Source organism: Pseudomonas sp. NLJ1, assembly GCF_049486705.1.
Lineage (GTDB): Bacteria > Pseudomonadota > Gammaproteobacteria > Pseudomonadales > Pseudomonadaceae > Aquipseudomonas > Aquipseudomonas inefficax.
Genome location: NZ_CP137735.1, coordinates 3,596,893 through 3,653,295 on the forward strand (window position 1 = coordinate 3,596,893; position 56,403 = coordinate 3,653,295).

Consider the following 56,403-nt stretch of genomic DNA (forward strand, 5'->3'; position numbering starts at 1 on the left):
GCCGCTGGTGTCGTTGCGCCTGCATGAAGCCGGTGCGAGCACCCTGGAAATCGGCATCATCTCGGCCATACCCGCTGCGGGCATGATGCTCTCGGCGTTCCTGGTCGACGCCTGCTGTCGCCACCTCACCCGGCGCACCATCTACCTGCTGTGCTTCAGCCTGTGCATGCTCAGCATCGGCTTGCTCGAGTCGGCGTTCGGCTCGCTGTGGCTGCTGGCGCTGCTGCGCCTGGGCCTGGGGCTGGGCATGGGTATTGCCATCATCCTCGGCGAGTCGTGGGTCAACGAGCTGTGCCCGGAGCACAACCGCGGCAAGATCATGGCCCTGTACGCCACCAGCTTCACCGGCTTCCAGGTGCTCGGCCCGGCCATGCTGGCAGTGCTGGGCGCCAACAGCCCGTGGATCACCGGTGTGGTCACCGCCTGTTATGGCCTGGCGCTGCTGTGCATCGTGCTGACCGTGCCCAACGACCATGTGGAACATGAAGAGGGTGAAAAGAGCTTCGGCCTGGCTGGTTTCTTCCGTGTGGCGCCGGCGTTGTGCGTGGCGGTGCTGTTCTTCTCGTTCTTCGATGCCGTGGTGCTGTCGCTGCTGCCGGTGTATGCCACCAGCCATGGCTTTGCCGTGGGCGTGGCGGCACTGATGGTGACCGTGGTGTTTGCCGGTGACATGTTGTTCCAGTTGCCGCTTGGCTGGCTGGCCGACCGGGTGGAGCGCACCGGGCTGCACCTGGTGTGCGGGCTGCTGGCGATGGCGATCGGGATCGGCCTGCCCTGGCTGCTGAACCTGACCTGGTTGCTGTGGCCGCTGCTGGTGCTGCTGGGCGCTGTGGCAGGAGGCATCTATACCCTGGCGCTGGTGCTGATCGGGCAGCGCTTCAAGGGGCAGGACCTGGTTACCGCCAATGCCAGCGTGGGCTTGCTGTGGGGTGTGGGTAGCCTGGTCGGGCCGCTGGTCAGCGGTGCGGCGATGGATGTGGCGCCGCATGGTCTGCCCATCGCGCTGGCGCTGATGGCCGGGTTGTTCGTGTGCTTTGCCCGGCAGTCGTACCGGCGCGCTGGGCGGTTGCGGGCGGTGGTGGACTGAGGTCCTCCAGGGCTGCACGGTCCCTGTAGGAGCGGCCTTGTGTCGCGATAGGGCCGCAAGGCAGCCCCGGCGATATCTGCGGCGCTGCTGAGGCCCGGGGGCCGCTTTGCGGCCCTATCGCGACACAAGGCCGCTCCTACAGGAATGGTGCCAGCCGGTCAGGCAAATGCCTGTCAGAAACTCCCGCGCAAGGTCACCGACACATTGCGCGGCTCCCCCCAGTAGTATCCCGTCGCCGTGGTGCCGATCTGCCGGTAGTACTTCTTGTCGAAGATGTTGTTGGCGTTCAGTTGCACTGAGTAGTTGTGGTTGATGCGATACCCGAGCATGCCGTTGTATACCGCATACCCCGCCTGGGTCGCCTTCGCCGTGCCGCTTTCGGAATAGATGTCGCTCTGCGCCTGTACGCCGCCGCCAATGGTCCAGGCGTCCAGCCTGCCCGGCAGGCGGTAGCTGGTGAACAGCCGCAGCATGTGCTCCGGGTCGGTGGTGCGGATCGCGTTGCCATTGGTGGCTGCCGAGTTCTTCAGGTACTCGGTGGTGTTGTAGGTGTAGCCACCGGTAACCTGCCAGCCCGGCAGCACTTCGCCGGAAATCTCCAGGTCGATGCCCTCGCTGCGGCTCTTGCCCGAGGCGATCTTGCAGCGGCCGGTGGTGCCGTTGCAGCCGATTGGCGTGGACAGGTCATCCACCGGCGTACCGACCTGGTTGATACGGAAAAACGCCAGGCTGGTGTTCAGCCGGCCATCGTAGAACTCGCCCTTGATACCCGTTTCGTAGGCTTCGCCGATGATCGGGTCGAGCACCGAGTTGTTCTTGTCCACCACTGTCTGCGGGCTGAATATCTCGGTGTAGCTGGCATACACGCTGAAGTGGTCATCCAGGTCGTAGATAAGCGCCGCATACGGCACGATCTTCTCGTCGACGCTGAACTTGCCGTTGGCACCGGTGTTGTTTTCCTGCTCGTAGTCATACCAGTTGGCCCGTGCGCCGATGATCGCGGTCAGCGGTTCGGCCAGCGAGATGCGCCAGGTGGCATGCGCCGCTTGCTGGGTGGTACGGGTGCGCACCGGGTGTGCGGTGATGTCGATGTCTGGCTCGGGCAGGCTGGTTTTCGGGTCCCAGTAGCGGATGTCGTACAGCCCGGAAATTACCCGGTTGGTGGCCGAAGCGTAGGAGTCGTTGCGAATCCGTTCGACGCCGACCATCAGCTCGTGGGTGCGGCCAAACAGGTCGAACGGGCCGTTGAGGGTGGCGCTCAGGTTGTTCTGCAGGCTCTCGCCGCCGTCGCCTTCGGTAACCTGGTATTGCATCAGGTACGGGTTGCCGGTGGGGTTCAGGTTGGCCGGTGCGCGCTCCATGTAGGTTTGCTTGAAGCCATGGTCGTCCAGCTCGAAGTGGGTACGCAGGGCCATCAGCTTCAGGGTCCAGTCGTTGTCGAAGCGGTGTTCCAGTTCGGCAAAGGTGTTCAGGTTGCTGCGGTCCCAGCGGTTCCAGTCGGCGCCCAGGTAGGTGCTGCGTCCGAAAGGCAGGGGGGCGCCGCTGGCGTCGGCGGGCAGGTTGCCCCAGGCTCCGGTGACGTCGAGCTTGGTCCATTCGACACCGGTGGTCAGCGTGGTGCTGTCGTCCAGGTCGAAGGCCAGCGAGCCGCCGAACGCCTCCTTGCGCTCCATGCGCGAGTCCTGGAACAGGTCGCGGTCGTCATGCACGGCGATCACCCGCCCGCGTACGTTGCCGGTTTCGGTCAGCGGGCCGGAGATATCGGCCACGTAGCGCTGGGCATTCCACGAGCCCAGGGTCACGCTGCCCGTAGCCTGGAAGTCATGGGTCGGGCGCTTGCGCACCAGGTTCACCGTGCCCGACGGGTTACCGGCGCCACGCAGCATGCCGGTGGCGCCACGCAGCACTTCAGCGCGGTCGATGAACGCCGAGTCGGTCTGGATGAACGAACCGCCACCGCTGCTCTGCACCACGGTGGCGCCGTCGTACTGGATGGCGTCGATGGCAAAGCCACGCGAGTAGTACTGCACCCGCTCGCTGTCGGTGTAGTTGACCACCACGCCGGGTGTCTGCTCCAGCAGGTTGGTCAGGTTGGTGATGTTCTGGTCATCGATGCGCTGGCGGGTTACCACGCTTACCGATTGCGGGGTGTGGCGCAGGGTTTGCGGCATCTTGCCGATGGTCACTTCACCGGTAGTGTAGGAGCCGGTGTGCTCGGTGGTTTCGCCCAGGCGGTCGCTGGAAATACTGGTAGCGCCCAGCTCAAGGGCGTTTCCCACATCCAGCGCCGGCATCAGCAGGAAGCTGGTTGCACTTTCCTGCTGGACCTGCACGTTGCTGCCCTGCAACAGGATCGATAGCGCCCCTGCACCGTCATGTCGGCCCTGTACGCCGCGGGTGGTCTTGCCCTGCAGGCTGTTCGCGTCGAACGACAGGCTCAGGCCGCCCTGGCGGGCCAACTGGTCCAGCGCCGGAGCCAGCGGGCCGGGCGGGATGTTCCAGTCGGTCTGCTGGCTCTGGCTGGCCACTGCAGCCTGGGCCATGGCCGGGAAGGCACCGCCAGCTGCCAGGCCAAGGCCGAACACGGCCGCGCGTACGGCACGGCGCAGCCTGTCGTTGCGAAGGGAACACGGGGCAATCATGAAGCGCTCCTGAAGGTTGTGAAGACCACTTTTCGGGTTTTGTTCCTTCAGGCCGGACGAGAATGAGATTCCACCTCATTTATTTTCGAAAATTTTTCAGGCCGCACCGATGCTCACCCAATAACGCGTGCGGTAGTCGACCCGCACCGGCAGGCTGCGGGTGAGCAGTTGCAGGATCTGCCCGGTGTCGGCCAGCTGGTAGGTACCGGATACCTTCAGCTCTGCCACTTCCGGGGCGCAGCGCAGCAGGCCCGGGCGGTAGCGCGCCACTTCGGCGATGAACTCGCCCAGCGGCATTTGCTGCACGCTGAGCACGCCGTCGGTCCAGCCCCAGGGGTCGCTGTGCAGCGTCACCGCCTGGAAGCTGCCGTTGGCCCACACCTGCAAGGTTTCGCCTGGCAGCACCCGGCGTGGCGAGGCCGAGGAGGGGAACAGCGTGACGTCGCCCCGGCGTACCGCCAGCAACAGGCCCAGGTCGTTCTCGCGCAGCAGCAGGTGGCTGTCGAGAGTGGCCAGTTGGCCGACGCGGGTGTCGATGCGGAACGGGCGGTTGTCGTTGGGGTTGCTGTCCAGGCTCACCTCGCCACGCACCAGTTGCAGCCGGCGCTGCTCGGCGCTGTAACTCAGGTCGATGGCGCTGGCGGTATTGAGCTGGATGCGGCTGCCATCGCTGCCTTGCAACCGGCGGCGCTCGCCGGTGGCAGTGCTGCTGTCGGCAAGCAGTTGGGGTATGCCCAGCGGTTCGCGCGCGGCCCAGCCCAGGCTGCCGCCCACGGCCAGCACGGCCAGCAACTTGAGGTGGTCGCGGCGGTTGATGTGCTGGCGCTGGCTGGCATCCAGAGTGCGGCGGCTCAGGCCCTTGGGCAGCCCGGCCAGTTCGTCACCGAGGTGGCTGACCCGCTGCCAGGCCAAGGGATTGTGCGGATGGCTGGCCAGCCAGTGCTGGAACTGTTGCTCGGTACGCGGGCAGGGGCTGTCGAAGCGCAACTTCACCAGCCAGTCGATGGCCTGGTCGACCTGCGCCTGCGCGGGCGCGCTGTCAGGCGTCGGCATAGCGCAACCGGTAGCAGACGCCCAGGGCCTTGGCCAGGTCGCGTTCGACGGTGGCCCGCGATACACCCAGGCGCAGGGCGATCTGTACGATGCTCAAACCGTCGAGCTGGGCCAGCAGGAATGCCTGGCGGGCACGCGGTTTCAGTTGGTGCAGGGCACGGTCGAGGCGCGCCAGGGTATCGAGGATGACCAGTCGATCTTCTTCGCTGGGTACTTCGGCTTCGGGCAGGTGAGCCAGGCTTTCCTGGTAGGCCCGTTCCAGCGCACGGCGGCGGAACTGGTCGATCATCAGGCCACGGGCGATGCTGCTGAGGTAGGCGCGTGGCTCCTTCAGCGGCGACAGCTGGCGGGCCCGCAACAGCCGCACGAAGGTATCCTGGGCCAGGTCGGCGGCGTGCTCGCTGCAGCCGACCCGGCTGCGCAGCCAGCCGCTGAGCCAGCTGTGGTGGGCCTGGTAGAGCAGAGCAACCTCGGTCGGCTTGAGCGTGTCGTTGATCTGCATCTTGGCGAAGGCCCGGTCCTGTGGATATATGCGATTGTGAATTGTTCTCAATTCTATGCGGGGACGATGGCGCGGAGCAATGGCATGCCAGGAATTAGCCGCGCAAGAACCGGCGTTTGCCCGATGAGCGGCTGCGCTAAGCTGGACCTGCAATCGACTTGATGGAGGTGCCATGATCCTGGCCGACCTTTCGCCTGACGCGTACCGCGAGGCCACCGAATACCTGGCGGCGCTCGACCCTGACTGGTCGCGGCATATCGCGGCGACGGGGCCTTGCCTGCACCAGGCCACGCCGGGGCGTGAACCTTACGAGGTGTTGGTGCGGGCGATTGCCTACCAGCAACTGCATGCCCGCGCTGCCGAGGCAATTCTGGGGCGGTTGTTGGCGCTGTTTCCGGAGGCCGAGTTCCCTGGGCCGGAACAGTTGCTGGCGGTTACACCGGAAGCCATGCGCGCCTGTGGTTTTTCCGCGAGCAAGATGGCGACTATCCAGGGTATTGCCCAAGGCCGGCTGGATGGCCTGGTGCCGAGCCGGGAGGAGGCACTGGCCCTGGCTGACGAGGCGTTGATCGAGCGGCTGGTGGCATTGCGCGGGGTAGGGCGGTGGACGGTGGAGATGTTGCTGATCTACAGCCTGGCGCGTTCGGATGTTCTGCCGGTCGACGATTTTGGCGTGCGCGAGGGGTACCGGCGGCTGAAGGGGCTGGGCAAGGCACCGACGCCGGCGCAAATGCGTTCGCTGGGCGGAGGCTGGCGACCGTACCGCACCGTGGCGGCCTGGTACCTGTGGCGGGCCTGAGGCCTTGCACTGCCTGTGCCGACCCTTTCGCGGGTAAACCCGCTCCCACAGGGACTTCCACAGCCTTGAAAGTCTATGCAGTACCTGTGGGAGCGGGCTTGCCCGCGAAAGGGCCGGTACAGCCAACAACTATCTGGAAGTTGTAGGTGAACCCGCCTCAAAGGCATGGCACAACATCCGAAACCGACACGGTCCCTGTGGGAGCGGGCATGCCCGCGAAGAGGCCGGCACAGCCAACAACCTTTCTGGAAGTTGTAGGTGAACCCGCCTCAAAGGCAGACACAACATCCGAAACCGACACGCTCCCTGTGGGAGCGGGTTTACCCGCGAAGAGGCCGGTAAAGGCAACAACTTACCTGGACATTTACCCATGAGCTCCTACACCACCCCCGACCAACGCTGGCAAGCCGTAGCATCCCGCGAAACCGCCGCCATCGGCCACTTCGTCTACGCCGTGCGCACCACCGGTATCTACTGCCACCCCGCCTGCAAATCACGCCTGGCCAAGCGAACCAACGTCGAGTTCTACGACACCCCAGCCGCCGCCGAAGCCGCCGGCTTCCGCGCCTGCAAACGTTGCATCGCCACCACCAGCGCCACGCGCCACAGCCAGCTGGTCACCCGCGCCTGCCGGCTGATAGAAGCCAGCGACCCTGCGCCCAGCCTCGACCAACTCAGCGCCCGACTGGCCATCAGCCCTTTCCACCTGCACCGCCTGTTCAAGGCCGAAACCGGGCTCACCCCCAAGGCCTATGCCACTGCTTTCCGTGCCCGGCGCCTGCGCGCGCATCTGGAAGATGGCCAGCGCTCTGTCACCGATGCCATCTATGACGCTGGCTACAACTCCAACAGCCGTTTCTACGAAAGCGCCGACCAGCGCCTGGGCATGCGCCCGCGGCAATACCGCGCCGGCGGTGCCGGGGCAACCATCCACTTCGCCCTCGGCCAGTGCTCTCTGGGCGCGATCCTGGTGGCCCAGAGCGAGAAGGGCATTTGCGCGATCCTGCTGGGCGACGACCCCGAGGGCTTGCTGCGCGACCTGCAGGACCAGTTTCCCAAGGCCCACCTGGTCGGCGGCGACAGTGCTTACGAACGGTTGGTCGCCGAGGTAGTGGGCTTCGTCGAAGCCCCTGCGCTGGGCCTGGCCTTGCCACTGGATGTGCAAGGCACAGCGTTTCAGGAACGGGTGTGGCAGGCCCTGCGCGAGGTGCCGGCCGGCAGCCGGGTCAGCTACACCGACCTCGCCGAGCGCATAGGCGCGCCCAAGGCGGTGCGTGCGGTGGCCATGGCCTGCGCGGCCAACCACATCGCCGTGGCCATCCCTTGTCATCGGGTGGTGCGCCGGGACGGCGACATCAGCGGCTACCGCTGGGGTGTCGAGCGCAAACAACAACTGCTCAAACGAGAAACGGCACTCTCCTGATTGCCTGAAGCCGCGTAGAATCCCCCGCCAAATCGAATTGTAAAGAGGAATATTCGATGAGGCGTGTCAGCCTTGCCCGTTATTGCCCAGGCCTGATGGTTTTCATGGCCCTGATGCTGGCCATTGCCAGCCCGGCCTGGTCGGCCCCGGCCACGCCCTTGTCCAATTTGGCGGTTGCCGAAGCGAACGTGCTGGATGAAAACGCCAGCATCGAGCAGTTGAGCGATCGACTGGACCAGATTCGCCAGGGGGTAACCAGCGAGGCCAACGACGACCTGCTGTCGCAACTGCGCCTGGGCGCCATGCAGGTCCAGCGCCAGGCCGATGCGTTAAGTGCCCTGCGCACCACCGATGTGGAGAAAGTCGACGACAAGCTCAAGGTCATCGGCCCGGTCCAGCCGGACGAGGCCGCCACCCTGACCCAGCAGCGCAAGGAGCTGGAGGCCGAGAAAAAGGCCTTGGTAGCCCAGCAGGAGCAGGCGACCAAGCTGACCCAGTCGGCCCGCGACCTGTCCACGCAAATCGTCAACCTGCGCCGCAGCCAGTTCAACTCGCAGATCACCAGCCGCGCGGCCTCACCGCTGAGCCCGGCGTTCTGGCAGAGCATCATTCGCCCCACCCAGGACGATGTGGCACGCCTGCGTGACCTGCGTGGCGAGACTGCCGATGCCATTGCCAGCGCCTTCAGCGCCGAGCATCGCTGGCTGTTCATTACCAGCCTGGTGGCGGCAATCCTGGTATGGACCCTGGTGCGTCGCATGCTCGAGCGCCTGCTGGCCGGCGCCATGGTCAGCTGGCTACCCGAAGGCCGCCTGCGCCGCAGTGCGTTGGCGCTGGGGGTGAGCCTGGCAACCCTGGGTACCATCGCCGGCTCGGTCTCGCTGCTGCGTTGGGGGCTGGAGAGCAGCGCCGAGCTGGGCTCCGATATCGCCAGCCTGGCCAACCATGTGCTCGCGCTGGTGGTGTTCAGTGCCTTCATCACCGGCCTGGGCCGCGCCATGCTGATGCTGCAGCGCCCGTCCTGGCGCCTGCCGCCGATTCACGACGAAGTGGCCAGCGCCCTGGGCTGGTTCCCCAAGGTGCTGGCGTTGGCGCTGATGGTCATGATGACCATGGAACGCATCAACAGCGTGATCGGTGCCAGCCTGGCGCTGACCGTGGCGGTCAACGGCCTGACCGCGCTGGTCGTGGCGGTCACCTTCGCCGGTGCGCTGCTGCGTTACCGCCGCACCCTGCGCAAGCATGACCTGGAGCGCCCCACGGGCCTGGCCGGGCTGATCCCGTTCGTGATGGTGATCTGGCTGACGCTGATCCTGCTGGCCTTGCTCGCCGGTTACCTGACACTCGCCTACTTCCTCACTGCCAAGCTGCTGTGGGTCAGCCTGGTGATCACCTGTGCCTACCTGCTGACCACCTTCTTTGGCGACCTCTGCGAAACCCTGCTGTCGCCCCGCCAACCCGGCGGCCTGGCGCTGGCCTCGACCCTGGGCCTGGCGCCACGTCACCAGGCCCAGGCCAGCACCATCCTGGCCGGCATCGGCCGCACCGTGGTGCTGTTTCTGGCGTTGTTGCTGGCACTGATGCCATCGGGCACCAGCCCCAGCGAGCTGCTGCTGAGCCTGGGTGATTGGGACGAGACCGGCGGCAAGCTGCTGGGCAACATGAACATTGTCCCCCAGGACATCCTGTTGGCAGTGGTGATGTTCCTCGGCGGCCTGTTCGCCATCCGCGTGGTAAAACGCTGGCTGAGCGATCGCCTGCTGCCGGAAACCGACATGGACGCCGGCATGCGTGCCTCGCTGGTGACCCTGGTGGGTTACCTGGGCTTCATCTTCCTGGCCATGCTGGTGATGTCGACCCTGCGCATCAACCTCACCAGCCTGACCTGGGTGGTCAGTGCCCTGTCGGTGGGTATCGGTTTCGGCTTGCAGCAGATCGTGCAGAACTTCATCTCTGGCCTGATCCTGCTGACCGAGCGCCCGGTGAAGGTGGGCGACTGGGTCAGCCTGGCGGGCGTCGAGGGCGACATTCGCCGTATCAACGTGCGTGCCACCGAGATCCAGATGTCCGACCGTTCGACGGTAATCGTGCCCAACTCGCAGTTCATTTCCCAGAACGTGCGCAACGTGACCATGGGCAATGCCTTGGGCGTGGTCGGCATTACGCTGACGCTGCCGCTGGAGACCGATGCCAACCGCGTGCGTGAATTGCTGCTGGCGGCTTATCAGGAGCACGAGGCGATTCTGGATGCGCCGGCCACCTCGGTGTCGTTCAAGGACCTGACCAGCAGCGGGATGGTGATTGGCGTGAGTGGTTACGTGGCGGGGCCGCGGCAGGTGTCTGGTACCCGTAGCGACCTGCTGTTCACCATTCTTGGGCGCCTGCGTGATGAAGGCATTTCCTTGTCGTCGCCGCAGAGCATGGTGTTGGTGCAAGAGGGCAATCGCTCGGCTGACGAGTCGGTGTGAAGCCAATCGCCGGCAAGCCGGCTCTCACAAGGGCCGCGTCGTCTTCAAGCCATACGCAGTACCTGTGGGTTGCGGGGCGATAGCCTCGGCCAGCACCGGCTGCAGTGCAGGGCACCACCAGGGTCAGGGTGAAGAACTCGGTGTGCCGCTCCCACTTGAACGGATGCCCATCCAGGCGGGTGATGCCCTGGGCGGTTGCGGTGTCCAGGGCATCCGGGCAGCAGCGTCGCCTCCGAACAAGGCCAGGTGGAAGACATGCGCCGGGCCGTCGAAATACAGCGACGGGCGGGCGTGCAGTTCATTGTGCAAGGCGGTGCGTTGAGGGTGCATGGGTGGTCCGGCCTGGTGTTGTGATTTGGGGGACCAGGGAGTGGGACTTTGCCGGGGGCCGTGAAAGTTACCTGTTGGTGACACATATTGTCGCAGCGCAGCCGGCAGCTACCGCGAGATTGCGCATACAGTAGCTATTCGACGAGCAGGGAGAACCGAATGCAACCCACACTGTATACGCCACGTTTGCAGCTTCGCCCCCTCGCCCAGCGCGATGCGTCTGCCATCGAGGGCTTGCTGCAGGACCGGGAAATCGCCCAGATGACCTCGCTCATTCCCTTTCCTTACCCGCCAGGCCTGGCGAGTGCCTGGATTGGCCGGCACCCACGGCTCTGGGCGGCCAGGGAAGGGGTGGTGTGGGGGATCTGCTGCCGTGATGAGGGAACGCTGATGGGGGTGATTTCGTTGCGGGAGCTGGGCGGTGCAGCACCGGTGCTGGGGTATTGGCTGGGCAAGGCGTTCTGGGGCAATGGCCATGCAACCCAGGCTGCCAGCCGGGTTTGCCGGTATGCCATTGATGAGCTGGGGATCCATACCCTGGCGGCCAGTTGCCTGAAGCGGAACATTGCGTCCGCCAAGGTGTTGAGCCGGGTGGGGTTCAAGGTCGTCGGGCTAGGGTTCGAGTTGCTCGACAACAAGCCGGGCCATGAAGCGGTTGTGTATCACCGCCTGGGGTAGGGGCTTGCCGGCGAATGGGCCGCATGGCATGTGTTGCCTGCACCGGCCTCTTCGCGAGTAAACCCCCTCCCACAGGTACGGCGCTGCCCTTCAGGCCTGCGCTATCCCTGTGGGAGCGGCCGCAGAAATCTCAGCCCAGACACCGCGTCACATGCTTGACCGACTGGTAGGCCGACAACCCCCACGGCCCCAACTCACGCCCGATCCCGCTGCCCTTGGTACCACCCCATGAGGTCTCGACGAACACCGCCTGTACCGAGTTGATCCACACATGGCCAACCTCCAGCGCATCGGCCACTCGCTCGGCGCGCTCCAGGTCGGCGGAGCACACCGTCGCCACCAGCCCGAAACGGCTGTCGTTGGCCTCGGCAATCGCCTGTTCCTCGGTAGCAAAGCGCCGTGCGCATAGTACCGGGCCAAAGATTTCCTCGGTCCACAGGCGGCTGTCTTTCGGCACATCGGCATACAGCGTCGGGCTGACGAACCAGCCATCCCGGTCCAGCGCCTTGCCACCGGCCAGGCACTGCAGGCCTTCTTCCCGCGCCGTGGCAAAGTAGCTGGCCACCTTCAACCACTGGGCCTGACTGGTCAGTGGCCCCATATCGACCTCTTCGGTCAACGGATTACCGACCCGCAGGTTTTCCAGTGCAGCCTGCAAGCGCGTTAGCAGCGCATCGGCAATGCCGTCCTGCACCAGCAGCCGCGAAGTGGCCGAGCACATTTGCCCGGCATTCCAGGTGATGCCGGCGACGATCCATTCCACAGCCTGGTCGACATCGCAATCATCGAACACCACGATCGCCGACTTGCCACCCAGTTCCAGCGTCACCGGCCGGCACTGCGCCGACGCGCTGCGCATCACCTGGCTGCCGACGCTGTTGCTGCCGGTGAACGACAGTTTGTCCAGGCCGTTGTGGTTGCTCAGTGCGGCGCCAGTCTCGGCCTTGCCGTTGACGATGTTCAACACCCCGGCCGGCAGCCCCAGGGCATCGGCGATCTGGCCGTAGGCCTGTTCGATCAGCGGGGTGACTTCCGAGGGCTTGAGCACCACGGTGCAACCGGCAGCCAGGGCCGGGGCGAGCTTCCAGGCGCTGGTCACCAGCGGGAAGTTCCACGGCACGATCAGGCCGACCACGCCCACCGGCTCCAGGCGAGTGCGCGCAGTGAAACCCGGTGCAGCCAAGGGTACGTCACGGTTCTTCGATGGCAGTTGCTCGGCCAGTTCGGCGTAGTAGCTGAAGGTGGCGATGGCGTCGTCCAGGTCGATTTCCGCTTCGTGACGTGGCTTGCCGTTGTTGCGCATCTGCAAGCTGATCAGCGCTTCGCGGCGTTGGCCGAGTTGCTCGGCAAAACCGCGCAGGTAGGCGGCGCGTTCGCTGGCGCTGGTGTTTTTCCAGGCGGGCAGGGCGCCACGGGCAGCGGTCACTGCCTGGTCTACCTGGGCGATGCTGGCGGCCATCAGTTCGGCAAACGGTTGCCCAAGGGCCGGGTCATTGACGCTGATGCAGTCGCTGCCCTGGCCTTCGACCCAGCGGCCGGCAATGTAGTGGGAAGTGGTCATGGTCGGTTTCCAGTCAGGCCATTTCGGCGGTGGTTACCGGCGTGTGCGCGGTGCTTTTGCAACGCACCCAACGCGGGCCCTGGGGGCCATACACGCCAGCAGGTTCGGGGAACAGGTTGAGCAGCAGCAGGTACAGCACGCCTGCCAGCCCCAGGGTGACCGGCAGGCTCAGGTCGATGCCGCCGGCCAGGTCGCCCAGCGGGCCGACAAACTGCCCAGGCAGGTTGACGAAGCACAGACCGACCGCCGCGCTGGGGATCCATGCCCCCATGCCACGCCAGTTCCAGCCATGCAGGAACCAGTAGTGGCCGCCACGCTGGCCGCGGGTGAACACCTGCAGGTCGTCGGCATGGTAGAAGCCGCGGCGAGTGACCAGGCCGAGGATCATGATCACCATCCACGGGCTGGTGCAGGTGATGATCAGTACGGCGAAGGTCGACACGCTCTGCACCAGGTTGAAGGTGAAGCGGCCGATGAAGATGAAACCGATCGCCAGCACGCCGATCAGCAGTGTGGCGCCGGCACGGCTGAGCAGGCGCGGGAACACGCTGGACATGTCCAGGCCGGTGCCGTACAGCGCCGTGGTGCCAGTGGACATGCCGCCGATCACCGCAATCAGGCACACCGGCAGGAAGAACCAGCTTGGCGCCACCGCCAGCAAGCCACCGACGTAGTTGTTGGCAGCGATGTAGTCCGGCGCCTGGGTGGCCACCAGGGTGGCGGTGCACAGGCCGAACAGGAACGGGATCAGTGTCGCGCCCTGGGCCGCGATCACCGCCAGCATGATGCGCGCCTTGGGCGTTTCACGCGGGATGTAGCGCGACCAGTCGCCGAGGAACGCACCGAACGACACCGGGTTGCTCATGGCCAGGATCGCCGCACCGACGAATGCCGCCCAGAAGCCCGCCTGGCCGAGGTTTACGCTGCCCGCATAACCGGCATCGAACGGCCCGGCAAAGGCAACGATGCCCAGCAGGAACAGCAAGCTCGATGCCCACACGGCAATCTTGTTCACCCACAGCATGAAGCGGAAGCCGAAGATGCATACCACCAGCACCAGTACCGCGAACAGGCCGTAGGCCAGGCCCAGGGTGAGGTCGGTTTCCGGCAGGCCAGCCAGGCGCTTGGCGCCCCCGACCAGGGCGTCGCCCGAGCTCCACACCGACAGCGAAAAGAACGCCACCGCGGTAAGCAGCGACAGGAACGAACCGACGATGCGCCCATGCACGCCAAAGTGTGCACCCGACGACACCGCGTTGTTGGTGCCGTTGAGCGCGCCGAACAGGCCCATGGGCGCGAGGATCAGCGCGCCCACGACGACGCCGAGCAGGATCGCCCACACGCCGGCCTGGAACGACAGCCCGAACAGCACCGGGAAGCTGCCCAGTACGGCCGTGGCGAAGGTATTGGCGCCGCCGAAGATCAGGCGGAACAGGTCCAGCGGGGAGGCGTCGCGTTGATCGTCGGGGATCTGTTCGACGCCGTTGGTCTCGATACCGGTCGAGTGGCTCATGGTGATGCTCCAGCGCGGTTGTTGTGGGCCGGCGCAGTACGCGGGCCTTATTGTGGGTGCGATGGCAGGGCGGCAGGGCCGCGTAAAGGGATGATCAGGCCGGCGATACGACCGACAGGTGCTCGTGGCAGGCCAGCCACCGTTCGCCGTGGCGGCGGAAGACGATGGTCTCGCGCTCGCTCAACTTGTGTTCTTCGCCGGCGATGCGGATGTGCGTGGCCACATCGTGCATGAAGATCGCCACATCACCTTGCAGGCTCACCTGGGCATTGCCCGATTCGCAGGCCAATACCGCAAACCCGTCGGCCTGCCACCGGGCCCAGAGTTGCTCGTAGGCATGGCGCGACAGCAGCGGTTGCGGCAGGGTGTGGAAAAGGAAGGTGGCGTCTTCGCTGAAGCAGGCGAAATAGCGAGCAGTGTCGTTGCTGGCGAACGCGGCAACGAGGTCGGCGGCGGCTTGCCGTACCTGGAGTGTCTGGTCCACGGGAGTGGCCTCACGGTTCTTGTGATTGTGGTGAAGCGATTCTGGTGGCGGTTGGCGAGGGGAAAAATCGCTGCGGGCAAATAATCAGTTCAGAAATTTGTGAAGTGATGGCTGCGCTTGTTTGGGTTTCGCGCCGCATCCTGTGGGAGCGGCTTTAGCCGCGAACACCGGCGCAGCCGGTGCCAGGCACCGCGTTGGATTCTTCGCGGCTAAAGCCGCTCCCACAGGGTATGCGGACCGCTTGCGAATGCAGTTCTCTAGGCGACAGCGCAGCCCAAAGGGCTTTCAGCTATCCAACTGTCATCTGACTGCAACGAATATTCAAAGCGGGTTCGGCGTTGAGGGGTAAGCATCTATCGCGGCACTCGCCTGCTGCATTAAGAGTAGCGAATTGATGCACCAACTTGGCCTCTCGCACCGTGCCACATTCCGCAAGAGTTACTTGTACCCGGCGGCTGTCGGGTTGATCGAAATGACTGATCCCGAATCACAACGGAGCCCCAAACAGCAATATCGGCGGGTTGCAAGGTAGGTTTCGCGCCGCGCATCCTGTGGGAGCGGGCGTGCCCGCGAAGAATCCAGCGTGGTGCATGGCACCGGCTTCGCCGGTGTTCGCGGGCGCGCCCGCTCCCACAGGGAAATACTGAAGCGACGATCGCAGGTCAGTTCGCCTCCCGCACTGCACTCAGGAACGCCCGGGTCCGCTCCTGCTGCGGGTTTTCGTAGATCTGCGCCGGCGTCCCCTGTTCGTGGATCTGCCCCTTATAGAAGAAGCACACCCGATCGGCGAACTCGCGGGCAAAGCCCATCTGATGCGTCACCATCAGCATGGTCAGGTTGTGCTCGCTGCCCAACCGGCGGATCACGTTCAGCACCTCGCCACACAGCTCCGGGTCCAGCGCCGAGGTCACTTCGTCGAACAGCATCACCTTGGGCCGCATCGCCAGCGCCCGGGCAATCGCCACGCGTTGTTGCTGGCCACCGGACAACTGCGACGGGTAATGCTCGAACTTGTTGCCCAGGCCAACCATCTCCAGCAGCTCGGCTGCCCGTTCGCGCGCCTCGGCCGGCTTCACGCCCAGCACCTGGACCGGGGCCTCGATCACGTTCTGCAAGGCACTCATGTGCGGGAACAGGTTAAAGCTCTGGAACACCATGCCGATCTTCGCCCGCACTTTGCGTACATGGCGCTCGTTGGCGATGAGTTGCGCGCCGTTGCGCCCGGGCATGTGGGTGAGCGATTCGCCATCGACTTCGATCATGCCCTGGTCGATGCCCTCAAGCGTCATCAGTACCCGCAGCAACGTCGACTTGCCCGAGCCGCTGGGGCCGATGATCGCCACCTTTTCGCCGGGGGCGACATCGAGGTTGAGGCCGTCGAGCACGGTGAAGCTGCCGTAGCGTTTGGTCACGTCCTTGAAGCTGACGATCGGTTGAGCGATGGCCGGTGTGGGCATGTGGGTGTCCAGCGGCTGGGTGGCGGTGGCAGTGGCGAAGTGGGTCACAGGGGCGATCATCAGCGGAGCTCCAGGCGCACTTCAAGGCGCCGAACGAGGTAGGCCAGAGCGACGCTCAAGGCCAGGAAGAACAGACCGACCAGGGTGATCGGCTCGAGGTAGCGGAAGCTTTCCGAGCCGACGTTCTTGGCCTGCTGCATGATTTCCACCACGGTGATGGCCGACAGCACCGGGGTGTCCTTGAGCATGGCGATCAGGTAGTTGCCCAGCGGCGGCAGGATCGGCCGAATCGCCTGGGGCAGGATGACTGCCCGGTAGGCGGTCCACGGCGCGAAGTTGAGGGCGACCACCGCTTCCCACTGGCTGCGCGCCACCGAGTCGAGGCCACCGCGGTAAACCTCGGCCAGGTAGCAGGCGTAGTGCACGCCGATACCGATGATGCCGGCTTGCATGGCCGTCATGTTGACCCCGTAGTTGGGCAGCACGTAGTAGAGGAAATACACCTGGATCAGCAGCGGCGTACTGCGGATGAACTCGATCAGCAGTGCTACCGGCCACGACAGCCAGGCTTGGCGGCTGCGCCGGGCGATGGCCAGGAACAGGCCCAGTACCACCGCAATCAGGAAGCCTACCAAGGTGATGCCCAGGGTTTTCAGCGACGCCTGCAGCAAGTCGGGCAGGATTTGCGCGACGTAGTTCCAGTCCCAGAAATTCATGACAGGCTCCCCCGCAGGCGACCGCGGCTCAGGCGCCGTTCGACCCGACGCATGAGGAAGTTGATGACCTGCGCCAGGACGAAGTAGAGCAGCAGGGTAAGGCTGAAGATTTCCAGGGTCTGGAAGGTCGCCTGGTCCAGCTGACGGGCGCGGAAGCTAAGGTCCGACAGGGTGATCAGTGACACCAGCGAGGTGTTTTTCAGCAGTTCGATCAGCAGGTTGGTGCCAGGTGCGATGGCCGCCAGCAATGCCTGCGGCAGGATGATCCTTCGGAAGCGGATGGTGGCGGGCATGTTCAGCGCGGTGCAGGCTTCGTACTGCCCCTTGGCCACCGAGCTGATCGCCCCGCGCATCACTTCGGCACCGTAGGCACCGATATGCAGCCCGAGGCCGACGATGGCCACGGTGTAGGCGCTGAGTTCGAGGTTGAACGGTGGCAGCGGCAATACGAAGAACAGCCAGAACAACTGCACCAGCAACGAGGTGCCGCGGAACAGCTCGATGTAGGCCACGCACAGCCAGCTCAATGGCCGCCATGACGAACGCCGGCCGAGGGCGGCGAGGATCGCGGCGACGATGGCCAGCAGCGAGCCGAAGAAGGTGACCTGGATGGTGACCCAGGCGCCTTGCAGTAACAACGGTATCAATTCACCCATGGTTCGACCTGAATAATCGGATTACACAGGGACTGGCATGGCAAGCGCCATGCCACCTCGATTCACTGCTGGGCACAGAGCTCGGCGGCGGTCTTGTCTGTCACGTTGCTGCGATCGAAGCCGAACGGTGCGACGGTCTTCAGATGCTCCTCGCTGCCCAGCCACTTTTTCATCTCGGCGTTGACCGCATCGCGCAGCGCTTTGTCCTCGGGGCGGAAGGCCAGGGCGCCGTAGCCGGTGTGGGCCGGGTCATCCTTGAAGTCGCTGATCGCCTCGACCTTGTCGCCACCCTTTTTCGCCAGGCCCTTCATGGTCAGCTGGGTGCCCACGGCAGCATCGGCACGGCCGGCGCGCACGGCCTGCAACTGGGCGGTGGTGTCCGGCACCTGAAGGATCTGCGCATCGGTGATGCCGGAGTCGCGGGCATAGGCGAGGTTGACCGTGCCGGCCATGATCGCCAGCTTCACGTCCGGGTTCCTGGCGATGTCGGCGTAGCTGTGCAGGTTCTTCGGATTGCCCTGTGCCACCAGCAGGGTGTCGGGCAGGGCGTACTGCGGGTCGGTGAAGATCACCTGCTTGCAGCGTGCCGGGGTGATGTACATACCGGCGGCAATCACATCGAAGCGCCCGGCGCGCAAGCCTGGGATCAACGAACCCCACTCGGTGAGCACGCCATCGACCTGCTTGATGCCCATCTTCTCGAAGATGACCTTGGCGATTTCCGGTGACTCCCCGGTTACCCGGCCATCGGTTTCGGTGAAGGCGAACGGGGTTTCGTTGGCGTAGCCGATGCGGATATGGCTGGTTTCCTTGATCTCGTCCAGGCTCGCGGCCTGGGCGCTGGCGAGCACGCCGAAGGTGGCACAGGCCATCAGCAGGCGCTGGAAGGGGCGTGGAACGTTGAAAGGCTGGCTCATCAATGAAACTCCTGTTTGTTATAAAAACCGTCGTCGACGGCTCTGTGTTAGGAGGCAGTGGAGCAAAACAGCGAAAGCAGGGTGGGTCGTTTGTTCGAAGCTGCCAGGCAGCGGGAGTTCGACCTTGGGCCGAGCATACAAAAGCTGAAACGGCGATGGCATTGCACTAGGACAATTGCCCGGGGCACATGTACAGGGGATGCTGTGACCCTGGCCCCGGCAAGTGAAGCGAACATCATGATGCACAGTTGGAAGGCAGCCCTGGACGCCGCCCGCATCGGCGAGTCCAAATACAAGATCCTGGTGCAGGCCGTCACCAGCGAGATCGAGCGCGGCGTATTGGTACATGACCAGCGCCTGCCACCGCAGCGCCAGGTAGCCGATGCCCTGGGCATCAGCGTGCAGACCGTGACCAATGCCTACAAGGAGCTGGAACGCCAAGGCCTGGTGCGTTGCGAGATCGGCCGTGGCAGTTTCGTCAGCCGGCGCATGAGCGACCGTGTGTCGGATGACATCATCGACCTGCCCGAGCGTACCCTGGTCGACTTCTCCATCACCCGCATCCTGCACACCCAGGTGCATGAGCGCATCTGGCGCGACACCTGCGCCGAGCTGGCCGTGGAAGAGGAGCAGCCGTGGATCCATGCCTACCGGCCCATCGCCGGTTTCGAGAGCCACCGCGAGGCCGCGGTACGCTGGCTTGCCGGCCTGGGCATGCAGGTCGAGCGTGACGATGTGCTGGTCACCAACGGCGCCGCCCACGCCATTTTCCTGGCCCTGGCCTCGCTGGCCGGGCCGGATGACGTGGTGCTGTGCGAGGGGTTGACCGACCATGGCGTGATTGGCAATTCACAGGTGCTCGGCTTCACCCTCAAAGGCCTGGAGATGGACCGCGAGGGCATCAACCCGGAGCATTTCGAGGACATCTGCAGCAACGAGCGGGTGACTGCGCTGGTGTGCACGCCCAATCTCAACAACCCGACCGTCAGCCTGATGCCCGACAGCCGGCGCCAGGAGATTGCCGAAATTGCCCGGCGCTTTGGCGTGCATATCATCGAAGATGACGTTTACGGGCCGCTACTGGGTGGCAGCCATGCCAGGCCGCTCAGTTCCTATGCGCCGGAGCTGTCGTTCTACTGCACCAGCATGACCAAGTCGGTGCTGACCGGCCTGCGCGTGGGCTATCTGGCCATGCCCAAGCGCCTGGCGCTGCGCACCGAGAGCATCTTGCGAGTCAACAGCTGGATGGCCACACCCCTGGTGGCGGAGATTGCATCGCGCTGGATCAATGACGGGCGCGCGGCGCAGTTGGTGGCGTTGCAGCGCACCTTGCTGGGCGAGCGCCAGGCGTTGTTGCGTGAGTACCTGGGGGAATATGTACGTGGCCAGCACGCCCATGCCTTAGGTGCGTGGCTGAACATTCCCGAGCGCTGGGAAGTGGACAGCCTGGTACGTGCCTTGCGCCGCCGGCAGATTGCGGTGACGCCACCGGAGCCGTTCCTGGTGCGCGGTACACCGCGGCCACGGGCCGTGCGCTTGTGCGTGGGCGCCGAGTGTTCGGACGCAAAGCTGCGCCAGGCCTTGGGCGATATGCGGGAGTTGTTCGGGCAGTACCCGCAGATCCACGAGCTTTGAGCGGCCTGTACCGGCCTCTTCGCGGGTAAACCCGCTCCCACAGGAATCGCGCATTTCCTGAACCCCGCACGGAACCTGTGGGAGCGGGTTTACCCGCGAAGAGGCCGGCGCAGGCAAAAACAAATTCCCCGGCAAATTGCCCTAGTACATTCATCACGACAATTTTCGCCTCATACACTCCGCCCAACATCAGCTCACTTGTTGGGTCCCGGTCATGTCAGTGCTCTCGCTTCACGATCTCTACCTCGCCCGCCAGCGTATCCACGGCCTGGTGCGCAGCACGCCGCTGGAACTTTCCCCCAGCCTGTCACGGCGCCTGGGTACGCCGGTCTACCTGAAGCTCGAAGCCCTGCAGACCACCGGCAGTTTCAAGCTGCGCGGCGCCAGCAACGCCATCGCCGTACTCAGCGCTGAACAACGCGCATGCGGCGTGGTTACGGCCTCCACCGGTAATCACGGGCGGGCGGTGGCCCACGCTGCTGCGCAACTGGGTGTGAAGGCAACCGTGTTTCTTTCGCAACTGGTGCCAGCCAACAAGGTCCAGGCCATCCGCGACCTGGGTGCCGAAGTTTGCGTCATCGGCCATTCCCAGGACGATGCCCAACAGGCCGCGCAACAACATGCCGAGCAACAGGGCGCAACGCTGATTCCACCTTTCGATCACCCCCAGGTCATCGCCGGCCAGGGCACGCTGGGCCTGGAAATCATCGAGCAGTTGCCCGAGGTGGAGCAGGTGCTGATTCCGCTGTCCGGTGGTGGCCTGTTCGCGGGTGTGGCGTTGGCCATGAAAAGCATCAAGCCGGCGATCACCACCCACGGCATCAGCATGCAGCGCGGCGCGGCGATGTACGCCAGCCTGCAGGCCGGCAAACCGGTCGAGGTGGAGGAACTGCCGACCCTTGCCGACTCGCTCGGCGGCGGCATCGGCTTGGGCAACCAGCACACCCTGAGCATGACCCAGCGTCTGCTCGACCACCTTCACCTGCTGCCGGAAGCGTCGATCGCCAATGGCATGCGCCACGCCTACCAGCACGAACGGCTGGTACTCGAAGGTGCCGGCGCGGTCGGCATCGCCGCGCTGCTCGACGGCCTGGTGACGGCCCGCGGCCCGGTCGTGGTGGTGGTCAGCGGGCGCAACGTCGACAGCGCACAGCATCAGCGCGTCATCAACGGCGGCGACGCCTGAAACTCACGTTTCCTTCACTGGAGGTATTCGAATGCCGGCCATCACCTTGCTCAGCGAAGCCGACCTGCGTAGCTGCATCACCCTCGACCGCGACGCGATCGATGCTATCGAGCAGGCCTTTGCCCTGCTTGCCACGGCCAAGGTGGCGATGCCACCGATCCTGCGCCTGGATGTGCCCGAGCACAACGGCGAGGTAGATGTGAAAACCGCCTACCTGCCGGGGCTGGAGCGTTTCGCGATCAAGGTCAGCCCGGGCTTTTTCGACAACCCCAAGCTTGGCCTGCCCAGCCTCAACGGCATGATGATGCTGCTGTCAGCCCGCACTGGCCTGCTCGATGCCTTGCTCCTCGACAATGGCTACCTCACCGCCGTGCGCACCGCTGCAGCCGGTGCGGTAGCTGCACGCTGGCTGTCGCGGCAGGACAGCCGCAGCGTGGCCCTGATCGGCAGTGGCGAACAGGCACGCCTGCAGCTGCAGGCACTGCGCCTGGTGCGGCCGATCGAGCAGGTCAAGGTGTGGGGGCGCGATGCGCAGAGAACCGCAGCGTTATGTGATGACCTGGGGCGCGATGGGCAACTGCAGGTAAAGGCTTGCGACAGTGTCGACCAGGCCATGCAGGCGGTCGATATCGCCATCACCTGTACCCCCAGCCGCGAGCCGCTGATCCAGCCGCATCACCTGCAACCGGGGCTGCACATCACCGCCATGGGCTCGGATGCCGAGCACAAGAACGAGATCGCGCCCACGGCCCTGGCCCGGCTCGACCGTTATGTCGCCGACCGCCTGAGCCAGACCCGCGTGCTGGGCGAACTGCACCACGCCTTGCGCGCTGGCGCAGTCAGCCAACAGGCCGTTCATTCCGAGCTGGGCCAGATCATCGCCGGCCTGCACCCGGGCCGCGTACAGGCCGAAGAGGTCACCCTGTGCGACCTGACCGGCACCGGGGCCCAGGACACCGCCATCGCCAACCTTGCCTTCGAACGCGCAATCGCCGCCCACAAAGGCCTGGCGTTTAACAGCTGACAGTTTTCGCAACCCACTCACAAGAAGGGCATCCGTATGTCACAGACAGTGGTCAACCTGCCGTTCAGTCGGCAGGAGTACGCCCAGCGCCTGGCCAAGACCCGCGCTGCCATGCAGGCACAGGGCCTGGAGCTTTTGCTGGTAACCGATCCATCGAACATGGCCTGGCTCACCGGCTATGACGGCTGGTCGTTCTACGTGCACCAGTGCGTGCTGCTGGCGCTCGATGGCGAGCCGGTCTGGTTTGGCCGCGGCCAGGACGCCAACGGCGCCAGGCGCACGGTGTTCATGCAGCACGACAACATCGTCGGCTACCCGGACATCTATGTGCAGTCACGCGAGCGCCACCCGATGGACTACCTGTGCCAGGAGGTGATTCTGGCCAAGGGCTGGGGCGGCCTGAGCATCGGCGTGGAGATGGACAACTACTACTTCAGCGCGGCGGCTTACCAGGCGCTGTGCAAGCACTTGCCGCAGGCGCGTTTCAGCGATGCCGCCGGGCTGGTCAACTGGCAGCGGGCGGTCAAGTCGCCGCAGGAAATCGAATACATGCGCATCGCTGCGCGCATCGTCGAAAAGATGCACGGGTGCATCCTCGAGCGTATCGAGCCCGGCATGCGCAAGAACGAGCTGGTGGCCGAGATCTACCGCAGCGGCATCCTCGGTGTCGATGGCCATGGCGGCGACTACCCGGCGATCGTGCCGTTGTTGCCGACTGGCGCTGATGCCAGCGCGCCGCACCTTACCTGGGACGATTCCCCGTTCACCCGCGGCGCCGGCACGTTCTTCGAGATTGCCGGCTGCTACAAGCGCTACCACTGCCCGCTGTCGCGCACCGTGTACCTGGGCAAGCCGCCGCAACACTTTCTCGATGGCGAAAAGGCGGTGGTCGAAGGTATCGCGGCCGGCCTCGATGCCGCGCGGCCAGGCAACACCACCGGTGACATCGCCAGGGCGTTCTTCCGCGTGCTGGAGAAGTTCGGCATACACAAGGACAGCCGCTGTGGTTACCCGATCGGCATCAGCTACCCGCCAGATTGGGGCGAGCGCACCATGAGCCTGCGCCCGAGCGACACCAGCGTGCTGCAACCGGGCATGACCTTCCACTTCATGCCGGGGCTGTGGATGGATGACTGGGGCCTGGAGATCACCGAAAGCATCCTTATCACCGAGACCGGGGTCGAGACCCTGTGCAACGTGCCGCGCCAGCTGTTCGTGAAGGACTGACCCATGAATGCGATCGCACAGGCCGCCGCCACGGTGGCCAACCCCATCACCTGTACCTTGGATTTCGAGCAGGACGGCGTGCAGCACGGCTTCCTCAAGCTGCCGTACTCGCGTGACGACTCGGCCTGGGGGGCGGTGATGATTCCGCTGACGGTGGTCAGGAACGGCAATGGCCCGACAGCCTTGCTCACGGGCGGCAATCACGGTGACGAATACGAAGGCCCGGTGGCGCTGAGCAAGCTGGCCCAGCAGCTGCAGGCCGGGCAGGTAAGCGGGCGGGTGATCATCGTGCCGTTCATGAACACACCGGCGTTCCAGGCGGGCACCCGCACCTCGCCGATCGACCGGGGCAACCTCAACCGCAGCTTCCCTGGCCGGCCTGATGGCAGCGTGACGGAAAAGATCGCCGACTATTTCCGCCGCACCTTGCTGCCGTTGGCCGATATCGTCCTGGACATCCACTCCGGTGGTCGCACCCTCGATTTCCTGCCGTTCGCTGCATGCCATGTACTGCCCGACAAGGCCCAGCAGGCCCGCTGTGAAGCCGGCATGCGGGCCTTCGCCGCGCCCTACAGCATGCGCATGCTCGAGCTGGATGCGCAGGCGATGTACGACACCGCGGCAGAAGAGCAGGGCAAGGTGTTCATCACCACCGAACTGGGCGGTGGTGGCACCTCCACGGCGAAAAGCGTGGCCCTGGCGGAGCGTGGCGTGCGCAATGTGCTGATTCACGCCGGCATCCTCGCCGGCGAAGTGGAGCAGGGCGAGACAACCCTGCTGGACATGCCCGATGGCGATTGCTTCATCGCCAGCGAGCACGACGGCTTGCTGGAGATGTGCCGCGACCTGGGCGAAACGGTCAGCCAGGGTGAAGTGATCGCCCGTATCCATGACATCCGCCGCACCGGCAGTGCCCCGGTCGAGTACCGCGCCCGCCGCAGTGGCTTGCTCGCAGCCCGGCACTTTCCCGGGCTGGTGCAGTGCGGCGACACCCTGGCGGTGATCGCCGACGTACTGGCCTGAACCTGGCGCCAAGACAACGAGGTATGGAGAACAGTCATGTCACACCACTACCCATTCAACAGCCTGTGCCACGTCGATGGCCAATGGCTGCACAGCCACAGCGGCAACAGCATCGCCGTGCATGACCCGGCCAACCGCCAGGTGATCGGCCATGTGCCACTGCTTGACCACGAGCAGATCGTCGCTGCAGTGGATGCCGCCCATCGGGCTTTCACGGCCTGGCGCCAGCAGAGCCTGGACAGCCGCGCTGCGCTGTTGCGGCGCTGGGCCGAATTGATGCTCGAGCACCAGGAGGCGCTGGCGCGCATTCTCAGCGAGGAGCAGGGCAAGCCGCTGGCCGAAGCACGCGGTGAAATCGCCTATGCGGCAAGCTTCATCCCCTGGTTTGCCGAGGAGGCCCGGCGCCTCAACGGGCAGACCATCCCCAGCCATATTGCGGGTGCCCAGCTGAGTACGCTGAAGGAGCCCGTCGGGGTCTGCGCGCTGCTCACCCCGTGGAACTTCCCCAGCGCCATGATCACCCGCAAGGCGGCTGCGGCGTTGGCGGCCGGCTGCACGGTGGTGGTCAAGCCGGCCCACGAAACACCGTTCTCGGCGCTGGCCCTGGCCCAGCTGGCAGAGGACGCCGGCTTCCCGCCGGGGGTGTTCAACGTGGTGATCGGCGAGCCGCAGATGGCCATGGAAACCCTGGTGCGCGACAGCCGCGTGCGGGCGGTCAGCTTCACCGGCTCGACCCGGGTCGGCAAGCTGGTGCTGCAAGCCGCGGCTCAGGATGTGAAGAAAGTGGCGCTGGAGCTGGGCGGCAACGCGCCGTTCATCGTCTGCGCCGATGCCGACCTGGAGCTGGCCGTACGGGTGGCCGTGGCAGCCAAGTTCCAGACGTCTGGCCAGGACTGCTGTGCGGCCAACCGGATCATGGTGCAGCGGCCGTTGTACGAAGCATTCCTGGTGCGCTTCGCAGAAGCAGTGCGGGCGCTGAAGGTTGGCCCGGCGATGGTCGATGGCGAGGAGACAGCGGCAGAGGTCGGCCCGCTGATGCACCAGGCCGCCTTCGATGCCACCCAGGCCCGGGTCGAGGACGCCCTGCAGCGTGGCGCCCGGCGCCTGGTCGGTGGCGAGGGCCATGCGCTGGGTGGCTGGTTCTTCCAGCCGACGGTGCTTGCCGATGTCACGCCGGCGATGCGCATCTACCAGGAAGAAAACTTCGCGCCGATTGCCGGGGTCATGCCGTTCGACACGCTGGAGCAGGCCATCACCATGGCCAATGACACCGAGTACGGCCTGGCTGCCTACATCGTCGGCAACCGCCTCGATGTCGTGCACCCGCTGGTGCGCCGGCTCGACCACGCGATGGTGGCGATCAACGGCGTCAAGTTCACCGGCCACCCCATCCCGTTCGGCGGCATGAAAGCCTCGGGCCTGGGCCGCGAAGGCGGCAGCGAGGGCTTCGAACCCTTCGTCGAAACCAAATACGTTTGCTTGCACCACCACGGTCAGTTCTAAGGAGTGTTTGCCATGAGCCAAGATTACAGCCAGCTGTTCGATCAGGACCGCGCCCACTTCATGCACCCTTCGACCCATGCCCATGACCACGCCAGCGGCGCGCTCAAGGGCCGGATCATCACCGGTGCCGAGGGCATTCGCCTGCGTGACCACGAAGGCCGCGAACTGATCGACGCCTTCGCCGGCCTGTACTGCGTGAACATCGGTTACGGGCGTACCGAGGTCGCGGACGCCATCCATCGCCAGGCCAAGGAGCTGGCGTATTACCACACCTACGTCGGCCACTCGACCGAGGCGATCATCGAGCTTTCCAGCCGTATCATCGACTGGGCGCCGGCCGGGATGAAAAAGGTCTATTACGGCTTGTCGGGGTCCGATGCCAACGAGACCCAGGTCAAGCTGGTGCGTTACTACAACAACATCCTGGGGCGTCCACTCAAGAAGAAGATCATCTCGCGCGACCGTGGCTATCACGGCTCGGGCATCATGACCGGCAGCCTTACCGGCCTGCCCAGCTTCCACCAGCATTTCGACCTGCCGGTGGAGGGCGTCAAGCATACGGTCTGCCCGCACTGGTACCGCAAGGCACCGGCCGGCATGGACGAGCAGGCCTTCGTGCGCTACTGCGCCGACGAGCTGGAGCAACTGATCCTGGCCGAAGGCCCCGACACCGTCGCCGCGTTCATTGGCGAGCCGCTGATGGGCACCGGTGGCATCATCGTGCCGCCCAAGGGTTACTGGCAGGCGATCCAGGCGGTGCTTGATCGCTACGACGTGCTGTTGATCGCCGACGAAGTGGTGTGCGCCTTTGGCCGCCTGGGCTCGAAGATGGGCAGCCAGCGCTACGACATCCGCCCGGACCTGATCACCACGGCCAAGGGCCTGACCAGCGCCTATGCGCCTCTGTCGGCCGTGATCGTTGGCGAGAAGGTGTGGAACGTGATCGAAGAAGGCTCGCAGAAAGCCGGCCCCATGGGCCACGGCTGGACCTACTCCGGGCATCCGATTTGCGCAGCGGCGGCGCTGGCCAACCTGGATATTCTCGAGCGCGAGAACCTGACCGAGAATGCCGAAGTGGTGGGGGCTTACCTCAACCGGCGCATGCGCGAAACCTTCGAAGGCCACCCGCTGGTAGGTGAAGTACGGGGTGACGGCATGCTTTGCGCGGTCGAGTTCATGGCCGATCGCGAGGCGCGCACGGCGTTCGACCCGGCGTTGAAAGTAGGGCCACAGGTGTCGGCAGCGTGCCTTGAGCGCGGGATGATTGCCCGGGCCATGCCGCATGGTGACATTCTCGGTTTTGCACCGCCGTTGGTGCTCAGCCAGGAGGATGCCGAGCAGATCGTCGCCATCACCAAAGCGGCGGTCGATGAGGTGGCTGGCAAGGTGCTCGGCTGAGCATTGCAGGGGCCGCCGTGCGGCCCCATCGCCGGCCTCGGCAGGCGAACCGACTGACGGTCCCACCCACCCCTCATCCTTGCCTACGCTGATAATCCCAACCTGCTGAAGCAAGGAGAACCGTCATGGCCTTCCAATACAAGCGTCTGGACAAGAACAACGCCGCCGTGCTGCTGGTCGACCACCAGACCGGCCTGCTCTCGCTGGTAAGGGACATCGACCCCGACCGCTTCAAGAACAACGTCCTGGCCCTGTCGGACCTGGCCAAGTACTTCAAGCTGCCGACCATTCTCACCACCAGTTTCGAGACCGGCCCCAACGGCCCGCTGGTGCCCGAACTGAAAGAGCAGTTCCCCGACGCCCCGTACATCGCCCGCCCCGGCAACATCAACGCCTGGGACAACGAGGACTTCGTCAAGGCCGTCAAGGCCACCGGCAAGAAGCAGCTGCTGATCGCCGGCGTGGTGACTGAAGTGTGCGTGGCCTTCCCGGCACTGTCGGCTCTGGAGGAGGGCTTCGAGGTATTCGTCGTCACCGACGCCTCCGGCACCTTCAACGAACTGACTCGTGACTCGGCCTGGCGGCGCATGGAGGCCGCCGGTGCGCAACTGATGACCTGGTTCGGCGTGGCCTGCGAGCTGCACCGTGACTGGCGCAATGACATCGAAGGGCTGGGGACCCTGTTCTCCAACCATATTCCGGATTACCGCAACCTGATGACCAGCTACAACAAGCTGGCCAAGTAATCCGGCCTCGAGGCCACACCCTACCCTGTGGGAGCAACTGTCTTACTCGATTTCTAAAGGCTGGCGCGTTCCTGTGGGAGCGGGTTCACCCGCGAATGCGTCAGTGAAGCTGCCGACGCTTTCGCGGGTGAACCCGCTCCCACAGTCAGCCGAATACCCAACAAATCAATCGACTAGACGCACAACCTGCGAAAACAACAAGCGAAGCGGCAAACTGCCATGGATCGACCATACTGACTCTTCATTCGCCCTCAGGAGAGTGCCATGTCGAAGTCGTCCAGGAAGAAAGACGCCAAGGACCAGTCGGAGAAATTGGGCGGCAAGGCCTACGAGAAGGAACTCAAGCAGCTGCATGTGGAATTGGTGAAGCTGCAGGAGTGGGTGGTGGCCAAGGGCCTGAAGGTGTGCATTGTCTTCGAGGGCCGCGACGGTGCCGGCAAGGGCGGTACCATCAAGGCCATCACCGAGCGTGTCAGCCCCAGAGTATTCCGCGTGGTGGCACTGCCGGCGCCGACCGAGCGGGAAAAGACCCAGATGTACCTGCAGCGCTATGTCGGCCATCTGCCGGCCGCAGGTGAAGTGGTGATCTTCGATCGCAGCTGGTACAACCGTGCCGGGGTCGAACGGGTGATGGGCTTCTGCTCGAACGAACAGGCCGACCGGTTCCTGGCTGGCGTGCCGCTGTTCGAAAAGGTCATGGTCGAGTCGGGCATCATCCTCATCAAGTACTGGCTCGAGGTCAGCGCCGAAGAGCAGACCCGGCGCCTGCAGGACCGCATCAACGACGGCCGCAAGCTGTGGAAGCTGTCGCCCATGGACCTCAAGTCCTACACCCGCTGGGATGACTACACACAGGCCCGTGATGAGATGTTTGCCGCCTCGGATACCGCTTGGGCGCCCTGGTTCATGGCCCACTCCAACGACAAGCGGCGTGCCCGGCTGAACATCATCAGCCATCTGCTGACACGCATTCCCTACAAGGACATCACCCGAGAGCAGGCAGTGAAGCTGCCCAGACGCGGCAAGATCGGCAAGTACAAGGCCGTTGCCTACCCGTTCAAAGAAGTGGAACAGCGTTTCTGATCCCCTCCCTGCGGGGAGCAGCGAGGGTGCAAACCTATGCCACATGACGGCAGCCTGCTACAGGCGACGGTGGTGTTTTTGCTGGCCGTGGTACTTCTGGTACCGCTGGCGCAGCGTTTGAAAATGGGGGCGGTGCCTGGCTATCTGCTGGCGGGCATTCTGATAGGGCCATCGGTGTTTGGCCTGCTGAACAACCCGGATAACGTGGCGCGCCTGTCGGAGATGGGCGTGGTGATGCTGCTGTTCGTCATCGGCCTGGAGCTGTCGCCGCGGCGTTTGTGGAGCATGCGCCGCGCGTTGTTTGGCGTTGGCTCGCTACAAGTGGGCCTGAGCGCTGTGGTGCTTGGCCTGCTGGCGTACTGGCTGTTCGACCAATCGAAGCCGGCTGCCATCGTGCTGGGGGTGGGCCTTGCGTTGTCGTCCACCGCGTTTGGCCTGCAGGTACTGGCCGAGCGCAAGGATCTGGGCAAGCCGCACGGCCGCCTCGCTGTGGCGATCCTGCTGTTCCAGGACATTGCCGCGATCCCGCTGATTGCCGTGGTGCCACTGCTCGGTGGTGATGTCAGTACCGCCGACGAAGGTGCCTGGCCGATGCTGGCGGTGGCGGTTGGCATAGGTGTGGTGATCATCTTTGGCCGCTACCTGCTGACCCCTGTCTTCAAATGGACAGTCGGTTCGGGCCTGCCCGAACTGTCTACCGCTACCGCCTTGCTGGTGGTGCTGGGCACCGCCTGGGTGATGGAGCACGTGGGTGTGTCCATGGCACTGGGGGCATTTCTTGCGGGCGTCCTGATGGCCGAGTCGCCTTTCCGCCACGAACTGGAATCCCAGATCGAGCCCCTCAAGGGTTTGCTGCTGGGGCTGTTCTTCGTCGGGGTGGGGATGAGCGCCGACCTGCGTCTGCTGTTCGGCATGCCGTTGCTGGTGCTGGGGCTGACCCTGCTGCTGGTGGTCATCAAGCTGCCGCTGCTGTATGGCCTGGGGCGCATGGCCGGTGGGCTCAACCAGGCCCAGGCATTGTGCCTGGGCGTGGTGCTGGCGTCTGGCGGCGAGTTTGCTTTCGTGGTGTTCAAGCTGGCGCTGGACCATCAGGTGCTGGCGCAGCAGGTGCACGACCTGCTGGTGCTGGCCATCACCTTGTCGATGGCGGTGGTGCCCTTGGTAATGATGGCCCTGGCGCGGCAGTTGCGTGACGACAGCCCAGCCCAGGCAAGCCCTGAAACGGGCCATTGAAACGCGCCACATGGCGCACCTGATTCGGAGGTGAAGCATGCAACCGGGTATCAAGCTGGACAGCAGCCTGTCGCGGGGCTTGCTCGATGTACTCATCAAGGCCGGCCTGGTGGCCGCCCTGGTGATTTTCGCCTTCCAGACGTTCCAGCCGTTCCTGGAGCTGATGTTGTGGGCGGTGATCCTGGCGGTGACCTTGTACCCGTTGCATTGCCGCATCCAGCGCCGCACAGGGCTCAAGGACGGGCTTTCGGCGACGCTGGTCGTTCTACTGGTACTGGTGGTGCTGCTGGTGCCGATCTACCTGGTGGTGATGTCCATCGGCGAATCGGTGGACAGCCTGGTGACGCTGCTCAAGAGCGGTGCCTGGAGCGTGCCGGCACCTCCCGAGTCGGTGGCGGCCTGGCCACTGATCGGGCCGAAGGTGCATGCCCTGTGGCTGGCGGCCTCCGAAAACATGGCCAGTGTGCTGAACCAGTGGATGCCCCAGCTCAAGGGGGCAGGGCGCACGGTACTGGGGGCGGCGGCCAGCGCTGGTGGGGCCTTCCTGCTATTCATCGGTGCAATCATCATCTCGGGGGTGATCATGGCTTTCGGGCAACGCGGTGAAATCGCGGCTCAGCGTATCGCCATGCGGGTATCGGGCGAGGAGCGCGGCAAGCCACTGGCCAAGCTGTGCACAGCCACCATTCGCGCGGTGGCCCAGGGCGTGATCGGCATTGCCTTCATCCAGATGCTGCTGATCGGCGTCGGCTTCGTCATCAAAGGGGTACCGGGTGCCGGGATGCTGGCGATCGTCATCCTCATGCTGGGGATTGCCCAGGCCCCCGCCACGCTGATCACGTTGCCGGTGATCATCTACGTATTCAACGCCGAGGGCTTTACCGTGGCGACCATCATCTTCGCCATCTATACCTTCGTCGCCGGGCTTGCCGACAACGTGCTCAAACCGCTGCTGCTGGGGCGCGGGGTGGACGTGCCGATGCCGGTGGTGCTGATCGGGGCACTGGGCGGGATGGTGGTCAAAGGCATCATCGGCCTGTTCATTGGCCCAGTGATCCTGGGCGTCACTTATGTACTGTTCTGGCAGTGGGTAGCGCTGCAGGTGCCGGAAAACCCCGTCGAACCGACGGCGTGAGCCAAGGACTGCCATGCCCGGACGCGTCTATGGTTGTGCACTGAGCCTGGTGGCCATGTTGGTGGGCTGCACTCAAGTGGGCCCGGACTTCCAGCCGCCGCAAGACCCATGGCTGGGCACCTGGAACACCCCGCTGCTAGAGCAGGCCGGGCAGCAGGCCGCGGCGCCCGACCTGCGCCAGTGGTGGACCGTGTTCGCCGACCCGGCGCTGGATGCCTTGATCGCCGAGGCCGATGCCAATAACAGCAACCTGCGCGTGGCCGGCTTGCGCATTGCCGAAGCCCGCGCCCAGTTGGCCATCGTGCAGACCGGGCGTTATCCACAGCTGCAGCAGGTGCGCGCCCAGAGCCTGTACCTGAAACAGGACCAGTCCGGTACTGCCACCGCTCGCGATTCGGTGTTCTGGCAATCCAGCGCGGGCTTCGACGTCGGCTGGGAAATCGACTTCTGGGGGCGCTTCAGCCGCGCCATCGAAAGCGCCGACGCCGTCTACTTCGCCTCCCAGGCCAACTACGCCGATGCCATGTTGCTGTTGCGTGCGCAGGTGGCCGACACCTACTTTGCCCTGCGCACCGCCGAGGCGCGGCTGGATATCGCCGAAGAGAACGCCCGCCGCCAGGCGCGCAGCCTGGAGATAACCGAGCGGCTGTTCCGTCATGGCGAAAATGACGAACTCGACTGGCAACAGGCGCGTACCCAGTACCTGGCTACCCAGGCCACCATCCCCGAGTTCCAGAACCAGCTCAATGGCCTGCGCAACGTGCTGTGCTCGCTGCTCGGCCGGCCACCCGGGCCGCTGCCACAGCTGGATGCCGGCCACGGCCAGTTGCCGTTACCGGACCGTGCCGTGCTGCAGGACGTGCCCGCCAACCTGCTGCAGCGTCGCCCGGACATCCGTGCCGCCGAGCAGGCGGTAGCGGCGCAATCGGCGCTGGTCGGGGTGGCCGAGGCTGACCTTTATCCACAGCTGAGCCTGCTGGGCAGCATCGGCTGGAGCTTCGTCACGGCCAATCACCTGCCCGATACCTTCGACATCGCCGCCGGGCCCAGCCTGATCTGGAACCCGTTCGACTACGGCCGCCGCAAGAACGCCGTGCGCGTGGAAGACGCCCGCTTGCAGCAACTGATCGAGTTTTATCACCAAGGTGTGCGCGAAGCCGCCCGCGAGGCCGACGATGCCGCCAGCGGGCTGGTGCGTTCGCTGCAGAGCGCAAGCATTCGCGACCAGGCCTCGCAGGCCGCGCAGCGCTCGCTGAACCTGGCCAGTTCGCAGTACCGCGAAGGCTTTGCCGACTTCCAGCGCGTGCTCGACGCCCAGCAACTGCTGCTGCAGCAACAGGACGGCTACCTGGTCAGCCGCGGCAATGCCGTCAGCAGCCTGGTGACGCTGTACAAGGCCCTGGGCGGCGGCTGGGACGCCAGCCGCACACCGATCGACCCGGCCACCCGCCAACAGATGCAGCAACGCACAGACTGGGGCGAACTGCTCGACGAGCCGGGCCCCAGCGCCCATGCACAAGGTGAAACGAAATGAGCGACGCTACGCCGACGCCACCCCCGCCAGCCCCCGATCGCGGCATGCGCTGGGTGCTGCTGCTGATTGCCGTGAGCCTGCTGTGGTACCTGCTGGCCGACCGCTTCACGCCCTATACCCAGCAGGCCCGCCTGCAGGCCTACGTGGTGCCGGTTAGTGCCGAGGTGGCCGGGCAGGTGAAGCGTGTGGCGGTGGGCAACAACCAGGAAGTACGCAAGGGCGATGTGCTGTTCGAACTGGACCAGGAGCAATACCGCATCGCCCTGGCCCGCGCCGAAGCCGACCTGGACGCGGTACGCCGGCAGATCGGCGCTCACACCGCTGGCATCGACTCGGCCCAGGCGGCGCTGGTGGCGGCCCAGGCCAACGAGCGCAAGGCGCGGCAAGACGCCGAACGGCTCAAGCGCTTGATCGATGAAGACCCGGGAACGGTGTCGGTGCGCCGCCTGGAGGGTGCCCAGGCCACCCGCGACCAGGCTATCAGCCAGGTGGCGGCAGCCCGTGCCGAAGTTGAGCGGGCCCGTGAGCAGCAGGGCGGGGCGCAGGACGACAACGCCCAACTGCGCAGCGCGGCGGCCAATGTGGAAAAGGCCCGACTGGACCTTGCGCGCACTGTGGTACGCGCCGATGCAAACGGGCTGATTACCGACCTGCGCACCGACGTTGGCCATTATGTCGGTGCCGGCAGCCCAATGATGACCCTGATCGCCATCCATGACGTGTGGATAAGTGCCGACATGACCGAGAACAACCTCGCTCGGCTGCGCCCTGAAACCCCGGTACTGGTAGTGCTCGATGCGCTGCCCGGCACGGTGCTGAAGGGGCGCATTCGCAGCATCGGCTACGGCGTGAGCGTGGGCCAGAGTAATCCGCCGGGCACGTTGCCGACCGTGCAGAACAGCCGCGAGTGGCTGCGTTCTGCGCAGCGCTTCCCGGTGATCGTCGAACTGGAGCGTGACCAGTTGCAGGACAAGAGCGGTTTGCGGGTTGGCGGCCAGGCCGAAGTCATGGCCCTGCCAAGCGAGGGCAACCCATTGAACCTGCTGGGCCGGCTGTTCATGTGGCTGATGAGCTGGCTGTCGTATGCCTATTGAGCTGCGCCGCCTGCGCGCCCTGCGCCTGGCATGGGGCGTGGCGCTGTGCCTAGCGGTGAGTTTCGGCATCGGCCTGCCGGTGCCGATCCTGGCGCCGGTATTTGCGGTGCTGTTGCTGGCCATGCGCAGCCAGCCCTTGCCCCTGCGTGCGGCACCGGCCCTGGCGGTGCTGGTGCTGCTTGCCTGTGGCAGCGGGCTGCTGCTGATTCCGCTGTTGCGCCATGCCCCGGCGAGTGGGGTGTTGTTGGTGGGGGGTGGGGTTTTCCTGACCTTGCGTTATGCGCTGAAAGGCGGCAACGGCCTGCTGGCCAATTTGCTGGTGATCGGCCTGACCATGATTGCCGCCGCCGGCACCAGCGACTTCACCCTGGCGCTGTCGGTGGTCGAAGCGCTGGCCAAAGGCATGCTGCTGGCGGTACTGGGTAGCGCTGCAGCACATGTGCTGTTTCCCGAGCCGGCCGATGCGCCGGCACAACCGGCACCGCCTCTGCTCGATAGTGATCAGGTGAGCTGGGTCGCCTTGCGTGCCACGTTGATCGTCATGCCGGCCTTTTTGCTGGCGCTGATCGCCCCGGACCAGTACATGCCGCTGATCATGAAGGCAGTGAGCCTGGGGCAGCAGGCCGGCGAAACCCGCGCGCGGCATGCCAGCCGCGAGCTGATCGGCTCGACCTTGCTTGCCGGGTTGCTGGCGATACTGACGTGGGGCGCGTTGAGCCTGTTCGTGCACCTGTGGATGTTTTTCCTGTGGGTGCTGCTGTTCGTCCTTTGGCAGGGGCGCAGGCTTTACCGTGCGGTGGATACCAGGCAAAGCCCGGCATACTGGGTGAGTTGCCTGACGACCATGCTGATCTTGCTGGGGCAGTCGGTGCAGGACAGCGCGGGCGGGCAGGATGTGTATCGTGCCTTTGCCGTGCGCATGGCGTTGTTCCTGGCGGTGTCGGTGTATGCCAGTGCCATGCTCATATGGATTGATCGGCTTCGGACAAGGCGTGGGCTTGTTCGCGGGTAAACCCGCTCCCACAAGGATTGTGTGATCCCATGGGCAACGCCATGCCTGTGGGAGCGGGTTCACCCGCGAAGAGGCCAGTCCAGGAAAACCTAGGGCTTCCAGTCAACCCCACTCTCTTCCAGATAGGCATCCACCGCCGCACCGACAGTGGGATGAAACGCCGACTCCCCCATATGCTCGAACAACTCGAACCGCCGCATCTTGTCCTTTACCGGGTCCTTCATCTCGGCAAATTGCAACTCCACCCCCCGCGCCTCCAGCGCCCGGTCCAGCTCGGCCAGCATGTCTGCCGAGGTGATATCGATGCTGGTCACCGGCTCCGCCGCAATCACCAACCGTTGAACCGGGGTAGGTGATGCGTCCACCGCCGCCATCACCGTGCTCTGGAACTGCTCGGCATTGGCAAAGAACAGCGGCGCGTCCCAACGCAGCAGCACCAGCCCCGGAATGCGTCGGGCCTGTGGATAACGCTGCACATCATGGTAACCGCGGGTGCCATCCACCCGTCCCAGCACCGCATGATGCGGCCGCCAGCCGTCCCACAGGAATTCGATCACCGATATCGCCACGGCAATGCAGATACCGGGAATGGCCCCGAATACCGCTACGCCGACGAAGCAGGTGAACGACAGCCAGAATTCCCATTGCTGCATGCGGAAGATGCGCTTGAGGTCGGCAAACTCGAACAGGCCCAACGCTGCGGCGATTACCACCGCCGCCAGGGCGCTGTTGGGCAGGTGTTGCATCAGGTTGGGCGCGACCAGCAGCAACAGGGTTACCGCCAGCGCGCCGATGATACCGGTAAGTTGGGTTTTCGAACCCGCCGCCTCGGCCACCGGGGTACGCGACGAGCTGCTGCTGATCGGGATGCCCTGGAACAGTCCGGAGGCCAGGTTGGCCACACCCAGGCCGAACATTTCCTGGTTCGGATTGACCGGCATCTTCATGCGCGCGGCATAGGAGCGCGACAGCACGCTGGTATCGGCGAACGACACCAGTGCCACCGCGATGCCGCCTAGCAATACTTCCACCAGGTCGATATCGTTGACCCAGGGGAAGACCAGGCTGGGTAGCCCCTGGGGCAGTTCGCCGAGCACTTTCACGCCTTGCTGGTCGAGCCCCAGCAGGCTCACCGCCAGCGTAGCCGCCACCACCGCAATGAGAATGCCCGGCAAGCGCTTGAACGGCTTGAGCAGCAGGATCAGCGCCAGGCTACCGCCACCGACTACGAAGCTTGGCCAATGGCCCTGGCCGGCGAGCAAGGCCTGGATCAGGTTCCAGGTATCCCGCAGCGGGCCCTGGCTGTCGACCGACAGGCCGAACAGTTTGGGCAACTGACTGATCAGCACCGTGAGGGCAATGCCATTCATGTAGCCATAGCGGATCGGCTTGGACAGCAACTCTGTGATGAAGCCCAGGCGCAGCAAACCGGCGATCACACAGAACGCCCCGGCAACCAGGGCCATCATGCTGGCGATGGCGATAGCCCGTTGCGGCTCGCTGGCGGCATATTGCACCACCACCGCCAGGATCGGCGCGGCCAGTGCCGAGTCCGGGCCCAGTACGAGGATGCGGCTGGGGCCGAACAGGGCATAGGCCAGCAGCGGGATGATGGTGGCGTACAGGCCATAGATTCCGGGTACGCCGGACGCTTCGGCATAGGCGATGCCCACCGGCACCAGCATGGTGGTGAGCACCAGGCCGGCGGCGATGTCTTTGGGTAGCCAGGCGGGTTGGTAGTGGAGCAGGGTGACCAGGCCGGGAAGCCAGCGTTGCCAGTCGAGGCGGGGTTTTTCGGGCATGATGCGCGCGTCCGGGGGAGGGTGCTGAATCACAGCTTAGATGCTGAATTCCGGGGCCGCTTTGCGATCATTTCGCGACACAAGGCTGCTCCCACAGGGGACGCGCGCCCTGCCAAATGCCAGAAAAAACAAAACCCCTTGAGGCGTTGGCCTCAAGGGGTTTGTGGGTACTGCAGGCTGGCGCTTAGACGTTGAAGCGGAAGTGCATCACGTCACCGTCCTTGACAATGTAGTCCTTGCCTTCCAGGCGCCATTTTCCGGCTTCCTTGGCACCGCTTTCACCCTTGAACTGGATGAAGTCGTCATAGGCCACCACTTCAGCGCGGATGAAGCCTTTTTCGAAATCGGTGTGGATAACCCCGGCTGCCTGCGGAGCAGTGGCGCCGACGCGGACGGTCCAGGCACGTACTTCCTGCACGCCGGCAGTGAAGTAGGTCTGCAGGTTCAGCAGCTCGTAACCGGCGCGGATCACGCGGTTCAGGCCAGGCTCTTCCAGGCCCAGGGCCTCGAGGAACATGTCCTTCTCTTCACCGTCGTCCAGCTCGGCGATTTCCGCTTCGATCTTGTTGCACACCGGCACCACTACCGCGCCTTCTTCCTCGGCGATGGCCTTGACCACGTCCAGGTGCGGATTGTTGTCGAAGCCGTCTTCGGCCACGTTGGCGATGTACATGACCGGCTTGCTGGTCAGCAGGTGGAAACCGCGAATGACCGCCTTGTCTTCGGCGCTCATGTTCTTCATCAGGCTGCGCGCAGGCTTGCCTTCGGTGAAGTGCGGGATCAGCTGTTCGAGGATGGCCTTCTGCGCCAGGGCTTCCTTGTCGCCGCCCTTGGCGTTGCGGGCAACCTTCTGCAGTTGCTTCTCGCAGCTGTCGAGGTCGGCGAAGATCAGTTCGAGGTCGATGATCTCGATGTCGCGCTTGGGGTCGACGCTGTTGGAAACGTGGATCACGTTCTCGTCTTCGAAGCAGCGCACCACGTGGGCAATGGCGTCGGTTTCGCGGATGTTGGCGAGGAACTTGTTGCCCAGGCCTTCACCTTTCGAGGCACCAGCCACCAGGCCGGCGATGTCGACGAACTCCATGGTGGTCGGCAGGATGCGGTTTGGCTTGACGATTTCAGCCAAGGCATTCAAGCGCGCATCGGGCATCGGCACGATGCCGCTGTTAGGCTCGATGGTGCAGAAGGGGAAGTTCTCCGCCGCGATGCCAGACTTGGTCAGGGCGTTGAACAGGGTGGACTTGCCGACGTTGGGCAGGCCGACGATGCCGCAATTGAAACCCATGGGTATTCCCCTCTCTAAAGGAAATCAGGCCTTCTGGCTGTGCAGCTCGCGCATCGCCTTGGCAAAGTCGCCGGCAAGCACGTCCGGCAGCACGCCGAGGGCAAAATCGATGCTGGCGTCGAGCTTCTCCTGCTCGGCGCGCGGCGCGCGGCCCAGGACGAAGTTGGAGACCAGTTTGGCGTCGCCCGGGTGGCCGATGCCAAGCCGCAGGCGGTGGAAGTCGTTCTGGTTGCCGAGCTGCGCGATGATGTCGCGCAGGCCGTTGTGCCCACCATGGCCACCGCCGCGCTTGAGCTTGGCGACGCCCGGAGGCAGGTCGAGTTCGTCATGCGCCACCAGGATCGCCTCCGGCTTGATGCGGAAGAAATTGGCCAACGCCGCCACGGCCTGGCCGCTGCGGTTCATGTAGGTGGTGGGGATCAACAAACGAACGTCGTTGCCCTGATGGCTGAATTTAGCCGTCAGGCCGAAATACTTTTTGTCAGCGGTCAGCGAAACGCGCTGGGCGCTGGCAATGCGTTCAACGAAAAGAGCCCCTGCGTTATGCCGGGTCTGTTCGTATTCGGGGCCGGGGTTACCCAGGCCGACGATCAACTGGATGGCGGTCACGTCAGGGGCTCTTCCTTGGAGTTGGTGGGTTACAGGGCGCGCGGCACTGTAACCCGATCAACGCCGGCGTGCGAGTGGATTACTCGGCAGCGCCTTCTGCTTCTGGAGCAACGCGTGGAGCGTGAACGTTGGCAACAGCTTTGTCATCACCGTGGGCCAGAGCTACGAACTCTACGCCTTTCGGAGCTTTCAGGTCCGACAGGTGGATGATGGTGCCGATTTCAGCGTTGGCCAGGTCGACTTCGATGAACTCAGGCAGGTCTTTGGCTTCGCAGGAAACTTCGATCTCGGCTTCTACGTGGGAGATCTCGCCGCCTTTCTTGACCGGGGCTTCTTCGTTGATGAAGTGAACCGGTACCTTGGCGGTCAGTTTCTGGCCAGCAACGACGCGAATGAAGTCGGCGTGCATGATGAACTGCTTGGCTGGGTGACGCTGCATGGCCTTGATGATGACGTTCTGCTTGACGCCGTCAACGTTCAGCTCGATTACGTGGCTGAAGGCAGCTTCGTTTTCGAACAGCTTGGTGATTTCCTTGGCCAGGATGGTCAGGGACTGAGCTTCCTGGTTACCACCGTAGACAACGGCTGGGATGTTCGCGGAGTGACGCAGGCGGCGGCTCGCACCTTTCCCCAGGTCAGTACGCGCTTGGGCGTTCAGAGTGAATTCGGTCATTTTGTTTCTCCAAAATAGCCCCCCGAGGGCGTTTGCGACCAGCGCCAACGGGGATGGCAAAAAAGCCCCGCCCCAACAACCAGTGTTGGGGCGGGGCGCTTTTCGTCAGCGTGTGTTCCGCTTAGCGGAACATCGCGCTGATCGATTCTTCGTTGCTGATGCGGCGGACCGCTTCAGCGACAACCGGTGCGATATCCAGCTGGCGGATACGGTCACAGGCTTGAGCAGCGGCGGACAGCGGAACGGTGTTGGTCACCACCAGCTCGTCCAGTACCGACTTCTCGATGTTCTCGATCGCGCGGCCCGACAGGACAGGGTGCGTGCAGTAGGCGTAAACCTTGGCAGCGCCGTGTTCTTTCAGGGCTTTGGCCGCGTGGCACAGGGTGCCGGCGGTGTCGACCATGTCGTCTACCAGGATGCAGGTGCGCCCTTCGACGTCGCCGATGATATGCATGACCTCGGAGTGGTTAGCCTTCTCGCGGCGCTTGTCGATGATACCCAGGTCGACGCCCAGGGACTTGGCGACGGCACGTGCGCGCACGACACCACCGATGTCCGGGGAGACGATCATCAGGTTCTCGAAACGCTGGTCTTCGATATCGTCGACCAGTACGGGCGAGCCGTAGATGTTGTCGACCGGGATATCGAAGAAACCCTGGATCTGGTCAGCGTGCAGGTCGACGGTGAGTACACGGTCGATACCTACGACAGTGAGCATGTCAGCGACGACTTTGGCGCTGATGGCTACACGTGCCGAACGCGGACGGCGGTCCTGGCGGGCGTATCCGAAGTAAGGAATCACGGCGGTGATTCGGGATGCTGAGGAGCGGCGGAAGGCGTCGGCCATCACTACCAGTTCCATCAGGTTATCGTTGGTCGGGGCACAGGTCGGCTGAATAATGAAGACGTCTTTACCGCGGACATTCTCATTGATCTCAGTGCTGATCTCGCCGTCGGAGAACTTACCGACAGAGACGTCACCGAGAGGGATATGCAGCTGACGTACGACACGCCGAGCCAGATCGGGGTTAGCGTTCCCCGTAAAGACCATCATCTTGGACACGCGCAGTACCTGAAGGCTGAGGGTAACCTGGATGAGTATAAGGAAAATGGCAGGGGCGGCTGGATTCGAACCAACGCATGGCAGGATCAAAACCTGCTGCCTTACCGCTTGGCGACGCCCCTGTATCTGTTGCTGCGAACGCTTATGCGCTCGACTTCTTGACCAGACTTTGCAGCTTGCGATGCAACATCGAAACGTTGCTTCCTTTCGCCACAAACCCTGTTTGGGTCGCTGAAAGAAGGGCCAGAACTTTATCAGCTTCGGCTTTGCTTGGGAAGGCCCCAAACACACAACTTCCAGTACCGGTCAGTCGAGCTTCAGTGAATTTACCCAGTGAATTCAACGCATTGCGAACTTCCGGGTAACTCTGCTCTACCACCGGTTGGCAGTCATTTCGACTGTTTCCCTCGGGAACGGGGCGCATCTTAAGGGGGAGCGAATCACGTGTCAACTGTGGATGTGAAAAAATTTCTACTGTGCTGACAGACACTTGCGGCACAAGCACGACATACCACGGCTCTTCCGGGTCGACCGGGGTCAATTGTTCACCCACGCCCTGGGCGAACGCCGCGTGGCCGCGCACGAAAACCGGTACGTCGGCGCCCAGGCTCAGGCCCAGGGTGGCCAGGCGGTCTTCGCTCCAGTCCAGTTGCCACAGGTGGGCGAGGGCCAACAGGGTAGTGGCGGCATCCGAGCTGCCGCCGCCGATGCCGCCGCCCATGGGCAGCACCTTGCTCAGCCAGATGTCGGCGCCCAACGTCGTGCCCGATTGTTCCTGCAGCTTGCGCGCGGCACGCACGATCAGGTTGCTGTCGTGCGGCACCGCCTCGATTTCGGTATGCAGGCGGATCACGCCGTCGTCACGCACGGCGAAGCTCAGCTCGTCGCCGTGATCGAGAAACTGAAAGACGGTTTCCAGCTCGTGGTAGCCGTCCGCGCGGCGGCCGATGATGTGCAGCCAAAGGTTGAGCTTGGCCGGGGCGGGCAGGGTAAGGGTCTGCATGTATCAGTGCCCCAGCTGGCGCGGCTGCCAGTCCTTGACCACCAGGGTCACGTCGAGGTCCTTGCCGTGCAGCTTCAGGCGCTCGGGCAGCCAGTAGCCGTTCTGCTCCGTGTAGCTCAGGTACTGCACCTGCCAGCCATCCTGGTCGAGGCTGGCCAGGCGGCTGTCGCCGTCCAACGTCAGCTTGCTCTTGCTGTCGGGAGCGGGCAGGCCGCGTACCCACCAGACCAGGTGCGAGACCGGCAACTGCCAGCCCAGTTGCTCTTCCAGCAGGGCTTCGGGGCTTGGGGCCTCGTAGCGGCCCTGGTTGGCGACTTCCAGTACCACGCTGCCGGGGCGACCGGTCAGGCGTGCGGCGCCACGGCCCAGCGGGCCGGCCAGGCGGATGTCGTAGTAGTCCTGGCGTTGCAGCCAGAACAGCGTGCCACTGCCGGAGTCGCGCGGGGCACGGATGCCGACCTTGCCGTTGATCTGCCAGCCATCGAGGCTGCTCAGCTGCTCTTTATGGGCGCGCCACTGCTGCGGGTCGCCGTGGCCCTGCAGGGCCTCGCGGCTACCGAAGCCGGCACAGCCGGCGAGCAGGGCGATCAGGGTGAAGGTAATGCAATGGCGCAGGAACATGGCGTTAGAGAGTCTCGGATCCGGTCAGGCGCAGGAGGGTCTTGCGCAGGATGGGGCTGTCGGCCTGGGCTTCGAAGCCCTTGGCCCAGACCTGGCGGGCTTCGCGTCGCTTGCCGTTGGCCCACAGCACTTCGCCCAGGTGGGCGGCCACTTCGTGGTCGGGGAAGCTGGCAAAAGCCTTGCGCAGGTAGGTTTCAGCCTCGTCGAGGTTGCCCAGGCGGTAATTGACCCAGCCCAGGCTGTCGAGTACCGCCGGGTCGTCGGGGGTCAGCTGATGGGCCTTGTCGATCAGCGCCTTGGCTTCGCTGTAGCGGGTGGTGCGGTCGGCCAGGGTATAGCCGAGGGCGTTCAGGGCCATGGCGTTTTCCGGCTCGCGGGTGATGATGGCACGCAGGTCTTTTTCCATCTGCGGCAGGTCGTCACGCTTTTCGGCCAGCATGGCGCGGGTGTACAGCAGGTTGAGGTCGTCCGGGTAGCGCTGGATGGCTTGTTGCAGCACCTGGCTGGCCTGAGTGTCCTTGTTGTTGTTGCTATAGCTTTCCGATTCGATCAGGAACAGCTGGATGGCGTAGTCCGGCTGGGCTTCGCGGGCATCGGCGAGCAGGCGCGAGGCTTCGGTACCACGGCCGTTGGCAATCAGGATGTCGGCCTGGCGCAGTTGCGCCGGCAGGTAGTCGGGGCCGGGGCCGACCAGGGCGTATTCACGCAGGGCGCCTGCAGGGTCGTGGCGCTCCTCGCGGATGCGGCCCAGGTTCAGGTGTGCGGCGTCGACGTTGCTGTCGCGTTCGATCAGCTCCTGCAGGTAGCCCTCGGCTTCATCCCAGTCCTTGTTTTCCAGGCACACCAGGGCCAGCGAATAGCGCAGCTCGTCGTCCTCGGGGTATTGCTGGACCAGGCTGAGGAACTCGCCCTTGGCATCGGCGATGCGGTCCTGTTCGACCAGGGTGCGGGCGTAGGTCAGACGCAGGCGCTTGTCGTCGGGGTTGTCGCGAATCGCCCCGCGCAGCAGAGGCAGGGCCTCCGGGCCACGGTCCAGGGCTTGCAGCAGGCGCGCGCGCAGCAGGATCGGGGCGATTTCGCCGTTTTGCGGCGGGTGCGACTCGAGCAGCTCCAAGGCTTCTTCGGCCTTGCCGTCCTGGTTCAGCAGCAGGGCCTTGCCGAACACCAGCTGGCTGTTGTCCGGGTACTTCACCAGCAGCCGCTCGAAGCTTTGCAGCAGGCCGTCGCGGGTGCTCTGGTCGGTTTCGGCGGCGGACAGGGCGAGGAAATCGAAATGGGTGTCGCCCTGGCCTTGGAGGACTTTTTCCATGTACGTCATGGAGTCGTCATAGCGGCCTGCGCGGGCCAGCTGGATGGCAGCGGCGCGCTGGGCGTCGAGGTTCTGCGGGTCGTTGCGGGCCCAGACCAGCGCGTTGTCCAGTGCCGGTTCGTCGGCGCCGAGGTATTCGGCAATGCGGTAGGCGCGCTCGGATACCCCTGGGTCTTGGGTTTTCGCGGCCTGGTCGGTGTAGTTGGCCAGGGCGATGTCGAAGCGATTGCGCTGGCCAGCCAGCTCCGCCACCAGCAGGCTATAGAGCGTGTCCTGCTTGAACGAGCCATACACCACGGGCTTTTCCACCTCGCTCTTGCCGGCCTCGGCGACGGGAGGCTCGGCTTTTTGCGGGGCCAGGCTCTGGCAGCCCTGGAGCAGGGCGAAGGCAAGCAGCAATGCGTATGGTTTGTTCATAGAAGGCTTTGAGAGGACTCACCGGCGGTCGGAGCATGATGACACAAGCGCGGGGGCAAACCCACCTGTGCTGTGGCTGGTTAACTGCGACCTTTGAGGGGGGGAAGGGTTCCGGGCAGGTTGGTTGTGCCGGGTGTATGGCTTGACACTTTCTGCGCCTTTGAGATCGAGCGCCGCCCGCGCGGCGCTTCGCGGGACAAGCCCGCTCCCACATTTGTTGCAACGTACCGAACTTGTCAGGCCATGGTTGCCCGCCTTGTTGGCCCGACTCGATCTCGAGGTGGACACATCCGCCGCCCCACCTGTCTTAAGACATGCCCCAAAGCTGGCAACGCCTCTCCAACAGACATGGCCACGTTGCAACAAATGTGGGAGCGGGCTTGTCCCGCGAAGCGCCGCGCGGGCGGCGCTCGATCTCACTGGCGAAGATGGTGAAAAGCCGAACACCCGCGAAGTGCACCACCTGACTATCAGCGCAATAGCGAACGGTGGTTGTCCTGAAACCTGCGAAAGAGGACAATTATCGGCTTCCCGTCACAACCAGCGACCTTGCATGGCCTTTCTTGCACTTGGTATCAACCATAAGACTGCCTCGGTAGACGTACGCGAGCGCGTGGCGTTTACCCCAGAGCAGCTGGTAGACGCCCTGCAGCAGCTCTGCCGGCTGACATCCAGCCGCGAAGCGGCAATCCTGTCGACCTGCAACCGTAGCGAACTCTATATCGAGCAGGACCACCTGTCCGCCGATGTCGTGCTGCAATGGCTCGCCGACTATCACCGCCTCAGCCTGGACGAGTTGCGCGCCAGCGCCTACGTGCACGAAGAGCACGAGGCGGTGAAGCACATGATGCGGGTGGCCTCCGGCCTGGACTCGCTGGTGCTCGGCGAGCCGCAGATCCTCGGCCAGATGAAGTCCGCCTACGCGGTGGCGCGCGAGGCCGGCACCGTCGGCCCGTTGCTCGGGCGCCTGTTCCAGGCCACCTTCAGTGCCGCCAAGCAAGTGCGTACCGACACCGCCATTGGCGAAAACCCGGTGTCGGTGGCGTTTGCCGCGGTCAGCCTGGCCAAGCAGATCTTCAGCGACCTGGGCCGTAGCCAGGCCTTGCTGATCGGCGCTGGCGAAACCATCACCCTGGTCGCCCGCCACCTGCATGAGCAGGGCGTGCGTCGCATCGTCGTGGCCAACCGTACCCTGGAGCGGGCCAGCATCCTGGCCGAGCAGTTCGGTGCGCACGCCGTTCTGCTGGCCGACATCCCTCAGGAACTGGCCAACAGCGACATCGTTATCAGCTCCACCGCCAGCCAGTTGCCGATCCTCGGCAAGGGCGCGGTCGAAAGCGCGCTGAAGCAGCGCCGGCACAAGCCGATTTTCATGGTCGACATTGCCGTACCCCGCGATATCGAAACCGAAGTCGGCGAACTGGACGACGTCTACCTGTACACTGTCGATGACCTGCACGACGTGGTGGCGGAAAACCTCAAGAGTCGTCAGGGCGCGGCCCAGGCCGCCGAAGAGCTGGTGTCGGTAGGGGCTGAAGACTTCATGCTGCGCCTGCGCGAGCTGGCCGCGGTGGATGTGCTCAAGGCCTATCGCCAACAAAGCGAGCGCCTGCGCGACGAAGAACTGCAAAAGGCCCAGCGGCTGCTGGCCAACGGCGCCAACCCCGAAGATGTGCTGGCCCAACTGGCCCGGGGGCTGACCAACAAACTCCTGCACGCGCCCAGCGTGCAATTGAAAAGGCTCTCGGCCGAGGGCCGCCTCGATGCGCTGGCCATGGCCCAGGAACTCTTTGCCCTCAACGAGGGCTCGACGGACAAATCCCCGCAATGAAAGCGTCGCTGCTGAACAAACTGGAAATCCTCCAGGACCGCTTCGAAGAACTCACCGCACTGCTCGGTGATGCCGAGGTCATTTCCGACCAGACGCGCTTTCGCGCCTATTCTCGTGAATACGCCGAAGTCGAGCCGGTCTACGCTGCTTATAAAGAGTGGCGCAAAGTCCAGGACGACCTCGAAGGTGCCCAGGCGCTGCTCAAGGACAGTGACCCGGACCTGCGCGAAATGGCCGTGGAAGAAGTGCGTGAAGCCAAGGAACAACTGCTGACGCTGGAGTCGCAGCTGCAACGCATGCTGTTGCCCAAGGACCCCAACGACGGCCGTAACGTGTTCCTCGAGATCCGTGCCGGCACCGGTGGCGACGAGGCGGCGATCTTCTCCGGCGACCTGTTCCGCATGTATTCGCGCTACGCCGAAAAGCGTGGCTGGCGCCTGGAAATCCTCTCCGAGAACGAAGGCGAGCACGGCGGCTACAAGGAAATCATCGCCCGCGTCGAAGGCGAGAGTGTGTACGGCAAGCTCAAGTTCGAGTCTGGCGCGCACCGCGTACAGCGCGTGCCCGAGACCGAATCCCAGGGCCGTATCCACACCTCCGCATGCACCGTGGCGGTACTGCCCGAGCCGGACGAACAGGCGGCCATCGAGATCAACCCGGCCGACCTGCGCGTGGACACCTACCGCGCATCCGGTGCCGGCGGCCAGCACGTCAACAAGACCGACTCGGCGATCCGTATCACCCACTTGCCCACCGGTATCGTGGTCGAGTGCCAGGAAGAGCGCTCGCAGCACAAGAACCGCGCCCGCGCCATGTCCTGGCTGTCGGCCAAGCTCAACGACATGCAGACCAGCGCCGCGCAGAACGCCATCGCCACCGAGCGCAAGCTGCTGGTCGGCTCGGGTGACCGTTCCGAGCGCATCCGTACGTACAATTATCCACAGGGCCGGGTGACCGACCACCGCATCAACCTGACCCTGTACTCGCTGGACGACATCCTCGCCGGCGGCGTGGAGGCGGTGATCGAACCGCTGCTGGCCGAATACCAGGCCGATCAACTGGCCGCCCTGGGGGACTGATGACCATCATCGCCAGCCTGCTGCGCAACGCGCAGTTGCCAGAATCGCCCACCGAGCGGCTGGATGCCGAGCTGCTGTTGGCCGCGGCCATCGGCAAGTCGCGCAGCTACCTGCACACCTGGCCCGAGCGAATCGTCAGCAGCGAAGATGCCGAGACCTATGCCGGCTACCTGCAGCGCCGCCGTGGCGGCGAGCCGGTTGCCTATATTCTCGGGTTGCAGGGCTTCTGGAAGATCGACCTGGAGGTGGCACCGCATACCCTGATCCCGCGGCCGGATACCGAGCTGCTGGTCGAAGCCGCGCTTGAGCTGCAACCCGCCACACCGGCCAAGGTCCTTGACCTGGGCACCGGCACCGGCGCGATTGCCCTGGCCCTGGCCAGCGAGCGCCCGGCCTGGCAGGTGACTGCAGTGGACCGGGTGGAGGAGGCCGCCGCCCTGGCCGAGCGCAACCGCCAGCGCCTGGGCCTGGCGAACGCCCAGGTACGGCTCAGCCACTGGTTCGACAGCCTGGCCGGCGAGCGTTTCGACCTGATTGTCAGCAACCCGCCCTACATCGCCGCCGCAGACCCGCACCTGGTCGCCGGTGATGTACGCTTCGAACCCAGCAGCGCGCTGGTGGCCGGCGCCGATGGCCTGGACGACTTGCGCGTAATCGCGGCCCAGGCCCCCGTGCACCTGGTGCCGGGTGGCTGGTTGCTGCTGGAACACGGCTACGATCAGGCAGCGGCGGTGCGCGCCTTGCTGGCTGAACAAGGCTTCATCGAGGTCGCCAGCCGCACGGACCTGGGCGGCCATGAACGCATTACCCTGGGGCGCCTGCCATGCTGAGTGATCAGGAACTGCTGCGTTACAGCCGGCAGGTATTGCTGGCCCAGATCGACATCGACGGCCAGTTGCGGCTCAAGCAGAGCAAGGCGCTGATCGTCGGGCTCGGTGGCCTTGGCTCGCCAGTTGCCTTGTACCTGGCCGCTGCCGGGGTGGGTGAGCTGCACCTGGCCGACTTCGATACCGTCGACCTGACCAACCTGCAACGCCAGGTGATCCACGACAGTGCCAGCGTCGGCATGAGCAAGGTCGATTCGGCCTTGCAGCGCTTGCAGGCGATCAACCCGGAAATCAGCCTGGTTGCCCATCGCCAGGCTCTGGACGAGGACTCGCTGGCAGCCGCTGTGGCAGCGGTCGACCTGGTGCTGGACTGCTCCGACAATTTCGGTACTCGCGAGGCGGTCAACGCCGCCTGTGTCGCGGCTGGCAAGCCGCTGGTCAGCGGTGCGGCGATCCGCCTGGAAGGGCAGTTGTCGGTATTCGACCCACGGCGTGACTACAGCCCCTGCTACCACTGCCTGTACGGTCATGGCAGCGAAGCCGAACTGACCTGCAGCGAAGCCGGCGTGATCGGCCCGCTGGTGGGCCTGGTGGGCAGCCTGCAGGCGCTGGAGGCGATGAAGCTGCTGGCCGGGTTCGGCGAGCCGCTGGTCGGCCGCCTGCTGTTGATCGATGCTCTCGGCACTCGTATCCGCGAATTGCGGGTCAAGCGCGACCCGGCCTGTGCGGTCTGCGGCCAGCGCGATGGCTGAGCGCTCGGCGCCGGTCGGCGTGATGGACTCCGGGGTCGGCGGCTTGTCGGTGCTCGCCGAGATCCAGCGCCTGCTACCGAACGAGACGCTGCTGTACGTGGCCGATTGTGGCCACGTGCCCTATGGCGAGAAATCACCCGATTACATCCGCGAGCGTCTGCGGCGCATTGCCGGGTTCTTCCATGAACAAGGCGCCAAGGCCATGGTGCTTGCGTGTAACACCGCCACGGTGGCGGCAGTCGCCGACCTGCGCGAGTTGTATCCGCTCTGGCCGCTGGTGGGCATGGAGCCAGCGGTGAAGCCCGCTGCCGCGGCCACGCGCTCGGGCGTGGTCGGGGTGCTGGCCACCACTGGTACCCTGCAAAGCGCCAAGTTCGCCGCCTTGCTCGACCGCTTCGCCAACGACGTACAGGTCATCACCCAGCCTTGCCCGGGCCTGGTCGAGCGGATCGAGACCGGCGACCTGGTCAGCCCGGCGCTGCGCCAGTTGCTGTCGGGCTACGTGCAGCCGCTGCTGGCGGCGGGTTGCGACACGCTGATCCTCGGCTGCACTCATTACCCCTTCCTGCGCCCGTTGCTGGCCGAGATGGTGCCAGCCGATGTGGCCATCATCGACACCGGCGCCGCAGTGGCGCGTCAGCTGCAGCGACTATTGGGGGCGCATGACCTGTTGGCCGATGGGCCGGCAGGTGATACCCGGTTCTGGACCAGCGCTGACCCGCAGTCGCTAAGAAAAATCCTACCTTTGCTGTGGCATCAGTCCGACAGTGTGCAAAGCTTTCCGCTGTGAAAAAAATGTGAAAAGCACCTGAACTATCGTACCAGTGCCGCTTTCTACCGCTTTGCCTGACCTAAGGCGGACACCAATAACAGCAAAGAAGGATGTTGCTCATGAAGAAGCTGCTCGGCTTGGCGGCGGTTGCTGCCTTTACCTTGGGGCAAGCGCTGTCGGCGCAAGCTGCTGACGTTTCGTTTTCGGTGGGGCAGACCGGCGACTCGACCATGGTCTACCGGCTGGGGCTGCAATCGAACTGGGACGCGAGCTGGTGGCAGACCAGCGTGGGTCGCCTGACCGGTTATTGGGATGGGGCTTATAGCTACTGGGATGGTGACGAGACGGCCAGCAACCACAGCCTGTCGTTTGCGCCAGTGTTTGTTTATGAGTTTGCCGGGGAGTCGGTGAAGCCTTACATCGAGGCGGGGATCGGCGTTGCGGCGTTCTCCAGTACCGAACTGGAAGACAACGAGCTGGGCTCGTCATTCCAGTTCGAAGACCGTATCGGCTTTGGATTGCGCTTTGCCGGTGGGCATGAGATTGGCGTGCGGGCGATTCACTATTCCAACGCAGGCATCAAGCAGCCCAACGATGGGGTGGAGAGCTACAGCCTGCATTACCGCATGGCGCTCTGAGCTCTCCTGGGCCGGCCTCTTCGCGGGTGAACCCGCTCCCACAGGTATATCACTGGACTCAAGGTGCAGGGAGTCCTGTGGGAGCGGGTTTACCCGCGAAGAAGGCGATGCCGATATCAGATGCTATCGCATCAACGGCCACAGGCTACTGAGCTCCAAAACCTCCAGCACCAGCTCAGGTTCCCTCTGTGGCCACCGCAGCAGCAGCTCTTCTGCCGCTTGCTGCGGCGTCCACGCCTCCGGTATCGCCTGCGCCGATGTCACAGGCGTCTTCAACGACTGCGGCCCCACCACGGTCAGCTCAACCCCTTGCGCCTTCAGCGCCTGACGCTGCTCGCGCATCCATTGCGGCATATTGTTCCAGCCCGCAGTCACCTGCGTCGGTGCATGCAACTGCAACGCCGAATAACGGTTGAACACCGCCATCACCTGCGATGAGTCGCCCTTCGCCAGCAACGGCAGCGCACTGGCCAGGCAATGCTCGCCGGCCAGCTGGTTGCCAGTGACGATAGCCTCGAACAACTCGCTGTCCGCCACATTGTCCGCCAGGTAATCGCTGGTACCGGCGTTGATGATCAAGCCGTCCAGCGCGCACCAGGCATGGCAAATCTGCTGGCAGGCCTGGGCCGCCTGATGTTCTTCGTGCAACTGCCAAGGCAAGCGCAACAGCTGGCTGCCATAGCGTGCAGCCAAGGCATCCAGTGCCTCGCCATGCTTGCCGCTTGCAGCTACCCGGTGTCCTTGCCGGAGCAACCCCTCCACTAACGCCAGGCCTAGTCCATTGCCTGCTCCCGTCACCCAGATACTGCGTGCGTTGTTCAAGATGCTGCCCTCTGATCCTGCCGGCGCGGGAGGTTCTTGAATGCCTCCAGTGCGCGCTGGCGACTGCTGTCGAGATCGACGATTGGACGGTAGTAGGATTGTCTGGCAAAAAGATCGGCTGATATTAAGGGAAGATGAATAGCTTTTTCATCCAGCCTTTGCAATTCCGGCAGCCAGTGCCGAATGAAACGCCCCTGCGGGTCGAAACGCTGCGACTGCGTAACCGGGTTGAAGATGCGGAAATAGGGCACCGCGTCGGTGCCAGTGGACGCGCTCCACTGCCAGCCGCCGTTGTTGGCGGCCAGGTCGCCGTCTATCAGGTGGCGCATGAAATGTCGCTCGCCCTTGCGCCAGTCGATCAGCAGGTTCTTGCTGAGGAACATGGCCACGATCATGCGCAGGCGGTTGTGCATCCACCCGGTATCCAGCAGCTGGCGCATGGCGGCGTCGATGATGGGGAAGCCGGTTCGGCCCTGTTCCCAGGCTTCGAGGTCGGCCGGTGCGTCGCGCCAGGGCAGGGCTTCGGTCTGGGCGCGGAAGGCGCGGTGACGCGAGACCTGTGGATAACCGGCCAGGATGTGTTTGTAGAATTCGCGCCAGAGCAGCTCGTTGACCCAGGTTTGCACGCCACTGCTGCCGCTGTCGAACTCACCGCGGTTGCTGGCCAGGGCGCCGTGCAGGCACTGGCGCGGCGAGATCACGCCAGCGGCCAGGTAGGTGGAGAGCTGGCTGGTACCGGGCTTGGCAGGCAAGTCACGCAGCTGGTGGTAGTCGTCGATGGTTTCGTCGAGAAAGCGGGCCAGCCGCGCCTGCGCTTCGGCTTCGCCGGCCGGCCAGTGGTCGCGCAGTGTTTGCGCGGGTTTTTCGAAACCGTCCACGTGCTCAGGGATCGGGTCGCTGCTGATCTGCAGTGGTGCCTGGCGTTTTACCCGGTGGGCCAGGGCCGGGAGGCCTCGGTGCAGGTGCTCCAGGCAGTTCTTCTTGAACTGGCTGAACACCTGGAAGTAGTCACCGCTGCGGGTAAGGATGGTGCCCGGGCGGAACAACAGCTGGTCGAGATGGCTGTGGGCCTGGATGGACGACTTTTCCAGCAGCGCGCGGGTAGCGTCGTCGCGGCGTTGCTCGTTGATGCCGTACTCCTCGTTCCAGTGCACGCTTTGCACCTGATGTTGGCGGCAGACGTCTAGCACGGCCTGCGGCGCCTGGTCCCAGATGTCGATCCTGCGGATCAGCAGAGGTATGTTCAGGCGCTCCAGCGACTGGCGCAGGTCGCGCAGGTTGCGCAGCCAGAAGTCCACTTTGCACGCGGCGTCGTCATGGGCCAGCCATTGCCCGGGGCTGACCAGCCACAGGGCAAGGGTCGGCCCGCGCTCGCTGGCGGCGGCGAGCGCGGTGTTGTCATCGATGCGCAGGTCGCTGCGCAGCCAAGTCAGGTGCATGGTGCGGTCATCTCTCCAGGCTGGCGGCCATGGGCTTGCAGCAAACGCAATGCCGCCTGTGGGGTATCGAACAGTTCGAGGTTGGGCAGGCGGAGGGCGCGCAGCCGGGCTTCGTGCAGCGCCAGCATCGGCCCGCCGGCCAGGGTCGGTACGGGCAGGCGTTGCAGCACCTTGTCATCGAGTCGTGGCCCCAGGTGCAGGAGCACGGCACGCGGCTTGAGCATGGTGACGGCGCGTTGCAGGTGCGCGCCGCCAATGGTGTGCTCCAGCACTTCGACCGGCACGCCGTTGCTGGTGAACAGCCAGGCGCACAACCACAAGCCAGGGCTGAAGGTGTGTTCACTGTCTTCGGCCAGCAAGATGACAGGGCCTTGCAGCAGCTGGTTGTCGTGGTAGACCCGGGCGCCCAGCTTGCTGCGCAGCCAGCTGTGGAAAAACACCTGCTCCAGCCGTGCATTGAAATAGCTGCGCCAGCGCAGGTCGAGGAGGTCGAGCAGCGGCAACAGCAATTGCTCGCATAGGGTGACGGCCGGGTAAAGGGCCATGGCCTGGTTGAGCTGCTGGTCCAGGGCGCGCTGTGACAGCGTAGCGATAGCCTCGATCAGTTGGAACTGCCGGGCTTGCCAGTCGCCTTTGGGCGGTGTGCTGGCCGGTTTGTCGAGCAGCTCGCGTACCTGGCTGACGGAGGCACCGCGCTGCAGCCAGGCGAGGATCGCCTCGACGCGTTCGACTTGTTCCAGCGGATACAGGCGATGGCCCTTGGCGGTACGCTGGGGCTTGAGCAGGCCGTAGCGGCGCTCCCAGGCGCGCAGGGTGACGGGATTGACGCCCGTGCGGCGAGCCAGTTCGCCGATGGGCAGCAGGATTTCAGACGGCATTGCGCAGGCCCAGGCTCTCGGGATGCGGCTGCAGGTAGGCCTGCTGCTGCAGATACGGGTCGGGGTGCTTGCGCAAATGGTGCTTGAGCAGCGTCAGCGGCACTACCAGCGGCACCACGCCTTGCTGGTATTGGCCGATGATGGCTTGCAGCTCGGCTTTGTCCTGTGGTGTGAGGGTGTCCTTGAAGTAGCCGCTCAGGTGCTGCAGCACGTTGCAATGAGTGCCACGGCTGGCACAGCGGCGCAGAGCCTGCATCAGTTGGCTGAAGTAGCGCGGGCCGATACTTTGCGGGTCGTCGTCCTTGCTCATGCCGCCAAGCAGGCGCCCCAGGCTGCGGTAGGCCTGCGGGTTGTTGGCCATCAGCAGGTACTTGTAGCGCGAGTGGAACCGCACCAGAGCGCCACGGCTCAGGCCTGCGGCCAACAGGCGCTGCCAGTCGGCGTAGGCATACACGCGGCTGATGAAGTTCTCGCGCAGTACAGGGTCGTGCAGGCGGCCTTCTTCTTCCACCGGCAGGTCCGGGCGCCGTGCGCAGAACGCCTGGGCATACACGCCCCGCCCACTGTGGAAGGCCGGGTGGCCATTGTCCTGGTACACCTTGACCCGCTCCAGGCCACAGGAAGGCGATTTCTGCATGAAGATGTAGCCGCAGATATCGTCGAGCTCGGCCGCCATTTGCTCGCCATAGCTGCGCAGTGGGCCGGTCAGGTCCATGCCGGGGTTGCGGGTGCCTACCACTTCCGGCTGGCTGGGGTCGCCGACCAGGCGGATCGGGTCGCGCGGAACACCCAGGCCGATGGCCACCTCCGGGCACACCGGCAACCAGTAGAAATGCTCCTCGAGCTGCATACGGCACAAGTCGGAGGCCTTGTGGCCGCCGTTATAGCGCACGCTATGCCCGGTCAGGCAGGCGCTGATGGCGATACGCGGCTTGCTGTGGGCGGATGGGTCGTGCATGGGCTGTCTCCAATAAAACTTGTACGAGACTATAAAGTTGTACAGGTTTATTGCAGCACAACCCAGAAGTTATGCAAACCAGTTTTTTTGTATAGCCCTACATCATTCGAGGTGTTCGAGCAGCCGACGCGCTGCTTCCTGGCCACTGAGCCAGGCGCCTTCGACACGGCCGGACAAGCACCAGTCGCCGCAGGCGTACAAGCCTTGGTCTGCATCGGCCAGCGCGCCCCATTCATGGTTGCTGCTCGGGCGGGCATACAGCCAGCGGTGAGCCAAGGCAAAAGTAGGGGCTGGTACCACGCAGCCGACCAGCTCGGCAAACTCGCCCCACAGCTGTTCGATCACTTCTTCCTTGGGCAGGTCGATGTGTTGACGGCTCCAGTCCGAGGTGGCGTGCAGTACCCACGTATCCAGCTGCTCGTCACGCCCGGGCTTGCTGCGGTTGCGCGCCAGCCAGTCGAGTGGGTTGTCCTGTACGAAGCAGCCTTGCATCGGGGTGTCCAGTGGGGTCTGGAAGGCCAGGGCGACAGCCCAGGTGGGCTCCATCTGTACGCCTGCGGCCACGGCAGCAAGTTTTGGGGTAGAGGCCAGCAGCGGCGTGGCCTGTGGTGCCGGCACCGCGATCACCACGCGGCTGTAGGGGCCGTGGCTGCAGCCTTCGGTATCCTGCAGGTGCCAGTACTGCTTGCCGCGGAACACTTCGGCGATGCGGCAACCGAAGTTGACCGTCACATCCTTGAGCAGGCCGCGGGTGATTGCACTCATGCGCGGCACGCCCACCCAGCGCGTCTGTTCGTCGGGGGACGGGCTGAGTTCACCATCGCGGTAGTTGTACAGCTGTGGCTTCCATTGCTCGGCCCAACCAGCGGCAACCCACTGCTGTACCTGCTCGACGAAGCGCCGGTCACGGGCAGTGAAATACTGGGCGCCAAGGTCCAGCGCGCCAGCTTCGCTGCGCTTGCTGGCCATGCGCCCGCCACTGCCGTGGCCTTTGTCGAACAAATGCACGGATTGCCCGGCCTTCTGCAAGGCCTGGGCGGCTGACAGACCGGCGATACCGGCCCCGATGATGGCGATAGGTACTGTCATGATGGCCTCTTCAAACCTTGCTGTAAGCAGACTACGCTGTCAGGCAAACCTGTACAATGATAAAATTTTGTATAAGGTTATTCCGTGTTGGCAGGCAGCTTGGCCTATGTTTATCCGAGAGCGTCGGGTCAAAAAAGTGCCTTGTTGTTAAAAATAGACCACCGCCGCATTCTGCGAGGACACAGCCATGCATATATTGCTGACAGGCGGCACTGGGTTGATTGGCAAGCACCTGTGTCAGTACTGGCTCGGCCAGGGTCATCGCCTGACGGTATGGAGCCGTCGACCTGAGCAGGTGCCGAAAATTTGTGGGGCCGGCGTGCGCGGCATCGCACGCCTGGAGCAACTGGAGCCGGATGATCAGCTGGACGCAGTGATCAACCTGGCCGGCGCGCCGATTGCCGACCGGCCTTGGACGGCGGCCCGGCGCAACCTGCTGTGGGCCAGCCGCGTCACCCTCACCGAGCAGTTGCTGGCCTGGCTGGGCAGCCGTGAGCAGCGCCCGGAAGTGCTGATTTCCGGCTCTGCGGTGGGTTGGTACGGAGACGGCGGCGAACGCGAGCTGTCCGAGGCTTCACCGCCGGTGCGCGAAGATTTCGCCAGCCAGCTGTGCATTGCCTGGGAGGAGACGGCCATGCGTTCACAGGCCCAGGGCATTCGCGTTGTACTGGTGCGAACCGGTTTGGTACTGGCAAGTGATGGCGGCTTTTTGTCGCGTCTGCGCCTGCCCTTCAAATTGGGGCTGGGCGGGCCTTTGGGCGACGGGCGGCAGTGGATGCCCTGGGTCCATATAGACGACCAGATCGCCCTTATTGATTTTCTCTTGCAGCACAAGGATGCCAGCGGTCCTTATAATGCCTGCGCCCCCGAGCCGGTGCGCAACCGCGAGTTCGCCAGGTGCCTGGGCCGCACCTTGCACCGGCCGGCGTTGCTGCCAGTGCCGGCACTGCTGCTAAAGGCCGGGCTGGGTGAGCTGTCGACCCTGCTGCTCGGCGGCCAGCGCGCCCGCCCGGTACGCTTGCTGGCGGCAGGCTTCACCTTCCGCTTCAACGATCTGCAATCGGCCCTGGACAACCTGTCCAGCCGCCTCTGACATAGGATGCTGCATGACCGATCACGCCCTGCTGCTGGTCAACCTGGGTTCCCCGGCCTCCACATCGGTGGCCGATGTACGCCGCTACCTCAACCAGTTTCTGATGGATCCCTATGTGGTCGACCTGCCGTGGCCGCTTCGGCGGCTGCTGGTGTCGCTGATCCTGATCAAGCGCCCGGAACAGTCGGCCCATGCCTATGGCTCTATCTGGTGGGAAGAGGGCTCGCCGTTGGTAGTGCTGACCCGTCGCCTGCAGGCGGCGATGGTCGAGCACTGGCCCCATGGCCCGGTGGAGATTGCCATGCGCTATGGCCAGCCGGCCTT

The 56,403-nt window shown here is 64.4% G+C and carries 51 protein-coding genes, 1 tRNA gene and 1 pseudogene (2 of these 53 cut by a window edge); 28 read left to right on the forward strand and 25 right to left on the reverse strand.

The genetic code is table 11. From position 1 onward, the window contains the following. A protein-coding gene (locus tag R9B85_RS16280; RefSeq protein WP_112251954.1) for an MFS transporter crosses the window boundary here: on the forward strand, positions 1-1,087 show its 3' portion. The gene continues 71 nt to the left of window position 1, outside the view; the window shows 1,087 of its 1,158 coding nt (coding positions 72-1,158); the start codon falls outside the window, past its left edge; the stop codon is at positions 1,085-1,087. 173 nt (positions 1,088-1,260) lie between these two features. On the opposite strand, the gene R9B85_RS16285 is transcribed toward R9B85_RS16280, so the two are convergent. From R9B85_RS16285 to R9B85_RS16295, 3 genes are all read right to left on the reverse strand, one after another. Then, positions 1,261-3,729: a TonB-dependent siderophore receptor gene (locus tag R9B85_RS16285; RefSeq protein ID WP_423770368.1), complete on the reverse strand. Its 2,469-nt coding sequence runs from the start codon at positions 3,727-3,729 to the stop codon at positions 1,261-1,263. A 96-nt stretch (positions 3,730-3,825) separates the two neighbouring features. Continuing rightward, a complete protein-coding gene (locus R9B85_RS16290; protein WP_112251956.1) occupies positions 3,826-4,782 on the reverse strand; it encodes a FecR domain-containing protein in 957 nt (318 codons plus the stop codon). Beyond that, positions 4,769-5,284 carry a sigma-70 family RNA polymerase sigma factor gene (locus R9B85_RS16295; RefSeq protein ID WP_112251957.1) on the reverse strand — a complete coding sequence of 172 codons (516 nt, stop codon included), beginning with the start codon at positions 5,282-5,284 and terminating at the stop codon, positions 4,769-4,771. The genes R9B85_RS16290 and R9B85_RS16295 overlap by 14 nt, the downstream gene beginning before the upstream one ends. Positions 5,285-5,456: 172 nt before the next feature. On the opposite strand from R9B85_RS16295, the gene R9B85_RS16300 reads away from it, so the two are divergent. The 3 genes from R9B85_RS16300 to R9B85_RS16310 all read left to right on the forward strand — a co-directional run bounded on the left by R9B85_RS16300 (position 5,457) and on the right by R9B85_RS16310 (position 9,974). After that, positions 5,457-6,083 carry a DNA-3-methyladenine glycosylase family protein gene (locus tag R9B85_RS16300; protein WP_207878446.1) on the forward strand — a complete coding sequence of 209 codons (627 nt, stop codon included), beginning with the start codon at positions 5,457-5,459 and terminating at the stop codon, positions 6,081-6,083. Between the two features lie 370 nt (positions 6,084-6,453). Next, positions 6,454-7,506 (forward strand): bifunctional DNA-binding transcriptional regulator/O6-methylguanine-DNA methyltransferase Ada, encoded by a 1,053-nt coding sequence (gene ada / locus R9B85_RS16305; RefSeq protein WP_207878449.1) that lies wholly within the window; start codon positions 6,454-6,456, stop codon positions 7,504-7,506. Between the two features lie 56 nt (positions 7,507-7,562). Then, positions 7,563-9,974, forward strand: a complete 2,412-nt coding sequence (locus R9B85_RS16310; protein WP_423770369.1) for a DUF3772 domain-containing protein — start codon at positions 7,563-7,565, stop codon at positions 9,972-9,974. A 69-nt stretch (positions 9,975-10,043) separates the two neighbouring features. Here the strand turns inward: R9B85_RS16310 and R9B85_RS16315 are convergent. Further along, a pseudogene (locus R9B85_RS16315) lies at positions 10,044-10,304 on the reverse strand (DUF3422 family protein); the annotation flags it as partial. A gap of 159 nt (positions 10,305-10,463) precedes the next feature. Between R9B85_RS16315 and R9B85_RS16320 the strand changes: the two are divergent. Further along, a complete protein-coding gene (locus R9B85_RS16320; protein WP_375149712.1) occupies positions 10,464-10,982 on the forward strand; it encodes a GNAT family N-acetyltransferase in 519 nt (172 codons plus the stop codon). Between the two features lie 130 nt (positions 10,983-11,112). Here R9B85_RS16320 and R9B85_RS16325 read toward each other — a convergent pair whose 3' ends face one another. The 3 genes from R9B85_RS16325 to R9B85_RS16335 all read right to left on the reverse strand — a co-directional run bounded on the left by R9B85_RS16325 (position 11,113) and on the right by R9B85_RS16335 (position 14,540). Further along, the gene (locus R9B85_RS16325; RefSeq protein WP_423770370.1) at positions 11,113-12,543 is read right to left on the reverse strand and encodes an aldehyde dehydrogenase family protein; all 1,431 of its coding nucleotides are present in this window, start codon (positions 12,541-12,543) and stop codon (positions 11,113-11,115) included. A 13-nt stretch (positions 12,544-12,556) separates the two neighbouring features. Beyond that, on the reverse strand, positions 12,557-14,056 hold the full coding sequence (locus tag R9B85_RS16330; protein ID WP_423770371.1) for a purine-cytosine permease family protein: 1,500 nt from the start codon (positions 14,054-14,056) through the stop codon (positions 12,557-12,559). A 94-nt stretch (positions 14,057-14,150) separates the two neighbouring features. After that, on the reverse strand, positions 14,151-14,540 hold the full coding sequence (locus tag R9B85_RS16335) for a YybH family protein (RefSeq protein ID WP_112251964.1): 390 nt from the start codon (positions 14,538-14,540) through the stop codon (positions 14,151-14,153). Between the two features lie 394 nt (positions 14,541-14,934). On the opposite strand from R9B85_RS16335, the gene R9B85_RS16340 reads away from it, so the two are divergent. Beyond that, positions 14,935-15,072, forward strand: a complete 138-nt coding sequence (locus R9B85_RS16340; RefSeq protein WP_353844704.1) for a Fic family protein — start codon at positions 14,935-14,937, stop codon at positions 15,070-15,072. A gap of 130 nt (positions 15,073-15,202) precedes the next feature. On the opposite strand, the gene ehuA is transcribed toward R9B85_RS16340, so the two are convergent. The 4 genes from ehuA to ehuB all read right to left on the reverse strand — a co-directional run bounded on the left by ehuA (position 15,203) and on the right by ehuB (position 18,286). Beyond that, positions 15,203-15,997 carry an ectoine/hydroxyectoine ABC transporter ATP-binding protein EhuA gene (gene ehuA / locus R9B85_RS16345; RefSeq protein ID WP_075046875.1) on the reverse strand — a complete coding sequence of 265 codons (795 nt, stop codon included), beginning with the start codon at positions 15,995-15,997 and terminating at the stop codon, positions 15,203-15,205. 59 nt (positions 15,998-16,056) lie between these two features. Further along, positions 16,057-16,713, reverse strand: coding sequence for an ectoine/hydroxyectoine ABC transporter permease subunit EhuD (gene ehuD / locus R9B85_RS16350; RefSeq protein ID WP_003256382.1), 657 nt, complete (start codon positions 16,711-16,713; stop codon positions 16,057-16,059). Then, positions 16,710-17,369, reverse strand: coding sequence for an ectoine/hydroxyectoine ABC transporter permease subunit EhuC (gene ehuC / locus R9B85_RS16355; protein WP_046616765.1), 660 nt, complete (start codon positions 17,367-17,369; stop codon positions 16,710-16,712). Before ehuC ends, ehuD begins: the two co-directional genes overlap by 4 nt. A 62-nt stretch (positions 17,370-17,431) precedes the next feature. Continuing rightward, positions 17,432-18,286 carry an ectoine/hydroxyectoine ABC transporter substrate-binding protein EhuB gene (gene ehuB / locus R9B85_RS16360; RefSeq protein WP_423770372.1) on the reverse strand — a complete coding sequence of 285 codons (855 nt, stop codon included), beginning with the start codon at positions 18,284-18,286 and terminating at the stop codon, positions 17,432-17,434. Positions 18,287-18,526: 240 nt separating this feature from the next. On the opposite strand from ehuB, the gene R9B85_RS16365 reads away from it, so the two are divergent. From R9B85_RS16365 to R9B85_RS16430, 14 genes are all read left to right on the forward strand, one after another. Continuing rightward, the gene (locus R9B85_RS16365; protein WP_112252041.1) at positions 18,527-19,921 is read left to right on the forward strand and encodes a PLP-dependent aminotransferase family protein; all 1,395 of its coding nucleotides are present in this window, start codon (positions 18,527-18,529) and stop codon (positions 19,919-19,921) included. Between the two features lie 214 nt (positions 19,922-20,135). Beyond that, a complete protein-coding gene (gene eutB / locus R9B85_RS16370) occupies positions 20,136-21,107 on the forward strand; it encodes a hydroxyectoine utilization dehydratase EutB (protein WP_313852721.1) in 972 nt (323 codons plus the stop codon). Between the two features lie 31 nt (positions 21,108-21,138). Continuing rightward, positions 21,139-22,131, forward strand: a complete 993-nt coding sequence (gene eutC / locus R9B85_RS16375; protein ID WP_112251967.1) for an ectoine utilization protein EutC — start codon at positions 21,139-21,141, stop codon at positions 22,129-22,131. Between the two features lie 36 nt (positions 22,132-22,167). Then, complete coding sequence (gene doeA / locus R9B85_RS16380) at positions 22,168-23,358, forward strand: ectoine hydrolase DoeA (protein ID WP_207878459.1); 1,191 nt, start codon at positions 22,168-22,170, stop codon at positions 23,356-23,358. Between the two features lie 3 nt (positions 23,359-23,361). Next, positions 23,362-24,381 carry a N(2)-acetyl-L-2,4-diaminobutanoate deacetylase DoeB gene (gene doeB / locus R9B85_RS16385; RefSeq protein WP_112251969.1) on the forward strand — a complete coding sequence of 340 codons (1,020 nt, stop codon included), beginning with the start codon at positions 23,362-23,364 and terminating at the stop codon, positions 24,379-24,381. 36 nt (positions 24,382-24,417) lie between these two features. Next, positions 24,418-25,884: an NAD-dependent succinate-semialdehyde dehydrogenase gene (locus R9B85_RS16390; RefSeq protein ID WP_112251970.1), complete on the forward strand. Its 1,467-nt coding sequence runs from the start codon at positions 24,418-24,420 to the stop codon at positions 25,882-25,884. A gap of 12 nt (positions 25,885-25,896) precedes the next feature. Continuing rightward, positions 25,897-27,282: an aspartate aminotransferase family protein gene (locus R9B85_RS16395; RefSeq protein WP_423770373.1), complete on the forward strand. Its 1,386-nt coding sequence runs from the start codon at positions 25,897-25,899 to the stop codon at positions 27,280-27,282. A gap of 125 nt (positions 27,283-27,407) precedes the next feature. Continuing rightward, positions 27,408-28,028, forward strand: coding sequence for an isochorismate family cysteine hydrolase YcaC (gene ycaC / locus R9B85_RS16400; protein ID WP_010951959.1), 621 nt, complete (start codon positions 27,408-27,410; stop codon positions 28,026-28,028). A 264-nt stretch (positions 28,029-28,292) separates the two neighbouring features. Then, positions 28,293-29,111, forward strand: a complete 819-nt coding sequence (gene ppk2 / locus R9B85_RS16405) for a polyphosphate kinase 2 (RefSeq protein WP_112251973.1) — start codon at positions 28,293-28,295, stop codon at positions 29,109-29,111. Between the two features lie 36 nt (positions 29,112-29,147). Beyond that, the gene (locus R9B85_RS16410) at positions 29,148-30,344 is read left to right on the forward strand and encodes a monovalent cation:proton antiporter-2 (CPA2) family protein (RefSeq protein ID WP_313852729.1); all 1,197 of its coding nucleotides are present in this window, start codon (positions 29,148-29,150) and stop codon (positions 30,342-30,344) included. A gap of 37 nt (positions 30,345-30,381) precedes the next feature. Further along, positions 30,382-31,479 (forward strand): AI-2E family transporter, encoded by a 1,098-nt coding sequence (locus tag R9B85_RS16415; protein ID WP_215520276.1) that lies wholly within the window; start codon positions 30,382-30,384, stop codon positions 31,477-31,479. Between the two features lie 13 nt (positions 31,480-31,492). After that, positions 31,493-33,013: an efflux transporter outer membrane subunit gene (locus tag R9B85_RS16420; protein WP_423770374.1), complete on the forward strand. Its 1,521-nt coding sequence runs from the start codon at positions 31,493-31,495 to the stop codon at positions 33,011-33,013. Beyond that, entirely contained in the window at positions 33,010-34,107 is a 1,098-nt protein-coding gene (locus tag R9B85_RS16425) for an HlyD family secretion protein (RefSeq protein ID WP_112251977.1), read from the forward strand. The genes R9B85_RS16420 and R9B85_RS16425 overlap by 4 nt, the downstream gene beginning before the upstream one ends. After that, the gene (locus tag R9B85_RS16430) at positions 34,097-35,119 is read left to right on the forward strand and encodes a DUF2955 domain-containing protein (RefSeq protein WP_423770375.1); all 1,023 of its coding nucleotides are present in this window, start codon (positions 34,097-34,099) and stop codon (positions 35,117-35,119) included. The genes R9B85_RS16425 and R9B85_RS16430 overlap by 11 nt, the downstream gene beginning before the upstream one ends. 89 nt (positions 35,120-35,208) lie before the next feature. Here the strand turns inward: R9B85_RS16430 and R9B85_RS16435 are convergent, their stop codons facing one another. The 9 genes from R9B85_RS16435 to R9B85_RS16475 form a co-directional block, all read right to left on the reverse strand. Continuing rightward, positions 35,209-36,921: a SulP family inorganic anion transporter gene (locus tag R9B85_RS16435; protein WP_112251979.1), complete on the reverse strand. Its 1,713-nt coding sequence runs from the start codon at positions 36,919-36,921 to the stop codon at positions 35,209-35,211. Positions 36,922-37,105: 184 nt separating this feature from the next. Further along, positions 37,106-38,206 (reverse strand): redox-regulated ATPase YchF, encoded by a 1,101-nt coding sequence (ychF, locus tag R9B85_RS16440; RefSeq protein ID WP_016713314.1) that lies wholly within the window; start codon positions 38,204-38,206, stop codon positions 37,106-37,108. Between the two features lie 24 nt (positions 38,207-38,230). Next, on the reverse strand, positions 38,231-38,815 hold the full coding sequence (gene pth, locus R9B85_RS16445; RefSeq protein ID WP_009686183.1) for an aminoacyl-tRNA hydrolase: 585 nt from the start codon (positions 38,813-38,815) through the stop codon (positions 38,231-38,233). Between the two features lie 79 nt (positions 38,816-38,894). Continuing rightward, complete coding sequence (locus R9B85_RS16450) at positions 38,895-39,488, reverse strand: 50S ribosomal protein L25/general stress protein Ctc (RefSeq protein WP_112251980.1); 594 nt, start codon at positions 39,486-39,488, stop codon at positions 38,895-38,897. 121 nt (positions 39,489-39,609) lie between these two features. Next, entirely contained in the window at positions 39,610-40,551 is a 942-nt protein-coding gene (locus R9B85_RS16455; RefSeq protein WP_003247410.1) for a ribose-phosphate pyrophosphokinase, read from the reverse strand. Positions 40,552-40,598: 47 nt separating this feature from the next. Continuing rightward, positions 40,599-40,673 (reverse strand) — tRNA-Gln (locus R9B85_RS16460). Between the two features lie 20 nt (positions 40,674-40,693). Continuing rightward, the gene (ispE, locus tag R9B85_RS16465; protein WP_112251981.1) at positions 40,694-41,554 is read right to left on the reverse strand and encodes a 4-(cytidine 5'-diphospho)-2-C-methyl-D-erythritol kinase; all 861 of its coding nucleotides are present in this window, start codon (positions 41,552-41,554) and stop codon (positions 40,694-40,696) included. A gap of 3 nt (positions 41,555-41,557) precedes the next feature. Beyond that, positions 41,558-42,175, reverse strand: a complete 618-nt coding sequence (lolB, locus tag R9B85_RS16470; RefSeq protein WP_085626905.1) for a lipoprotein insertase outer membrane protein LolB — start codon at positions 42,173-42,175, stop codon at positions 41,558-41,560. Positions 42,176-42,179: 4 nt separating this feature from the next. Further along, positions 42,180-43,901, reverse strand: a complete 1,722-nt coding sequence (locus R9B85_RS16475; protein WP_112251982.1) for a tetratricopeptide repeat protein — start codon at positions 43,899-43,901, stop codon at positions 42,180-42,182. A gap of 553 nt (positions 43,902-44,454) precedes the next feature. Between R9B85_RS16475 and hemA the strand changes: the two genes are divergently transcribed. From hemA to R9B85_RS16505, 6 genes are all read left to right on the forward strand, one after another. Further along, positions 44,455-45,732, forward strand: coding sequence for a glutamyl-tRNA reductase (hemA, locus tag R9B85_RS16480; RefSeq protein ID WP_112251983.1), 1,278 nt, complete (start codon positions 44,455-44,457; stop codon positions 45,730-45,732). Beyond that, positions 45,729-46,811 carry a peptide chain release factor 1 gene (gene prfA, locus R9B85_RS16485; RefSeq protein ID WP_013970909.1) on the forward strand — a complete coding sequence of 361 codons (1,083 nt, stop codon included), beginning with the start codon at positions 45,729-45,731 and terminating at the stop codon, positions 46,809-46,811. Before hemA ends, prfA begins: the two co-directional genes overlap by 4 nt. Then, a complete protein-coding gene (gene prmC, locus R9B85_RS16490) occupies positions 46,811-47,641 on the forward strand; it encodes a peptide chain release factor N(5)-glutamine methyltransferase (RefSeq protein ID WP_423770376.1) in 831 nt (276 codons plus the stop codon). Before prfA ends, prmC begins: the two co-directional genes overlap by 1 nt. After that, on the forward strand, positions 47,635-48,390 hold the full coding sequence (locus R9B85_RS16495; protein WP_112251984.1) for a molybdopterin-synthase adenylyltransferase MoeB: 756 nt from the start codon (positions 47,635-47,637) through the stop codon (positions 48,388-48,390). The genes prmC and R9B85_RS16495 overlap by 7 nt, the downstream gene beginning before the upstream one ends. Beyond that, on the forward strand, positions 48,383-49,180 hold the full coding sequence (gene murI / locus R9B85_RS16500) for a glutamate racemase (protein ID WP_423770377.1): 798 nt from the start codon (positions 48,383-48,385) through the stop codon (positions 49,178-49,180). Before R9B85_RS16495 ends, murI begins: the two co-directional genes overlap by 8 nt. Before the next feature lie 101 nt (positions 49,181-49,281). Next, positions 49,282-49,800, forward strand: coding sequence for an acyloxyacyl hydrolase (locus R9B85_RS16505; RefSeq protein WP_112251986.1), 519 nt, complete (start codon positions 49,282-49,284; stop codon positions 49,798-49,800). Between the two features lie 123 nt (positions 49,801-49,923). Here R9B85_RS16505 and R9B85_RS16510 read toward each other — a convergent pair whose 3' ends face one another. From R9B85_RS16510 to R9B85_RS16530, 5 genes are all read right to left on the reverse strand, one after another. Beyond that, positions 49,924-50,622 (reverse strand): SDR family oxidoreductase, encoded by a 699-nt coding sequence (locus tag R9B85_RS16510; RefSeq protein ID WP_112251987.1) that lies wholly within the window; start codon positions 50,620-50,622, stop codon positions 49,924-49,926. Next, positions 50,619-52,061 carry a deoxyribodipyrimidine photo-lyase gene (phrB, locus tag R9B85_RS16515; RefSeq protein WP_112251988.1) on the reverse strand — a complete coding sequence of 481 codons (1,443 nt, stop codon included), beginning with the start codon at positions 52,059-52,061 and terminating at the stop codon, positions 50,619-50,621. The genes R9B85_RS16510 and phrB overlap by 4 nt, the downstream gene beginning before the upstream one ends. Beyond that, complete coding sequence (locus tag R9B85_RS16520; protein ID WP_112251989.1) at positions 52,052-52,939, reverse strand: MerR family transcriptional regulator; 888 nt, start codon at positions 52,937-52,939, stop codon at positions 52,052-52,054. The genes phrB and R9B85_RS16520 overlap by 10 nt, the downstream gene beginning before the upstream one ends. Continuing rightward, on the reverse strand, positions 52,929-53,897 hold the full coding sequence (locus R9B85_RS16525; protein WP_423770378.1) for a YbgA family protein: 969 nt from the start codon (positions 53,895-53,897) through the stop codon (positions 52,929-52,931). The genes R9B85_RS16520 and R9B85_RS16525 overlap by 11 nt, the downstream gene beginning before the upstream one ends. A 102-nt stretch (positions 53,898-53,999) precedes the next feature. After that, positions 54,000-54,986, reverse strand: a complete 987-nt coding sequence (locus R9B85_RS16530; protein WP_423770379.1) for an NAD(P)/FAD-dependent oxidoreductase — start codon at positions 54,984-54,986, stop codon at positions 54,000-54,002. Between the two features lie 187 nt (positions 54,987-55,173). On the opposite strand from R9B85_RS16530, the gene R9B85_RS16535 reads away from it, so the two are divergent. Together R9B85_RS16535 and hemH are read left to right on the forward strand one after the other, a co-directional pair. Next, positions 55,174-56,079, forward strand: a complete 906-nt coding sequence (locus R9B85_RS16535; protein WP_112251992.1) for a TIGR01777 family oxidoreductase — start codon at positions 55,174-55,176, stop codon at positions 56,077-56,079. Between the two features lie 13 nt (positions 56,080-56,092). After that, a protein-coding gene (gene hemH, locus R9B85_RS16540; RefSeq protein ID WP_207878474.1) for a ferrochelatase crosses the window boundary here: on the forward strand, positions 56,093-56,403 show its 5' portion. The gene runs 703 nt beyond the window's last position; the window shows 311 of its 1,014 coding nt (coding positions 1-311); its start codon is at positions 56,093-56,095; its stop codon lies beyond the right edge, outside the window.

Bases quoted from the DNA above. Each gene is read 5' to 3' on its own strand.
- R9B85_RS16285 (WP_423770368.1), bottom strand. From the start codon at position 3,729: ATGATTGCCCCGTGTTCCCTTCGCAACGACAGGCTGCGCCGTGCCGTA.
- R9B85_RS16290 (WP_112251956.1), bottom strand. From the start codon at position 4,782: ATGCCGACGCCTGACAGCGCGCCCGCGCAGGCGCAGGTCGACCAGGCC.
- R9B85_RS16295 (WP_112251957.1), bottom strand. From the start codon at position 5,284: ATGCAGATCAACGACACGCTCAAGCCGACCGAGGTTGCTCTGCTCTAC.
- R9B85_RS16300 (WP_207878446.1), top strand. From the start codon at position 5,457: ATGATCCTGGCCGACCTTTCGCCTGACGCGTACCGCGAGGCCACCGAA.
- ada (WP_207878449.1), top strand. From the start codon at position 6,454: ATGAGCTCCTACACCACCCCCGACCAACGCTGGCAAGCCGTAGCATCC.
- R9B85_RS16310 (WP_423770369.1), top strand. From the start codon at position 7,563: ATGAGGCGTGTCAGCCTTGCCCGTTATTGCCCAGGCCTGATGGTTTTC.
- R9B85_RS16320 (WP_375149712.1), top strand. From the start codon at position 10,464: ATGCAACCCACACTGTATACGCCACGTTTGCAGCTTCGCCCCCTCGCC.
- R9B85_RS16325 (WP_423770370.1), bottom strand. From the start codon at position 12,543: ATGACCACTTCCCACTACATTGCCGGCCGCTGGGTCGAAGGCCAGGGC.
- R9B85_RS16330 (WP_423770371.1), bottom strand. From the start codon at position 14,056: ATGAGCCACTCGACCGGTATCGAGACCAACGGCGTCGAACAGATCCCC.
- R9B85_RS16340 (WP_353844704.1), top strand. From the start codon at position 14,935: ATGCACCAACTTGGCCTCTCGCACCGTGCCACATTCCGCAAGAGTTAC.
- ehuA (WP_075046875.1), bottom strand. From the start codon at position 15,997: ATGCCCACACCGGCCATCGCTCAACCGATCGTCAGCTTCAAGGACGTG.
- ehuD (WP_003256382.1), bottom strand. From the start codon at position 16,713: ATGAATTTCTGGGACTGGAACTACGTCGCGCAAATCCTGCCCGACTTG.
- ehuC (WP_046616765.1), bottom strand. From the start codon at position 17,369: ATGGGTGAATTGATACCGTTGTTACTGCAAGGCGCCTGGGTCACCATC.
- ehuB (WP_423770372.1), bottom strand. From the start codon at position 18,286: ATGAGCCAGCCTTTCAACGTTCCACGCCCCTTCCAGCGCCTGCTGATG.
- R9B85_RS16365 (WP_112252041.1), top strand. From the start codon at position 18,527: ATGCACAGTTGGAAGGCAGCCCTGGACGCCGCCCGCATCGGCGAGTCC.
- eutB (WP_313852721.1), top strand. From the start codon at position 20,136: ATGTCAGTGCTCTCGCTTCACGATCTCTACCTCGCCCGCCAGCGTATC.
- eutC (WP_112251967.1), top strand. From the start codon at position 21,139: ATGCCGGCCATCACCTTGCTCAGCGAAGCCGACCTGCGTAGCTGCATC.
- doeA (WP_207878459.1), top strand. From the start codon at position 22,168: ATGTCACAGACAGTGGTCAACCTGCCGTTCAGTCGGCAGGAGTACGCC.
- doeB (WP_112251969.1), top strand. From the start codon at position 23,362: ATGAATGCGATCGCACAGGCCGCCGCCACGGTGGCCAACCCCATCACC.
- R9B85_RS16390 (WP_112251970.1), top strand. From the start codon at position 24,418: ATGTCACACCACTACCCATTCAACAGCCTGTGCCACGTCGATGGCCAA.
- R9B85_RS16395 (WP_423770373.1), top strand. From the start codon at position 25,897: ATGAGCCAAGATTACAGCCAGCTGTTCGATCAGGACCGCGCCCACTTC.
- ycaC (WP_010951959.1), top strand. From the start codon at position 27,408: ATGGCCTTCCAATACAAGCGTCTGGACAAGAACAACGCCGCCGTGCTG.
- ppk2 (WP_112251973.1), top strand. From the start codon at position 28,293: ATGTCGAAGTCGTCCAGGAAGAAAGACGCCAAGGACCAGTCGGAGAAA.
- R9B85_RS16410 (WP_313852729.1), top strand. From the start codon at position 29,148: ATGCCACATGACGGCAGCCTGCTACAGGCGACGGTGGTGTTTTTGCTG.
- R9B85_RS16415 (WP_215520276.1), top strand. From the start codon at position 30,382: ATGCAACCGGGTATCAAGCTGGACAGCAGCCTGTCGCGGGGCTTGCTC.
- R9B85_RS16420 (WP_423770374.1), top strand. From the start codon at position 31,493: ATGCCCGGACGCGTCTATGGTTGTGCACTGAGCCTGGTGGCCATGTTG.
- R9B85_RS16425 (WP_112251977.1), top strand. From the start codon at position 33,010: ATGAGCGACGCTACGCCGACGCCACCCCCGCCAGCCCCCGATCGCGGC.
- R9B85_RS16430 (WP_423770375.1), top strand. From the start codon at position 34,097: ATGCCTATTGAGCTGCGCCGCCTGCGCGCCCTGCGCCTGGCATGGGGC.
- R9B85_RS16435 (WP_112251979.1), bottom strand. From the start codon at position 36,921: ATGCCCGAAAAACCCCGCCTCGACTGGCAACGCTGGCTTCCCGGCCTG.
- ychF (WP_016713314.1), bottom strand. From the start codon at position 38,206: ATGGGTTTCAATTGCGGCATCGTCGGCCTGCCCAACGTCGGCAAGTCC.
- R9B85_RS16450 (WP_112251980.1), bottom strand. From the start codon at position 39,488: ATGACCGAATTCACTCTGAACGCCCAAGCGCGTACTGACCTGGGGAAA.
- ispE (WP_112251981.1), bottom strand. From the start codon at position 41,554: ATGCAGACCCTTACCCTGCCCGCCCCGGCCAAGCTCAACCTTTGGCTG.
- lolB (WP_085626905.1), bottom strand. From the start codon at position 42,175: ATGTTCCTGCGCCATTGCATTACCTTCACCCTGATCGCCCTGCTCGCC.
- R9B85_RS16475 (WP_112251982.1), bottom strand. From the start codon at position 43,901: ATGAACAAACCATACGCATTGCTGCTTGCCTTCGCCCTGCTCCAGGGC.
- hemA (WP_112251983.1), top strand. From the start codon at position 44,455: ATGGCCTTTCTTGCACTTGGTATCAACCATAAGACTGCCTCGGTAGAC.
- prfA (WP_013970909.1), top strand. From the start codon at position 45,729: ATGAAAGCGTCGCTGCTGAACAAACTGGAAATCCTCCAGGACCGCTTC.
- prmC (WP_423770376.1), top strand. From the start codon at position 46,811: ATGACCATCATCGCCAGCCTGCTGCGCAACGCGCAGTTGCCAGAATCG.
- R9B85_RS16495 (WP_112251984.1), top strand. From the start codon at position 47,635: ATGCTGAGTGATCAGGAACTGCTGCGTTACAGCCGGCAGGTATTGCTG.
- murI (WP_423770377.1), top strand. From the start codon at position 48,383: ATGGCTGAGCGCTCGGCGCCGGTCGGCGTGATGGACTCCGGGGTCGGC.
- R9B85_RS16505 (WP_112251986.1), top strand. From the start codon at position 49,282: ATGAAGAAGCTGCTCGGCTTGGCGGCGGTTGCTGCCTTTACCTTGGGG.
- phrB (WP_112251988.1), bottom strand. From the start codon at position 52,061: ATGCACCTGACTTGGCTGCGCAGCGACCTGCGCATCGATGACAACACC.
- R9B85_RS16520 (WP_112251989.1), bottom strand. From the start codon at position 52,939: ATGCCGTCTGAAATCCTGCTGCCCATCGGCGAACTGGCTCGCCGCACG.
- R9B85_RS16525 (WP_423770378.1), bottom strand. From the start codon at position 53,897: ATGCACGACCCATCCGCCCACAGCAAGCCGCGTATCGCCATCAGCGCC.
- R9B85_RS16530 (WP_423770379.1), bottom strand. From the start codon at position 54,986: ATGACAGTACCTATCGCCATCATCGGGGCCGGTATCGCCGGTCTGTCA.
- R9B85_RS16535 (WP_112251992.1), top strand. From the start codon at position 55,174: ATGCATATATTGCTGACAGGCGGCACTGGGTTGATTGGCAAGCACCTG.